Origin of the sequence: Streptosporangium sp. NPDC050284, from assembly GCF_044459525.1 — a bacterium.
Taxonomy (GTDB): domain Bacteria; phylum Actinomycetota; class Actinomycetes; order Streptosporangiales; family Streptosporangiaceae; genus Streptosporangium.
Genome location: NZ_JBITIZ010000024.1, coordinates 1 through 56,618 on the forward strand (window position 1 = coordinate 1; position 56,618 = coordinate 56,618).

The 56,618-nt window shown below is 70.5% G+C and carries 51 protein-coding genes and 3 pseudogenes (1 of these 54 running past the window's edge); 26 read left to right on the plus strand and 28 right to left on the minus strand.

Annotated features, from left to right (window positions below; translation table 11 throughout):
• From ACIBH4_RS35885 to ACIBH4_RS35920, 8 genes and pseudogenes are all read left to right on the plus strand, one after another.
• Positions 1–259, plus strand: a pseudogene (locus ACIBH4_RS35885) (ketopantoate reductase); the annotation flags it as partial.
• A gap of 33 nt (positions 260–292) precedes the next feature.
• Positions 293–523, plus strand: a complete 231-nt coding sequence (locus ACIBH4_RS35890; protein WP_364237134.1) for a hypothetical protein — start codon at positions 293–295, stop codon at positions 521–523.
• Between the two features lie 161 nt (positions 524–684).
• Complete coding sequence (locus ACIBH4_RS35895) at positions 685–1,890, plus strand: cytochrome P450 (protein ID WP_362769662.1); 1,206 nt, start codon at positions 685–687, stop codon at positions 1,888–1,890.
• Between the two features lie 38 nt (positions 1,891–1,928).
• The gene (locus tag ACIBH4_RS35900) at positions 1,929–2,123 is read left to right on the plus strand and encodes a ferredoxin (protein ID WP_362521142.1); all 195 of its coding nucleotides are present in this window, start codon (positions 1,929–1,931) and stop codon (positions 2,121–2,123) included.
• 498 nt (positions 2,124–2,621) lie between these two features.
• The gene (gene vanY-N / locus ACIBH4_RS35905) at positions 2,622–3,194 is read left to right on the plus strand and encodes a D,D-peptidase/D,D-carboxypeptidase VanY-N (protein WP_362521137.1); all 573 of its coding nucleotides are present in this window, start codon (positions 2,622–2,624) and stop codon (positions 3,192–3,194) included.
• A 257-nt stretch (positions 3,195–3,451) separates the two neighbouring features.
• The gene (locus ACIBH4_RS35910; protein ID WP_362769660.1) at positions 3,452–4,408 is read left to right on the plus strand and encodes a D-alanine--D-alanine ligase family protein; all 957 of its coding nucleotides are present in this window, start codon (positions 3,452–3,454) and stop codon (positions 4,406–4,408) included.
• Positions 4,405–5,784, plus strand: a complete 1,380-nt coding sequence (gene murF, locus ACIBH4_RS35915; protein ID WP_362769658.1) for a UDP-N-acetylmuramoyl-tripeptide--D-alanyl-D-alanine ligase — start codon at positions 4,405–4,407, stop codon at positions 5,782–5,784. The genes ACIBH4_RS35910 and murF overlap by 4 nt, the downstream gene beginning before the upstream one ends.
• A 92-nt stretch (positions 5,785–5,876) precedes the next feature.
• On the plus strand, positions 5,877–6,569 hold the full coding sequence (locus tag ACIBH4_RS35920) for an aspartate/glutamate racemase family protein (protein ID WP_362521128.1): 693 nt from the start codon (positions 5,877–5,879) through the stop codon (positions 6,567–6,569).
• Between the two features lie 87 nt (positions 6,570–6,656).
• Here ACIBH4_RS35920 and ACIBH4_RS35925 read toward each other — a convergent pair whose 3' ends face one another.
• From ACIBH4_RS35925 to ACIBH4_RS35970, 10 genes are all read right to left on the minus strand, one after another.
• Complete coding sequence (locus ACIBH4_RS35925; RefSeq protein ID WP_362521125.1) at positions 6,657–6,827, minus strand: hypothetical protein; 171 nt, start codon at positions 6,825–6,827, stop codon at positions 6,657–6,659.
• Complete coding sequence (locus ACIBH4_RS35930) at positions 6,824–8,305, minus strand: HAMP domain-containing sensor histidine kinase (RefSeq protein WP_362769656.1); 1,482 nt, start codon at positions 8,303–8,305, stop codon at positions 6,824–6,826. Before ACIBH4_RS35930 ends, ACIBH4_RS35925 begins: the two co-directional genes overlap by 4 nt.
• 7 nt (positions 8,306–8,312) lie before the next feature.
• Entirely contained in the window at positions 8,313–8,987 is a 675-nt protein-coding gene (locus ACIBH4_RS35935; RefSeq protein ID WP_362521119.1) for a response regulator transcription factor, read from the minus strand.
• Positions 8,988–9,303: 316 nt separating this feature from the next.
• Positions 9,304–10,617 (minus strand): glycoside hydrolase family 43 protein, encoded by a 1,314-nt coding sequence (locus ACIBH4_RS35940; RefSeq protein WP_362769654.1) that lies wholly within the window; start codon positions 10,615–10,617, stop codon positions 9,304–9,306.
• 157 nt (positions 10,618–10,774) lie between these two features.
• Entirely contained in the window at positions 10,775–11,059 is a 285-nt protein-coding gene (locus ACIBH4_RS35945; RefSeq protein WP_399173634.1) for a transposase, read from the minus strand.
• A 133-nt stretch (positions 11,060–11,192) separates the two neighbouring features.
• Positions 11,193–12,224, minus strand: coding sequence for an aldo/keto reductase (locus ACIBH4_RS35950; RefSeq protein WP_362769664.1), 1,032 nt, complete (start codon positions 12,222–12,224; stop codon positions 11,193–11,195).
• Positions 12,225–12,238: 14 nt separating this feature from the next.
• Entirely contained in the window at positions 12,239–13,381 is a 1,143-nt protein-coding gene (locus ACIBH4_RS35955; RefSeq protein WP_362521113.1) for a serine hydrolase domain-containing protein, read from the minus strand.
• Positions 13,378–16,083 (minus strand): branched-chain amino acid ABC transporter permease/ATP-binding protein, encoded by a 2,706-nt coding sequence (locus tag ACIBH4_RS35960; protein WP_362769652.1) that lies wholly within the window; start codon positions 16,081–16,083, stop codon positions 13,378–13,380. Before ACIBH4_RS35960 ends, ACIBH4_RS35955 begins: the two co-directional genes overlap by 4 nt.
• Positions 16,080–16,850, minus strand: a complete 771-nt coding sequence (locus ACIBH4_RS35965) for an ATP-binding cassette domain-containing protein (RefSeq protein ID WP_362521107.1) — start codon at positions 16,848–16,850, stop codon at positions 16,080–16,082. The genes ACIBH4_RS35960 and ACIBH4_RS35965 overlap by 4 nt, the downstream gene beginning before the upstream one ends.
• A complete protein-coding gene (locus ACIBH4_RS35970; protein ID WP_362769650.1) occupies positions 16,847–18,097 on the minus strand; it encodes an ABC transporter substrate-binding protein in 1,251 nt (416 codons plus the stop codon). The genes ACIBH4_RS35965 and ACIBH4_RS35970 overlap by 4 nt, the downstream gene beginning before the upstream one ends.
• A gap of 329 nt (positions 18,098–18,426) precedes the next feature.
• Between ACIBH4_RS35970 and ACIBH4_RS35975 the strand changes: the two genes are divergently transcribed.
• From ACIBH4_RS35975 to ACIBH4_RS36005, 7 genes are all read left to right on the plus strand, one after another.
• Positions 18,427–18,753 carry a hypothetical protein gene (locus ACIBH4_RS35975; RefSeq protein WP_362769648.1) on the plus strand — a complete coding sequence of 109 codons (327 nt, stop codon included), beginning with the start codon at positions 18,427–18,429 and terminating at the stop codon, positions 18,751–18,753.
• A gap of 74 nt (positions 18,754–18,827) precedes the next feature.
• Positions 18,828–19,358: a DUF1697 domain-containing protein gene (locus ACIBH4_RS35980; protein ID WP_362769646.1), complete on the plus strand. Its 531-nt coding sequence runs from the start codon at positions 18,828–18,830 to the stop codon at positions 19,356–19,358.
• A gap of 159 nt (positions 19,359–19,517) precedes the next feature.
• Complete coding sequence (locus tag ACIBH4_RS35985; protein ID WP_362521095.1) at positions 19,518–20,003, plus strand: hypothetical protein; 486 nt, start codon at positions 19,518–19,520, stop codon at positions 20,001–20,003.
• Entirely contained in the window at positions 20,000–20,308 is a 309-nt protein-coding gene (locus tag ACIBH4_RS35990) for a transcriptional regulator (protein ID WP_362521092.1), read from the plus strand. The genes ACIBH4_RS35985 and ACIBH4_RS35990 overlap by 4 nt, the downstream gene beginning before the upstream one ends.
• 177 nt (positions 20,309–20,485) lie before the next feature.
• Positions 20,486–20,923 (plus strand): Fur family transcriptional regulator, encoded by a 438-nt coding sequence (locus ACIBH4_RS35995; protein WP_350949426.1) that lies wholly within the window; start codon positions 20,486–20,488, stop codon positions 20,921–20,923.
• A 40-nt stretch (positions 20,924–20,963) separates the two neighbouring features.
• Positions 20,964–23,195, plus strand: a complete 2,232-nt coding sequence (gene katG, locus ACIBH4_RS36000) for a catalase/peroxidase HPI (protein ID WP_362769644.1) — start codon at positions 20,964–20,966, stop codon at positions 23,193–23,195.
• Positions 23,196–23,385: 190 nt separating this feature from the next.
• Positions 23,386–23,976, plus strand: a complete 591-nt coding sequence (locus ACIBH4_RS36005; RefSeq protein ID WP_362769642.1) for a dihydrofolate reductase family protein — start codon at positions 23,386–23,388, stop codon at positions 23,974–23,976.
• A gap of 67 nt (positions 23,977–24,043) precedes the next feature.
• On the opposite strand, the gene ACIBH4_RS36010 is transcribed toward ACIBH4_RS36005, so the two are convergent.
• From ACIBH4_RS36010 to ACIBH4_RS36020, 3 genes are all read right to left on the minus strand, one after another.
• Entirely contained in the window at positions 24,044–25,057 is a 1,014-nt protein-coding gene (locus ACIBH4_RS36010) for a class I SAM-dependent methyltransferase (protein WP_362769640.1), read from the minus strand.
• Positions 25,054–25,494 carry a VOC family protein gene (locus tag ACIBH4_RS36015; protein ID WP_362521081.1) on the minus strand — a complete coding sequence of 147 codons (441 nt, stop codon included), beginning with the start codon at positions 25,492–25,494 and terminating at the stop codon, positions 25,054–25,056. Before ACIBH4_RS36015 ends, ACIBH4_RS36010 begins: the two co-directional genes overlap by 4 nt.
• A 163-nt stretch (positions 25,495–25,657) precedes the next feature.
• Positions 25,658–26,422: an SDR family NAD(P)-dependent oxidoreductase gene (locus ACIBH4_RS36020; protein ID WP_362521078.1), complete on the minus strand. Its 765-nt coding sequence runs from the start codon at positions 26,420–26,422 to the stop codon at positions 25,658–25,660.
• A gap of 115 nt (positions 26,423–26,537) precedes the next feature.
• Between ACIBH4_RS36020 and ACIBH4_RS36025 the strand changes: the two genes are divergently transcribed.
• Both ACIBH4_RS36025 and ACIBH4_RS36030 read left to right on the plus strand, forming a co-directional pair.
• Positions 26,538–29,492: a condensation domain-containing protein gene (locus tag ACIBH4_RS36025; protein ID WP_362521074.1), complete on the plus strand. Its 2,955-nt coding sequence runs from the start codon at positions 26,538–26,540 to the stop codon at positions 29,490–29,492.
• Positions 29,489–30,700: an acyltransferase gene (locus tag ACIBH4_RS36030; RefSeq protein ID WP_362521070.1), complete on the plus strand. Its 1,212-nt coding sequence runs from the start codon at positions 29,489–29,491 to the stop codon at positions 30,698–30,700. Before ACIBH4_RS36025 ends, ACIBH4_RS36030 begins: the two co-directional genes overlap by 4 nt.
• 72 nt (positions 30,701–30,772) lie before the next feature.
• Here the strand turns inward: ACIBH4_RS36030 and ACIBH4_RS36035 are convergent, their stop codons facing one another.
• Positions 30,773–32,188: a DHA2 family efflux MFS transporter permease subunit gene (locus ACIBH4_RS36035; protein ID WP_362769638.1), complete on the minus strand. Its 1,416-nt coding sequence runs from the start codon at positions 32,186–32,188 to the stop codon at positions 30,773–30,775.
• Positions 32,189–32,331: 143 nt separating this feature from the next.
• Here ACIBH4_RS36035 and ACIBH4_RS36040 point away from each other — a divergent pair, with 143 nt between their 5' ends.
• Positions 32,332–32,991 (plus strand): TetR/AcrR family transcriptional regulator, encoded by a 660-nt coding sequence (locus ACIBH4_RS36040; protein ID WP_362521065.1) that lies wholly within the window; start codon positions 32,332–32,334, stop codon positions 32,989–32,991.
• Between the two features lie 85 nt (positions 32,992–33,076).
• A pseudogene (locus tag ACIBH4_RS36045) lies at positions 33,077–33,268 on the plus strand (IS630 family transposase); the annotation flags it as partial.
• Positions 33,269–33,299: 31 nt separating this feature from the next.
• On the opposite strand, the gene ACIBH4_RS36050 reads toward ACIBH4_RS36045, so the two are convergent.
• From ACIBH4_RS36050 to ACIBH4_RS36075, 6 genes are all read right to left on the minus strand, one after another.
• Positions 33,300–33,809 (minus strand): DinB family protein, encoded by a 510-nt coding sequence (locus ACIBH4_RS36050; RefSeq protein ID WP_362769636.1) that lies wholly within the window; start codon positions 33,807–33,809, stop codon positions 33,300–33,302.
• Positions 33,806–34,303, minus strand: a complete 498-nt coding sequence (locus ACIBH4_RS36055) for an SRPBCC family protein (RefSeq protein WP_362521059.1) — start codon at positions 34,301–34,303, stop codon at positions 33,806–33,808. Before ACIBH4_RS36055 ends, ACIBH4_RS36050 begins: the two co-directional genes overlap by 4 nt.
• Before the next feature lie 154 nt (positions 34,304–34,457).
• Positions 34,458–34,610: a hypothetical protein gene (locus ACIBH4_RS36060; protein ID WP_362769634.1), complete on the minus strand. Its 153-nt coding sequence runs from the start codon at positions 34,608–34,610 to the stop codon at positions 34,458–34,460.
• A gap of 397 nt (positions 34,611–35,007) precedes the next feature.
• Positions 35,008–35,292, minus strand: a complete 285-nt coding sequence (locus ACIBH4_RS36065; RefSeq protein ID WP_362769632.1) for a hypothetical protein — start codon at positions 35,290–35,292, stop codon at positions 35,008–35,010.
• A gap of 823 nt (positions 35,293–36,115) precedes the next feature.
• A complete protein-coding gene (locus ACIBH4_RS36070) occupies positions 36,116–39,607 on the minus strand; it encodes an amino acid adenylation domain-containing protein (protein WP_362769630.1) in 3,492 nt (1,163 codons plus the stop codon).
• On the minus strand, positions 39,604–42,150 hold the full coding sequence (locus tag ACIBH4_RS36075) for a prolyl oligopeptidase family serine peptidase (RefSeq protein WP_362769628.1): 2,547 nt from the start codon (positions 42,148–42,150) through the stop codon (positions 39,604–39,606). Before ACIBH4_RS36075 ends, ACIBH4_RS36070 begins: the two co-directional genes overlap by 4 nt.
• 211 nt (positions 42,151–42,361) lie before the next feature.
• On the opposite strand from ACIBH4_RS36075, the gene ACIBH4_RS36080 reads away from it, so the two are divergent.
• Complete coding sequence (locus ACIBH4_RS36080) at positions 42,362–43,573, plus strand: cytochrome P450 (protein WP_362521047.1); 1,212 nt, start codon at positions 42,362–42,364, stop codon at positions 43,571–43,573.
• A gap of 11 nt (positions 43,574–43,584) precedes the next feature.
• Complete coding sequence (locus tag ACIBH4_RS36085) at positions 43,585–44,742, plus strand: winged helix DNA-binding domain-containing protein (RefSeq protein WP_362769626.1); 1,158 nt, start codon at positions 43,585–43,587, stop codon at positions 44,740–44,742.
• Positions 44,743–44,861: 119 nt separating this feature from the next.
• On the opposite strand, the gene ACIBH4_RS36090 is transcribed toward ACIBH4_RS36085, so the two are convergent.
• The 3 genes from ACIBH4_RS36090 to pyrF are packed head-to-tail and all read right to left on the minus strand — an operon-like array spanning position 44,862 to position 47,550.
• Complete coding sequence (locus ACIBH4_RS36090) at positions 44,862–45,677, minus strand: thioesterase domain-containing protein (protein ID WP_362521042.1); 816 nt, start codon at positions 45,675–45,677, stop codon at positions 44,862–44,864.
• 44 nt (positions 45,678–45,721) lie between these two features.
• A complete protein-coding gene (locus ACIBH4_RS36095; RefSeq protein WP_362769624.1) occupies positions 45,722–46,729 on the minus strand; it encodes a 3-deoxy-7-phosphoheptulonate synthase in 1,008 nt (335 codons plus the stop codon).
• The gene (gene pyrF, locus ACIBH4_RS36100) at positions 46,723–47,550 is read right to left on the minus strand and encodes an orotidine-5'-phosphate decarboxylase (protein WP_362769622.1); all 828 of its coding nucleotides are present in this window, start codon (positions 47,548–47,550) and stop codon (positions 46,723–46,725) included. Before pyrF ends, ACIBH4_RS36095 begins: the two co-directional genes overlap by 7 nt.
• 165 nt (positions 47,551–47,715) lie before the next feature.
• Between pyrF and ACIBH4_RS36105 the strand changes: the two genes are divergently transcribed.
• Positions 47,716–48,576: an LLM class flavin-dependent oxidoreductase gene (locus tag ACIBH4_RS36105; RefSeq protein WP_362769620.1), complete on the plus strand. Its 861-nt coding sequence runs from the start codon at positions 47,716–47,718 to the stop codon at positions 48,574–48,576.
• 45 nt (positions 48,577–48,621) lie between these two features.
• Here the strand turns inward: ACIBH4_RS36105 and ACIBH4_RS36110 are convergent, their stop codons facing one another.
• On the minus strand, positions 48,622–49,764 hold the full coding sequence (locus tag ACIBH4_RS36110; RefSeq protein WP_399173645.1) for an RNA-guided endonuclease InsQ/TnpB family protein: 1,143 nt from the start codon (positions 49,762–49,764) through the stop codon (positions 48,622–48,624).
• A 55-nt stretch (positions 49,765–49,819) separates the two neighbouring features.
• Between ACIBH4_RS36110 and tnpA the strand changes: the two genes are divergently transcribed.
• From tnpA to ACIBH4_RS36125, 3 genes are all read left to right on the plus strand, one after another.
• Positions 49,820–50,221 (plus strand): IS200/IS605 family transposase, encoded by a 402-nt coding sequence (gene tnpA / locus ACIBH4_RS36115; protein ID WP_362769856.1) that lies wholly within the window; start codon positions 49,820–49,822, stop codon positions 50,219–50,221.
• 138 nt (positions 50,222–50,359) lie between these two features.
• Positions 50,360–50,785 carry a nucleoside deaminase gene (locus ACIBH4_RS36120; protein WP_362769822.1) on the plus strand — a complete coding sequence of 142 codons (426 nt, stop codon included), beginning with the start codon at positions 50,360–50,362 and terminating at the stop codon, positions 50,783–50,785.
• Between the two features lie 213 nt (positions 50,786–50,998).
• Entirely contained in the window at positions 50,999–51,937 is a 939-nt protein-coding gene (locus ACIBH4_RS36125; protein ID WP_362769824.1) for an NADP-dependent oxidoreductase, read from the plus strand.
• A 65-nt stretch (positions 51,938–52,002) separates the two neighbouring features.
• On the opposite strand, the gene ACIBH4_RS36130 is transcribed toward ACIBH4_RS36125, so the two are convergent.
• Complete coding sequence (locus ACIBH4_RS36130; protein ID WP_362769826.1) at positions 52,003–52,965, minus strand: winged helix-turn-helix domain-containing protein; 963 nt, start codon at positions 52,963–52,965, stop codon at positions 52,003–52,005.
• 47 nt (positions 52,966–53,012) lie between these two features.
• On the opposite strand from ACIBH4_RS36130, the pseudogene ACIBH4_RS36135 reads away from it, so the two are divergent.
• Positions 53,013–53,564: pseudogene (locus ACIBH4_RS36135) on the plus strand (MFS transporter); the annotation flags it as partial.
• Positions 53,565–53,926: 362 nt separating this feature from the next.
• Here ACIBH4_RS36135 and ACIBH4_RS36140 read toward each other — a convergent pair.
• The 3 genes from ACIBH4_RS36140 to cobF form a co-directional block, all read right to left on the minus strand.
• The gene (locus ACIBH4_RS36140) at positions 53,927–54,769 is read right to left on the minus strand and encodes a pentapeptide repeat-containing protein (RefSeq protein WP_362769828.1); all 843 of its coding nucleotides are present in this window, start codon (positions 54,767–54,769) and stop codon (positions 53,927–53,929) included.
• A gap of 83 nt (positions 54,770–54,852) precedes the next feature.
• Entirely contained in the window at positions 54,853–55,800 is a 948-nt protein-coding gene (locus tag ACIBH4_RS36145) for a putative protein N(5)-glutamine methyltransferase (protein ID WP_362769830.1), read from the minus strand.
• 303 nt (positions 55,801–56,103) lie between these two features.
• A protein-coding gene (gene cobF / locus ACIBH4_RS36150) for a precorrin-6A synthase (deacetylating) (protein ID WP_362521009.1) crosses the window boundary here: on the minus strand, positions 56,104–56,618 show its 3' portion. It continues 271 nt past the right edge of the window; 515 of the gene's 786 nt are visible here — the last part of the coding sequence; its start codon lies off the right edge, out of view; its stop codon occupies positions 56,104–56,106.

A 56,618-nucleotide genomic window follows, 5' to 3' on the forward strand; every position in this document is an offset into this window, starting at 1 on the left:
GCTGCCGTCGGTCGTCTTCGGCACCCTCGGCCGGCCGCCGACCGACCGGGAGCGGGCCGTACGCCAGGCGTTTCGCGAGGCCGGACTCCGGCTCAGGGAACAATCCGATTTCCGCGGCTGGTTGTGGATCCATTTCGCGTCGGGTGCCGGTCTGCTCTCACAGGGCCTGCGGCTGGGTTCCCTGTCCAAGCTGGCCGGGGCAAGAGGCGACCTGCGCGAAGGGCTGCTGGCCGGCCGGGAGCTTCTGCCGCTCCTCTAGGCGCGCGGTGTCGACCTGCGACGTCACCGCGGTGTGCTGCTGTTCCGTGTGCCCACCTGGCTGACGGCCCCCGTGCTCGCCTGGCTGACCGCTCATGTCGCGCTCGCGCGCGTGAATTTCGCGGCGCACTCCGACCCCGACGCCGAGGAGCCGCGTGAGGTCTGCCGGGACACCCTGGCCGAAGCACGACGGTTGGGCATCTCGGTACCGCGACTGGAAGCGGCGGAACCGCACTTCGCCCGCGAGGGGACGGGTCGAGTCTGAATCCACCGATATTTGTCGGTCCCGGTGGTCCATTGCGGCTCCTTGGTCCGCCGCATCCCAGAGCCGAACCCGGTCGCACCGGTCGACCAACCGCCGTTCACATGCGGCTTTTCGTTGTCCGGCCTCTATCGCCCGTCCGTGACGCCGTGGAAGGAAAAGTCATGACCACCGCAGAGAAGCACGAGTTCCCCATGGCCCGTACGTGTCCGTTCGCGCCGCCGCCGGCGTACGAGGAGATCCGTGAAGGAGAGCCGGTCTCGCGGGTTCGTCTGCCCGACGGCGGGTGGGCCTGGGTGGTCAGCCGCCACGAGGACGTGCGAACCGTGTTGAACGACCGGCGGTTCAGCGCCGACCGGGAACATCCGGATTTCCCGTCACTGGTCAAGGGCGAGGCGGCGTTCCGGCGGCCGGACGAGGAGCGCTTCCTGATCTCGATGGACGCGCCCGAGCACGGGCCGTCGCGCAAGGCCGTACTCGGCGAGTTCACGGTGCGCCGGTTGGCGGCGCTGCGGCCGCGGATCCAGGAGATCGTCGACGGGCAGATCGACGCGCTGCTGGCCGGGCCGCGGCCCGGTGACCTGGTGGAATCGCTGTCGCTGCCGGTCCCGTCACTGGTGATCTGCGAGATGCTGGGTGTGCCCTACGCCGACCATGAGTTCTTCCAGGAACACACGGTGAAGGTGATCAAGCAGTCGACGCCGCCCGAGGAGCGGGGGGCGGCCATGATGGCCATCCAGGGCTACATGACCGACCTCATCGCGCAGAAGGAGGAGAACCCGCCGGACGACCTGCTCGGGCGGCAGATCGTCAAGCTGCGCGCGGACGGCACCTACCGGCGGACGGCACTGGCCCGTATGGGCTTGCTGCTGCTCGTGGCCGGCCACGAGACGACGGCGAACATGATCTCGCTGTCGACCGTGGCGTTCCTGCGCGACCCGGAGCAGCTCGCGATGATCAAGGCCGACCCGGGCAAAACGCTCAACGCGGTCGAGGAGATGCTGCGGTACTTCACGATCATCGACGTGGCGACGGCCCGGCTGTGCGTCGAGGACATCGAGGTCGGCGGGCAGCTGATCCGCGCCGGCGAAGGATTGCTGGCGCTCGGGTATTCGGCCAACCGGGACCCGCGGGCGTTCGAGAACCCGGACGAGCTCGACATCGAGCGCGGCGCGCGCCACCACGTCGCGTTCGGATTCGGGCCGCACCAGTGTCTGGGCCAGAACTTGGCTCGGATGGAGCTGCAGATCGTGTTCGACACGCTGTTCCGCCGCGTCCCCACGCTGGAGCTGGCGATGGATGTCGACGAGCTGCCGTTCAAGGACGACGCGAACATCTATGGCCTGTACCAGCTCCCGGTGACCTGGTAGCGGACGAACCGCCATCCCCGTCTCAGGAGGAGAGGGCCATGAAAATCATCGCGGACACCGACAGGTGCGTCGGTGCCGGACAGTGCGTGCTCACTGAGCCCGCGCTGTTCGACCAGAGCGAGGACGACGCCACAATCATCGTGCTGAACGAGACACCGGAGGGCGAGCTGGTCGAGAAGGCCCGCGAAGCGGTGCACCTGTGCCCTGGCCAGGCACTCTCCCTGGAGGAGTGAGGCAATCCGTGGATGGCCGTACAGCCTGAAAGAATCACACTGATCGGTGTGGGACGCCGAACGGCGCGTCTCCGCTCGAACAGGGCAGTGGCCGCGTGAGAGCCGGTGAGCCAGGAGCAGGCGGCGGCCGTTCTCGGAGAGCAGCGGCAGGCCGATACCCGTCACCGCCGCCGGCGTGTGCCGTGGCCGCCGAGCCCAGCAGTGGCGCGGTCGCGGCGGCACCGGCCACCACGGCGGCGCCCCGTAACAGCGAACGCCGGTCCCATGCTCCGTTGTCAGCCACAACCTTCTCCTTTTCATGGTCACCTTCGACGCGACGTTCCGATCAGCGGACGGAACGTCGCGTCCACTGTCGACCGGCCGTGTGCCCGCCTCGTCCTCGCCGCGTCATGGTCGTGTCACTGCCCTGCAGACGGTCGCGCCGACGGTCGCCGTCGTCGACGAACGGTGACGTGCGGCGGGCAACGCGGGCACATTCGGCGCCGATCGTGGTGCGTCATGAACGAGCCACGCATGATCCCGTCTCGGCCCCGTGACCGGCTGTACGCCGTGGTCACGCTGGTGCTCGCCGTGCTCCTGCTGCCCGCGGCGTTCGTCCGCGCCCCCGGCCGCGCCCGCGAGATCGCCTGCCGCTGGGCGTTACGGATGCGATTCCCCGCCGAGGACCTCACCGGGCTCACCGAGGGTGCCCTGGCGGCTTTCACGGCGGCGCGTACCCAGGCGCTCTGGCGTCACGGCCGGCTCATCGGCCTCACCTCGGGATACCGCGATCCCCATGTCCAGCAACGGATGTTCGACGAGGAGGTGCGCCGCGCGGGCTCCCCGGCGCTGGCGCGCATGCTCGTGCTGCCACCGGCGGAGTCCGGCCACGTCAGGGGCGTCGCGTTGGACGTGCGCCCCCACGAGGGCGCGCGCTGGCTGGAGGAACACGGCGCCCGCTACGACCTGTACCGCATCTACGACAACGAGTGGTGGCACTTCGAGCACCGCCCGGACAGCGGCGGCAGGCCACCCCGGCGGCTGCCCCACCCCGGCGTGGGTTACGCCGGCGAGTACACGGACCGGCTGTAGCCCGGCCCTGGTCCGCGCATGCGGGGCGATTCGGGGGAGTCGGACCGGTCGGTCCGGCGGGCACGGACCTCGGTGGTCAGCGGGGGACGGCCGGCTCGCCCCGCATCGGGACCCAAGGCCGCCGGCCGTGACACGACCATGACACGGCGCTGACGAGGCGGGGACACGGTCACCCGACAGTGGGTGGGGTTGACCGGCTCCCGTTCCCCAGCGGTGGGTCCGGCTCTCTCCGTGCCGTCGAGGAAGGCTGATCGATCGTGACCGAACGCGTACGCGTGGCTGTGCTGGCCGGAGGGCCGTCCGCCGAGCACGAGGTGTCGCTGCAGTCGGCGCAGGCGGTGCTCAACGCTCTGCCGAAGGATCTGTACGAGCCCGTCGCGGTCATCATCGACCGGCGGGGCCGGTGGCCGGTGGAGCTGCGACGCGGTCTGGTGGACGTGGCCTTCCCCGTGCTGCACGGGCCGTTCGGCGAGGACGGCGTCGTCCAGGGCCACCTGGAGACGTTGGGCATCCCGTATGTGGGCTGCGGCGTCATGGCCTCCGCCGTGGCCATGAACAAGGTCGCGATGCGGCGCGCGTTCCTGGCAGAGGACATTCCGGTCACGCCGCATGTGTGGTTCACCGAGCACGAATGGGTCACCGCCACCGACCACTGGGAACTGGTGAAGTCGCTCGACTGGCCGATGTACGTCAAACCGGCCGGTATGGGCTCCTCCATCGGCATCTCACGTGTCACCTCCATGGAGGAGTTGCGCGCGGGCGTGGATCTGGCGCTCGCCTACGATCGGGTGGTCGTCGTCGAGCAGGGTGTGACCGCGCGTGAGGTCATCTGCGGCGTGCTCGGCGGCTACGACACCCCGGATGCCTCGGTGCCCGGCGAGCTCATCGTGCCCGGCGACTGGCTCGACTACGAGGCCAAATACCTCAGCCGGGCAGAGATCGCCACCATCCCCGCCGTGCTGCCGGAACGGGTGGCCGAGGACGTGCGCGAGCTGACCCTGTGCGCCTTCCGGGCGATCGGCGGCTACGGCCTGTCCCGTGTCGACTTCCTCTACGAGGAGGACACGGGACGCCTGTACGTGCTGGAGATCAACACCATGCCCGGCTTCACCTCACGTTCCGTCTACTCCAGGGCGTGGGCCGCGAGTGGTGTCCCGTACCCGGATCTGCTGCGCCGCCTCATCGACCTCGCGTTCGCCAGGAGCGGCTCATGATCCCCATGACGCTGAACGAGATCGCCCGGGTCGTCGGCGCGAGCCTGCATGACGTGCGCGACCCGCAGGCGCCGGTGACGGCGCCCTCCGCGGTCGACTCTCGCGAGGTGGTGCCCGGCGGCCTGTTCGTCGCGACGGCCGGCGCCCGCGTCGACGGTCACGACCACGCGGCCGGTGCCGTCGCGGCCGGCGCCGTCGCCGTGCTGGCCTCAAGGCCCGTCGGCGTGCCCGCCCTCGTGGTCGAGGACGTCCAGCTCGCGATTGGCCTGCTGGCCAGGCACCTGCTCGAACACATCGGTCCGACCGTGATCGGCATCACCGGCTCCGTGGGCAAGACCACGACCAAGGACCTGCTGGCCCAGGTGCTCGAACGGCACGCCGTGACGGTGGCCACCGACAGGTCGTTCAACAACGAGCTCGGGCTGCCGCTCACCGTGCTGCGCGCCGATGCCACCACCCGATACCTGGTGCTGGAGATGGGGGCGGGCCGCAAGGGCGACCTGAGGTATCTAACCGGGCTCGCACCGCCCAGGGTCGGGCTGGTGCTCAATGTCGGCACCGCGCATGTGGAGCGCATGGGAGCCGGGCCGGCCGACGTGGCCGAGGCCAAGGGCGAGCTGGTCGAGGCACTTCCGGCGGATGGGTTCGCCCTGCTCAACGCCGACGACCCGTACGTCATGGGCATGGCCGGCCGTACCAGGGCCCAGGTGCTGTTGTACGGCCGGTCGGCGCAGGTGCGGGTGCGAGCCGAGAACGTGCGGACGGCCGATCGCGCGCGAACCGCGTTCGAGCTGGTCACGCCCTCAGGACGCGCCCCGGTCGAGCTCGACCTCATCGGTGAGCACCAGGTGGGCAACGCCCTGGCGGCCGCAGCCGTCGCCACCGTACTCGGCCTGGAGGTCGCCGAGATCGCCGACGGGCTGAACGCCGCACGGCGGCGCTCCGCGGGCCGGTTGGAGATCGTCGAACGACCTGACGGCGTCACCGTCGTCGACGACGCCTACAACGCCAGCCCCGAATCCATGCGGGCCGGGTTGCGGGCGGTGAGGGCCCTGGCAGGCACCCGCCGTACCGTCGCCGTGCTCGGCGCGATGGGGCAGCAGGCCGGCGCCTCCCGCGCCCGGCACGCGGAGATCGGCCGGCTCGTCGCCGACCTCCGCTTCGACGTGCTGATCGCGGTCGGACCGGGGGATCCGCTCGCGATGGCGGAGGCGGCGGAGTCCTCGAAGCAGGGCGTGGCCGTCCACACCGCCCAGGACGTGACCGAGGCACTCAGTCTGGCCGGCGCGCTTCTCGAACCGGGAGACGTGGTGTTCGTCAAGGCCTCCAGCGAGATCGGGCTCGGTGCCTGCGCCCGTGCGCTGGCCGGAGCCTGACCGCCGGCGCTTCGCCGAGGGGCCGAGCGGATCAAGTCCACGCCGACGCACCGCCTGGCCGGTCGCGGCACCAGTCATCGAAACGGAGTTCCATGCGTACGATCGGTCTCATCGGCGGGTTGAGCTGGGAATCGACGGTGATCTACTATCAGATCATCAACCAGCGGGTCCGCGAGCGGCTCGGCGGCAGCCATTCGGCCAACAGCCTCATCTGGTCGGTCGACTACACGACCGTCGAGGACCTCGTCTTCGCCGACCGCTGGGACGAGGTGAGCACGCTGCTCGCCGATGCCGGAGGGAAGCTGGAGGAACTCGGCGCCGAGGTTCTGCTCGTCTGCAGCAACACCTTCAGCCGGGTGAGCGACGACGTGGCGCGGGCCGCGAGCGTGCCCGTGCTGCACATCGCCGACGCCGTGGGCGCGGAGGTCCGCGCGAGAGGGATGCGCAAAGTCGGTCTGCTGGGCACTCGCTTCACCATGGAGCAGCCCTTCTACCGGGATCGGCTGGCCGCGCACGGCCTCGACGTGGTCGTGCCGCGACGCGAGCAGCGGGAACTGGTCCACCACGTGATCTTCGACGAGCTGGTGCGCGGGGTGCTCAGGGAATCCTCCAGGGACGCGTACGCCCGGATCATCGCCGATCTCGCGGTGGAAGGAGCCGAAGGCGTCGTCCTCGGCTGCACGGAGATCGAGCTGCTGATCACCGAGAAGGACACCGCCGTCCCGCTGTTGCCGAGCGCTCGGCTGCACGCGGAGGCGGCGGCCGGCTTCGCGCTCGCCGAGTGACGTACCCTCGGTCGCGTCCCCGCACAGCGCGTTGACGCCGTACGAACCCCGGTGCCGCAGTTCGGCGCCGAGGACGGGTCCCCACCGTCACCCGGGAGGGTTCCGGGGAGCGAAGGTGATCGTCGTGGTCGGTGCGACGCGTCCGCTCGGCGGGTCGCCGGCCGGGATGACGTCGCTGGGCCGCACGCCGCAACCGGCCACGGTGACGAGCGATACGAGGCCCACGGCGAGCACGCGGCGGGCGGACCCTGTCCTCACTCGGAGCCTCCGTCCGGATCGGGTACCCGGCGCGGCAGGCGCAGCGTGAACACGGCGCCTCCGTCCGGGGCGTTGGTGACGGTGAGGTCACCTCGGTGCAGACGGGCGTTCTCCCGTGCGATGGCCAGGCCCAGGCCGCTGCCCTCGGACCTGGCCCTGGCCGCGCTGGCCTTGTAGAACCGGTCGAACACGTGCGGCAGCACCGCCTCCTCCAGCCCCGGCCCGTGGTCACGGACCTCAAGAACGATCCGGTGCGGGTCGGCGCGAAGCCGTACCGACACCGGTGGCTCGCCGTGCCGCAGGGCGTTGCCGACCAGGTTCGCGAGGATGACGTCCACCCGGCGCGGGTCCAGCCGCGCCGTCACCCCGGCGGGAACCTCGGTGCGCACCCGCTCCGACCAGCCCCGAACGCGCAAGGTCGCGCCCACCAGTTCGGCCACGTCGACCTCGTTCGGCGCGAGGGCCGCGACGCCGGAGTCGAACCTGCTGATCTCGATGAGGTCGTTCACCAGGGCGGTGAGGTTGAGCGTCTCCTGGCCGACCAGCCTGGCGGCCCTGTCTGCGGGCTCGGGCAGCCGGTCCGCCTCCTCCTCCAGGACGTCGGCGACCGCGGTGAGCGCGGCGAGCGGGGTGCGCAGCTCGTGGGACACGTCGGCCACGAACCTGCGGGCGTCGGCCTCCATCTCGCGCAGCTGCCCGACGAGCCGTTCCAGCTCCGCGGCGGTGTTGTTGAACGTGCGCGCCACGTCGGCGAGCTCATCGGAGCCGCGCACCGCGATCCTGGTCCGCATCTCACCCTCGCCCAGCAGGCGCGCCGCCCGGCCGAGCTCGCGCACCGGGCCCAGCACACCACGGGCGGCGAGCAACGCCAGGACGACCGCGAACGCGAGGGCCGCCCCGCCGATCAGCCGGGCGATGGCGGCGAGCTCGTCGATACTGCGCTGTTCGGGAAGCAGGCTGCGCGCGATGTAGACCTCGATACCGGACACCCGCGTCGTCCGGTCCTCCTCGATGATCAGCAACGGTATGCCGATGATCAGGGTGGGCTCACCCTGCCGCACCACCCTCTGCCACGCGGTGCGGCCACCGGCCACCACCCGCCGCAACTCCGGTGAGGCCACCCCGAAATCCAGGGCCCGGGCCTCCTCGCCCGGCCTCCAGCGTCCCAGCGGCGGCGAGGACGGTGGAAGCGGCGAGTGCGTCTCGCGGTAGACGGCGACCGCGAAGCTGTCGCGGTCGGTCGCGGCCTCGGCGATCTCGCCGAGCTCCTCCGGGCCGGGCGTCGCGCTCCGCAACGGGTAGAGCGCCTGCAGGCGGCCGGTCATCGCCTGCACCGCGGCATCCTGGGTCCTCTCCAGGATGGCGTTGCGCGCCTGGACGTAGATCCCGCCGGCCACCGCCGCCGCGGTGACCACGCACAGCAGCGCGAAGGAGAACAACAGCCGGGCACGCAGCCCCAGGCTCGGCCGAGGTGTCACCGGCGGATCACACCGGCCCGAACCGGTACCCGAACCCACGCACCGTCTGCACGTAGACGGGCGCCGCCGAGTCGTCCTCGATCTTCGCGCGCAGTCGCTGCACGCACGCGTCCACCAGACGCGAGTCGCCGAAATACCCGTGCTCCCACACCGACTCCAGCAGTTGCTGGCGGCTGTGCACCCGGCCGGGAGTGCCGGAGAGTTCGAGCAGCAGGCGCAGCTCGGTCGGGGCGAGGTCCACCGGTACGCCGCGTTTGGCGACCACGATCCCGGCCCGATCGATGGTCAGCTCCCCGTGCCGCTCCAGCTCCGCCTGGTCCCGGCCGACCCGCCGCAGCACGGCGCCGATGCGTGCCTCAAGCACCCTGGGCTGCACCGGCTTGACCACGTAGTCGTCGGCGCCCGCCTCAAGCCCGGCCACCACGTCCATGTCGTCGCCGCGCGCGGTCAGCATGATGATCGGTGTCTGACCGGTGGCCCGGATACGGCGGCAGACCTCGAACCCGTCCATGCCGGGCAACATCAGATCGAGCACGACGACGTCGGGAAGGTCCGTACGCAGCCGCTCCAGCCCCTGCTCGCCGGACTCCGCCGCGCGCACCCGGTATCCGTGCCGGGTCAGGGCCAGCTCAAGGCCCTCCCGTACGGCCGGGTCGTCCTCGATCAACAGCACTCGCGACACGCCGCCGAGTTTCACCGCACGCCCCTGTAACTTGTCCGCCGGTCGACCCCGTCCAGTGTCGGCCGGCCGTGTCCTCGCCTCGTCTTCGCCATGTCATGGTCGTGTCACGGTCTTGCCGACGGTCGCCGCCGCCGGCAAGCGGTGATATGCGGCAGGTGAGGCGCGTTCGGCGCCAATCGTAGTTCGGCACGAACGAGCCACGCACGCTCCCACCTCGGCCCTGTGACCGGCTGTGTCCGGCACGGCCCGGCTGTATCGACCGGGCGAGCACCGGCGAGCGGCGCTCGGGCGAGGGGGCGGCGAAGTCTTCTTTTCGTCAGGCCAGAGGGGAGGTCACCGTGAAGGATGCGTCGGAGGCGAAGACCGAGGTGGACGCTTTCAGGTCCAGCCGCATCTCGTAGTTGTAGTGGCGCAGATAGCGGCCCGGCAGGTTGTACGACTCGAACGAGGTCGTACCGCCGCCGGCCAGCCCCGCTCTGCCGCAGAACGTGGCGTCGCCCTTGAAGATCGCCGTGCCGTCGTCACGCTGCAGGGTGAGCCGCATGTTGTAGTGCCGCAGGTAGTAGCCCGGCAGATTCACCGCCTGGAAGGAGTAGCAGCCGTTGTTGGCCAGCCCGGCGGTCACGGTGAACGTGGCGTCCCGGCGGTCGGTGAGCGGGCTGGAGGCGCTCAGCGGGTCGATACGGGCAAGATTGTCGCGGTGGCGCAGATAGCGATCGGGGAAGTTGGCCGAGCGCAGTGAGCGGTTACCCGTCGGCACCGCCGTCGTGTCACCGACGTCCTCGCGCAGCACGGTGAAGTGCCTGGCGACGCCGGACAGGCCGGACAGCTCGACCTTGGTGGAGAAGGTGGACAGGTCGGAGCTGTCGGCGTAGTAGTAGCGGCCGCCCGTGTAGTTGTCGAAATAGATCCGCCACCTGCCGTCGGGCAGTCGTGTCAGCGCGGGCCCCTCAAGTCCCGAGCCCCAGCCCGCCCAGTTCCCGACGCCGGTGAACTGCCAGGGGCCGGTGAGCGAGGTGGCGGTGGCGTGCTCGATGTACTTCGTCGTCTCGTTCTTGAGGAAGTTGTGGTAGGTGGAGCCGACCTTGACCACGAAGCTGTCGATGTAGTTCGCCGGGATGCCCAACGCCGTCGGGGCGCTCCAGGACGACAGGTCGGCGTTGGTGGCGGTGATCCGGTACGGCCTGAACTGTCCCGCCGTGCCGGTCGTCGAGGCCGAGAAGATCACGTGGACGCTGCCGTCGGAGTCCTTGAACCACTCCGGAGCCCAGGTGCTGCCGGTGGCACCGTTCAGCCCGACGGTCACGTTGCGAAGGAACGTCCAGCTCACGGAGTCGGCGCTGCGAGCGAAGCCGATGGTGTCACCGGTCCAGTTCGTCGTGTAGACGAGGTAGTAGTAGCCGTCGGTGTGCCGCAACACGCTGGGATCCCTGATCAGCCCCGACGGTGGTGTGTAGGCGTTGGCCCGCACGAGGGAGAAGGTGGAGGCGTTGGGGGAGTCGTAGACGTACATGTTCGATTCGCTGCTGTTGGTGAAGGCCGTCATCAGGTAGTGGGGGACCGGACCGGCGGCGTGGGCCGCCACCGGTGTCAGGACAACGGCCATGACGACGGTGAACAACGCGGCCAAAACTCTGTGATACCTACGCATTCCGATACCTCCACGATGTTAGCGATAACATTTCACGGCGAGCGTACGGAGACGGTGATTCGAGCGTTGGCGCATTCTTAGCCCGGCGAAGGGGCCTTCGTCAATGAGGTGATCTAGGAGCTGTTCGAGGTTCGGATCATGTGGGTGAGGTGAGGAGTTTCAGCCACATGATCGAGCCTCGGAGGTGGAGTACGGCCTCGTGGCTTTCCTGGGTTTTGTCATAGCGGGTGGCCAATCCGCGCCAGGTCTTGATCTTCTGGAAACAGCGTTCGACGGTGTTGCGCCGGCGGTAGCGCTCGGGATCGAAGTCGACGGGCCGCCCGCCCGCTGAACCTTTCTTCTTGCGGTTGGCCCGCTGGTCGGTCTTCTCCGGCGTGCCCGCCGTTCGACAACGGCGGGCACGCCGGGTAACGCTGGACATGACAATCCACAGGTACGACCAACGCCGCGATCACCTGCAACAACGCGACCGGCCGGTACGGCCGTCCGTCACCGCCTTCACCCGCACGTGACGAACCGGTGGGGGATCGCCGACGGTGACGAGCGGGTACCGGTCAGACCCTGCCCGGATGCGGCCGGAACCGCGGGCCGCCGATCGGTTCGTACCAGCCGGCGACCTTGTCCCCGGGCGGGGCCACCGCGTCGATCGCGTCCAGATCCTCGGCGGTCCACTCGATCGCCGAGGACTCCGCGCACGAGTCGAGGTCGGCCAGCCGCTCCGGCCCGCACAGCACACTCGTCACACCGGGCTGCCGTAAGACCCAGGAGAAGGCCAGCTGGGCCATGGTCACGTCATGACGGGCCGCGATCACCCGCAGCACGTCGAGCACGTCGAACACGGCCTCGCTGAATCGGTCACCGGCGAAGTCGGCGAGCACGCCACCCGCGCCGTACCGGCTGCCCGCGGACGGCGGCTCGCCGCGCCGGTACTGGCCGGTGAGCACTCCTCCGCCCAGCGGCGCCCACGGGTTCACCGCGAGCCCGAACGTCGTCGCCATCGGGAGCAGCTCACGCTCGATCCGCCGGTCGAGGATGTTGTACGGCGGGGTCTCGGCCACGATCCGGTTGAACCCGAACTCCTTGGCCACCCACAGTGACTCGACGACCTCCCACGCGGCGGAGGTGCTTACCCCCAGGTAGCGGACCTTGCCCGCACGCACCAGGTCGTCCAGGGCGCGCAACGGCTCGTCGACCGGTACGTCGGGGTCGAACCGGTGCAGGGTGAACACGTCGACGTGATCGGTCCGCAGTCGCCGCAGGCTCTCCTCGCACTGGCGGATCAGGTGCCGTCGGCTCACACCCCGCCCGTTGGGATCCTCGGTGTCGACCGGCATGTACGCCTTGGTGTTGATCACCACTCGATCGCGCTTGGACGGCTTCGCCAGGGCGGCCCCGACGACGGACTCGCTGCGCCCGGGGGCTCCGCCGTAGTTGTTCGCCGTGTCGAAGAAGTTGACGCCGAGATCGAGCGCCCTGTCGATGATCCGGACCGACTCGGCCTCGTCGGCCCTGTCGCCGAACATCCAGCACCCCAGGCCCAGGGCGCTCACCCGCACGCCGGTCCGCCCGAACGGCCGGTACTCCATAGCGGTCACCCCTTTCAGTCCAGGCCCGCGACCGCGCGCACGGCGTCGGCCAGCGGGACGAACGGTTCGGCGCCAGGCGGGGCGCCGAGGAACATCCGGTTGTGGGTGATGACGACGGCCAGCCCGGTCGCGAGGTCGGCCCATCCCATCGACCCGCCCACCCCGGCGTGGGCGAGCACCTGGGTCGAACGGCCGAGCAGCGGGTCGGCCGGGGGCGACTCCCCGCCCAGCCAGTAACCGCCGGTGCCGATCCAGGTGGTTCCCTGGTAGACCTCGTCGAACTCGCCGGCGTTCGGCCGCGGCGACGTCAGGGCGAGCAGGCGGTCGGCCGCGATGTACCGGCGACCGTCGATCTCGCCGCGGTTCGCCAGCATGCTGAAGAACCGCGCACCGGCGCGGGCCGACATCACCGCGCCGGCCGCCGGGATCGACGACGACCGGAACCGGGGATCGTTCCAGCGGTCGGCGTCGGGGCGGATCTCCGGGGGCATCGACAGCAGCGGCACCCCGGTCATCGGCGCGCGCTTCGGCGGGTTCGGCCCCCAGGTCAGGCGAGCGACCCGGTGTTCGTGCTCCGCCGGGAGCACGTCCCAGACGTCGTCGGCGCCGATCGGCAGGCACAGTTCCTCGCGGAGGAACCGATGGTAGGGACGGTGGCTCGGGTCGGTGCGGCGGATGACCTCACCGAGGATGTGCCCGAAGCTGATCGAGTGGTACATGGAGCGTTCACCCGGCGGGTGCAGCGGTTCGACGTCCGCGAGCCAGGCGGTGATCGCCTCCTGGTCCGCGAGTCCGCCGGCGTCCAGGCCGGGCGGCATGTGCGGAACGCCGGCGCGGTGCGTGAGCACGTGGCCGACGGTGATGTCCTGCTTGCCGCGCCTGCCGTACTCCGGCCAGTACGTCGCGATCGGCTGGTCCATGTCCACCAGCCCTCGCTCGCACTGCAGCTGGATCGCCGTGGCGAGAAGCGCCTTGCTCACCGAGAACACGGGGAACAAGGTGTCACCGTCGACCGCCCGGCCGCTCCGCGGGTCGGCGACGCCGGTCCACGCGTCGACGATGAGCTCATCGCCGAGGTAGGCGGCGACCTGCACACCGACCTCGCCCAACTCGACGGCGCGGGCGAGCGCGGCCTCGATCCGATCGTCGGACCTCATTGTTCGACTTCCTCTCTCTCACGCCCGGGTTCGGTCTCCTGCGATTCGGTCTCGTCGCCGAGGTAGGCCGCGATGACCCGCGGGTCACGGCGTACCTCCGCCGGCGTCCCGTCGGCGATGATCCGCCCGCGCTCCATCACGATCAGCCGGTCGCACACCCGCATCACCAGCTCCATGTCGTGCTCGACCACCAGCACGCCCATGCCGCGTTCGTCGGCGAGCCGCCGGAGCAGGGTGCCGAGTTCGGCCGACTCCGTCGAGCTCAACCCGGCCGCCGGCTCGTCGAGGCAGAGGACGGACGGTTCGGCGGCCACCGCACGGGCGATGCCGATCAGCCGACGCCGGCCGTACGGCAGCTCGGTCGGCAGCCGGTCGAGATCCGGACCGAGCTCGAACAGTTCGACGGCGGCGAGCGCTCCGGCGGTGAAGGCGGTCGGGCGCGGCCAGACCAGGTCGGTCAGGTAGGCGCTGCCGGACCGCGCGTCGACCGACGCCTTGAGGTTGTCGGCCACCGTCATGTCGTCGAACAGCTCAAGGCTCTGGAACGACCGCCCGATCCCCTCGCGGACCCGGCGGTACATGGGCATCGATCCGATCGGCTTGTCAGCGAGCGTGACCGTGCCGGACTTCGGCCTCGTCGCGCCGGTGAGCGCGTCGATCAACGTCGTCTTGCCCGCTCCGTTCGGCCCGATGAGCCCGACGATCTCACCCGGACCGACGTGCAGCGAGGCGTCGTTCACCGCGACCACGCCGCCGAAGGCCACCGTCAGCCCATGGCCGCGCAACACCTGTTCGGGCACCCGGCCGGGTGCTGCCGCGACGGTGTCCGCGCTCGGCCGAGCCGGACGGCGCCGGCGCGGCAGGTGCAGGTGCCGGGAGAGGCCCTCCGCGGCTCCGTCCGGGCGTGCCTGCAGGTACCAGATGGACAGCACACCTCCGATGAGTGCGATCCACAGCGGCATCGTCGCGCTGTCCGAATCGAGCAACGTGGAGATGAAACCGCCGGGGTGTCCGAGCACACCCAGCAACGGGCCGGCGATGTAACCGATGCCGCCCAGGACGACGTAGGACAACCCCAGGATCGAGTCGAAGGCCGCGAATCCCCGCTCGAACACCATGGTCGGCTGCCGGAACACCACCAGGATCCCGCCGAGCGCGGCGATCGCCGCGGAGAGGGCGAACGCGTAGAGTCTGACCCGCCAGGGGTTCAGCCCGACGGACTCGGCCGCCCGCTCGTTGGTACGGACCGCGATCATGCGGCGCCCGACACGGCCGCGCCGGACATTGGCGACCACGAGGCCGGCGAGTACGAACGCGACCAGGCACACGATCGCCCAGCGCCCGGGGTGGGTGAGCGAGTCGATTCGCCAGCCGAACAGCTCCAGCGGGTTCGGCAGGGGCGTGTAGGCGCCGGAGTAGGCGGGGTTCTGCAGCAGTACCCCCTGGATCGCCACGGCGGAGCCGAGTGTGGCCACCGTGAAGTTCACGCCGCGGGTACGCAGCAGCGGCACGCCGAGCACCGCGCCGACGACGAACGTCGCGACCAGGCTCAACGCGACCGCCAGGATGAACGGCATCCCGGTGCTGGTCAGCAGCAGGCCGGTGATCACCGCACCGATGCCGGCGAAGCTGAACTGGCCGAGCGACAGCTGCCCGGTGTATCCGGTGATGACGACGCTGGACAGCAGGATGATCCCGTACGTACAGGTGATCGTCGCCGCCGTGATGTACGACAGCTCGAACACCGTGGTGAGCAGGACGATGCTGCCCCCGAAGAGCGCGAGGAGGACGAGAGGACGGACATGTCCGTCGCCGACCTTCGGCCGTCGCTCGACGATGGCCGTGCGTATCCGCTCGCCCCCGCCTCGCCACACCATCACCAGCACGATCAGCAGGAAGGGCACGGCGTCCGCCCAGCCGGGCGTGGCCACGTAGCGGGTCACCTCGGCCTGGCTCACCCCGATCAGCAGGGCACCGAGGTACGTCAGCGGGAACGAGCGCAGGCCGCCGATGAGCGCGGCGGCGAGCGCCGGCACGATCAGGTGGGTCAGCGTGACGATCTGCACGCCGACGATCGGGGCGAGCAGGACGCCGGCGATGCCGGCGAACACCGAGCCGATCACCCAGTTGGTGGTCGCGATCCTGACCGGGGAGATGCCCAGGGCCGCCGACGCGATGGGGTTCTCCACCTGCGCCGAGGTGGCCAGCCCGAACCGGGTCCGGCCATAGCCGAGGGTGAGCAGGCCGACGAGCACGGTGGCGATGAGGAAGGTGATGATCCGATCCTGGCCCAGGTGGATCCCGAACAGCGACACCGGATCGGTGGGGAAGATGGACTGGACGAGGCGCTCGTCCGCGCCGTAGCGCAACGTCAGTGCGGACTGCACGACGACGAGCACGATCAGGGAGACGATGGTGCGGCTCAGCGCCGAGGTGCGTGCCATGCGCTGGATCGCGAGGCGGTAGGTCAGGTAACCGCACAGCGCGGCGGCGAGCAGCGCACCGGGCACCGCGAGCACGGGCGAGAGCCCCTGGCCCGCGTTGAGTTCCCAGTAGGCGAACGCCGCCACGGTTCCGACGATGCCGTGGGAGAAGTTGATGATCCCGGATCCGCGGTACGCGATCACGATGCCGAGGGCGGTCAGCGCCAGCAGCGAACCTGAGGACATCCCGACCAGCGCGAGCTGGATGGCGCCGTTCATGTGGCGTGGTCTCCGCTCGCGCTCGTCTGGCCTTCGGCCACCTCGGAAAGGTAGCTGGCCTCGATCTCGGCCAGCCGCGACCCCATCTCGGACGCCTTCCCCTCGATCACGATCTCTCCTCGTCGCAGTACGCAGACGCGGTCGGCCACCTGCAGGGCGCGCGTGACCCGCTCTTCGACGATGAGCACGCCGACGCCGCGGTCGGCGGCGGCGCGCAGCCGGGTGAGCAGCCGCGCGACGATCAACGGGGCGAGGCCGAGCGTCAGCTCGTCGGCGAGAAGCACCTTCGGTGCGCCGGCCAGCGCGCGCGCCAGGGTGAGCATCTGCTGCTCGCCTCCCGACATCAGCCCCACCTTGCGATCCAGCAGCGGCTCCAGCTCGGGCATCAACGCCAGGCTCTCCTCGATGCCTCCCCGGCCGAGGCGGAGGTTCTCCCGGCAGGTCAGGCCCATGAACACCGAGCGGTCCTCGCAGATCAACGCCAGGCCGGCGTCGGCCCTGCGATGCAGTCCCTCGGGCGCGGGCCGGCCGTCGAGCAGGACCGAGCCGCTGATCGGTGTCAGAACCCCGGCCAGGGCGAGCAGGGTCGTGGTCTTGCCCGCGCCGTTCGCGCCCAGCAGTGCGACGATCTCGCCCGGACGTACCGCCACCGACAGGCCGTGCAGCACGGGGAGGTGGCCGTAGCCGACCTCGAGGTCGACCGCGGCGAGGATCGGTTCGGCGCTTCGCCGGGGATCGGGCGTCACCCGATCCCCGCCCTGGATCACCCGTTCTCCCTGAGGGCGTCGAGCACGCTGAACGGCTCGGCGGCGTCGCTGTAGGTGCCGTTCTTGACCGTGTACGTGACGACGTTGGTGTTGAGAATACGGTCGAAGTCCTTGAGGCCCAGCGGCGTGGTCAGGTTGAGGGCCGGCCCGACTCCCGTATCCACGGAGCTGAGCTTGCCCAGCGCCTCCTGCACCGACGCGGCGTCGACCGTCCCCTGAACGGATTCGGCGGCCGCCTTCACCGCGGCCACCGCCGACCACACGACCACGCCCGCCGACGTCGGCGTCGCGTCCGGCTTGTACTTCTTCATCGCGTCGCGGAAGGCGACCATGCCGGCTTCGTTGCTGTTCACGGGCAGGAACGAGTCGGACAGCAGCACGTCTTCGGCGGCCTTGCCGATCTGGTCGATCAGTGCCTGGGTGAGGGAGGCCGCGGCGAGCCCGGTCTTCACCCCCGGCGCGCCGGCGCCCAGGGCGGCGATCGCCTTGCCGGCCTCGCCCGGCGGGAGCGCCAGCACCACGCAGTCCGCGCCGTTCGACACGACCTGGGCGACCGGGGGTCCGTAGTCGGCGTTCGTGGTCGGCACCGCGATCTTCGCGTTCAGTTTCATGCCAAGCGATCTGAGCCCGGCGTCGGCGAAGTCGGCCGAGGCGATCGAGGACGGCAGCGACTGCGTGATCGCGTCGACCTTCTTGCAGCCGTAGGTCTTGACCAGTCCGATCGCGGCCCCGCTGAACGAGACCGGTGTGCCGCCGGGGATCGGCCAGGAGGTCTTGCTGGTGAATTCGAGCGGGTTGATCGGGTGGCTGAGCAGCGGGATGCCGGCCTGTTCGAGCACCGGCACCATGCCGCTGCCACCGACCGACAGGCCGCCGATCACGGCGATCGCGCCTTGACCGACCGCGTCCTGAGCGCATTTCGCGCTCACATTCGGGTCGGCCTGGTCGTTGCAGACCGTCAACTCGACCTTGCGGCCGGCTATGCCGCCGGCGTCGTTCACCGCGGACACGGCGGCCTCGATCGCCGCCGCCTGGTCCGGGAACCCGACCGACGGTGCGGACACCGTCAGGATGCCGACGAGCTTGAGCGATGCCGATTCCGACGAGATGGCGGAGGTGGCAGAGGTGACGGGTGTCTCGTCGTCCGGGGTGGCCGAGCATGCTGCGGTCAGCGCCAGTGTCGACGCCACTGCGGCGGCGGCGGTGAGCCGTCGGGTCCAGTCGGGGTGATATATCCTGTTTGTCATGGTGATGTCCCATTAGCTCGTTATGGCGTTGGTCCCCCGATGCGGTAGGGGGAGCGTCGTCAGCCTCAGTTACCGGCGGCATTACCGCGGCGCCCCAGGGGCTCGATAACAGGTCCCGTGCCCTGAGCCCGGATGCGCAATGTGCCGGATAACGCCATCCGGCGCGCCGGGTGCACCCGGTTGAGAGGGCTTGGTTCTTGGGCACCGTGACCGCATAACTCACGCTGGTCCACCTCGTCTTCGACACGATCGCCAACCTGCTCACCCAGGCCGAGCAGGTCGAGTGCTTTCGCAATGCCGCCCGCCACCTCACCCCCGGCGGCCGGTTCGTGATCGAGCTGTGGGTGCCTGAGCTGCGCAAGCTCCCACCGGGTCAGCAGGCCCTGGTCTGGCACAGCGAGCCGGGCTACATCGGTTTGGACACCTACGACGTTCTGCGCCAGCACGTCGTATCGCATCACTTCAGGTTCGACGAGAGCAGGCAGGCCCAGCTGTATCGCAGCCCGCACCGCTACATCTGGCCGACCGAGCTTGACCTCATGGCTCAGCCGGCCGGGTTCGTACTGGAGAGCAGGCACGCCGACTGGGCCGGAGCCGACTTCACCGCCGAGTCGCGTTCCCATGTGTCCGTCTACCGCATTCCGCCGGACCGCTGAGAGCGCCACCGCCAGAGTCAAGGTCGCTGATCAGGTCTCGTGCCGCTCCGAGAGCGGAAGGGAGAAAATAGGGCATGACGCGATACGTGGCGCTGCTGCGCGCGGTGAACCTCGGCAGCCACAAGAAGATCTCCATGCCCGACCTGCGCGCGGTGTGCGCGGAGCTGGGGCACACCGACATCCAGACCTATCTGCAGAGCGGCAACGTCGTCTTCACCGCCGACGAGCCGGAGGCGGGGAAGGTCGCGGCGCGGCTTGAGGGGCGGCTCGCCGACGGGCTCGGGCTGAGCACGAAGGTCATCCTGCGGACCGCCGGCGAGCTGAGGGCGATCGTCGAGGCGAGCCCGGCGAAGGCCGACGATCCGACCGGATACTCGGTGTGGTTCCTGCTCGACTCCCTGTCGGCGGACTGGCTCGACGGCTTCGACGCCGGGAGGTTCGCACCCGAGGAGATGTGGACGGCGAGCCGTGAGATCTACCTGAGCCTGCCGAACGGTTCCGGCCGCGCGAAGCTCCCGGTCGCGCTCGAACGACGTCTGAAGACCCCGGCCACCATGCGCAACTGGAGAACCGTCACCAACCTTGTGGAACTGGCCGCAGGTTGAGCCGGTGAGGGGGCCGCCCGCGGCGCGGACCGGCCCTCTCACCGAGAGCGCCGCCCGCGCGGGCTGGAGGACCTGTCCGTACCGGCCTGGCTTGGAAAGTACTTGACGACATGGAAAGTAGAAAGTACTTTCCATGTAGGAAAGAACGAAGGAGTGGACATGGAAATCTCCCCGGAAGAGGCTGCGCGGACGCTGGAGCAGATCCACGAGACGCGGCGCAGAGCTCTGCGCGCCGCGCCGCCGATGTTCCCCGCCTGGTATCCCGTGGCGGTATGGGTCTTCGTCACCGGAATACAGTTCGTCACCGAGGTCCCGCCCGCCTGGTGGATCTGGATCGCGGTGCCGGCCCTGTCGGCCGGTCTCGCCGTCGCCGTCCTGAAGTTCGTGAGAGACGTCAGGAACGCGAACCTGCGCCCGCACTCCTCGCTGACGGACCCGTGGGCATGGGTCGGCTTCACCGGCTGGCTGGTCGCCACCGGTGTCGGGGCCGCCCTGATGGCGTTGTGGTTCACGGAACTGGGCCTCGCCTACCCGCGTACGCTTATGGGTGTGATCATGACTGTGGTCGCGGCGATCACCACGCCTCTTCTGGCCCGCTGGATGTCCGGGCGGACCGTCCACCGGGCGGAGACGGTGGCGCGATGACGCCGCGACTCGACCCGGCGATCCACGCGCCGACCCGGTTGGGGATCGTCTCGCTGCTGGCCGCCGCCGACGAGGCGGAGTTCGCCTTCGTCCGCGACAACCTGGGCGTCAGCGACTCGGTGCTGTCCAAGCACGCGAGCGCCCTGGAGGCGGCCGGTTACGTGAAGATCCGCAAGGGGCATGTCGGCAAACGCCCGAGGACATGGTTCAGCCTCACTCGCGAGGGGCGCGCGGCCTACACCGGCCACGTCGCCGCACTTCAGGCCATCGTCGCCCAATCCGGCCTCTCGGTCCTCCCCAGCTGAGGCGGAACAACCAAGACGAAACTCCCGCCGGGCCGTTCCAGGCGGCCGGAGTCGCCGGTCGGAGCCGGTCCTCAGGTCCTCGGGGGAACCCGGATCGCCTCCTCGCCTGGCGGGGCTCTAAATTTGCATTGTTCATTATCTTGAACTCTTCGTGTTTATGGCGCTAGATTTGGTCCCATGACCGCACCTGGCACTCCAACCACCGCCGATGAGCTGCGCGGGGTGGGCCTGCGGGTGACGGCCGCGCGGGTGGCCCTGCTCGAGACCGTCCGGGACGGCAACCATCTCGGAGTCGAGGCGATCGCCTCCGGGGTGCGCGATCGGGTGGGCCACATCTCACTCCAGGCCGTGTACGAGGCCCTCCAGGCGCTCACCGCGGCCGGGCTGTTACGCCGCATCGAACCGGCCGGCAGTCCGGCCAGGTTCGAGGGGCGTGTCGGCGACAACCACCATCACATCGTGTGCAGGTCGTGCGGTGTCGTCGCCGACGTCGACTGCGTGGTCGGTGAGGCACCCTGCCTGACCGCGTCCGACGACCACGGCTTCTCGATCGACGAGGCCGAGGTCATCTTCTGGGGCCTGTGCCCCGGCTGTTCCACCCCTCGCGGCTCCTGAGCGCCGCGACTCCCTGAAACAGAAGATCCAGAAGGATTCCATGTCTGAGAACCATGATGCAATCGTCACGGACGCGAAGGCGGAGGGCGAAGGTGGCTGCCCGGTCGCGCACGAGCGTGCCCCGCACCCGACTCAGGGCGGCGGAAACCGCCAGTGGTGGTCGGAGCGGCTCAACCTGAAGATCCTCGCGAAGAACCCCGCCGTGGCCAACCCCCTCGGCGAGGAGTTCGACTACGCCGAGGCGTTCAAGTCCCTCGACCTCGCGGCCGTGAAGCGGGACATCGCGCAGGTGCTCACCACCTCGCAGGACTGGTGGCCGGCCGACTACGGTCACTACGGCCCGTTCATCATCCGGATGGCCTGGCACAGCGCGGGCACCTACCGGATCAGCGACGGCCGCGGCGGCGCCGGCGCCGGTCAGCAGCGCTTCGCCCCCCTCAACAGCTGGCCCGACAACGCCAACCTCGACAAGGCCCGCCGCCTGCTGTGGCCGGTCAAGAAGAAGTACGGCCAGAGCCTCTCGTGGGCCGACCTCCTCGTCCTGTCCGGCAACGTCGCCCTGGAGACGATGGGCTTTGAGACCTTCGGTTTCGCCGGCGGTCGTGCGGACGTCTGGGAGCCCGAGGAGGACGTCTACTGGGGTCCGGAGACCACCTGGCTCGACGACCAGCGCTACACCGGTGACCGGGAGCTCGAAAGCCCCCTCGGCGCGGTCCAGATGGGTCTCATCTACGTCAACCCCGAGGGCCCGAACGGCAACCCGGACCCGCTCGCCTCGGCCCGCGACATCCGCGAGACGTTCCGCAGGATGGCGATGAACGACGAGGAGACGGTCGCCCTGATCGCGGGCGGTCACACCTTCGGCAAGACCCACGGCGCGGGCCCGGCCGACCACGTCGGCGCCGACCCGGAGGCCGCCTCGATCGAGGAGCAGGGCCTGGGCTGGAACAACACCTACGGCACCGGCAAGGGCGGCGACACGATCACCAGCGGTCTTGAGGGTGCGTGGACGAACACCCCGGTGACGTGGGACAACAGCTTCTTCGAGATCCTCTACGGCTACGAGTGGGAGCTGAGCAAGAGCCCCGCGGGCGCGCACCAGTGGAAGCCCAAGGACGGCGCCGGTGCCGGTACGGTCCCCGACGCCCACGACCCGTCGAGGAGCCACGCCCCGACGATGCTCACGACCGACCTCGCGCTGCGCGTGGACCCGGTCTACGACCAGATCTCGCGGCGCTTCCTGGAGAACCCCGCCGCGTTCGCGGACGCCTTCGCCCGGGCGTGGTTCAAGCTGACCCACCGCGACATGGGCCCGGTCGTGCGCTACCTCGGCCCGGAGGTCCCGACCGAGACGCTGCTGTGGCAGGACCCCCTGCCCACCGCGACGTACCAGCCCATCGACGCCGATGACGTCGCCTTCCTCAAGAGCCGGATCCTCGCCTCCGGCCTGCCGGTGTCCCAGCTGGTGTCCGCCGCGTGGGCGTCGGCCTTCTCCTTCCGCGGCAGCGACAAGCGCGGCGGCGCCAACGGCGCGCGCGTCCGCCTTGAGCCGCAGAAGGGGTGGGAGGTGAACGACCCCGACCAGCTGGCCACCGTGCTGCGCGCCCTGGAGGAGATCCAGGAGGCGTTCAACGCCGTCCGGAGCGGGGGCAAGCAGGTCTCGATCGCCGACCTGATCGTGCTCGCCGGTAGCGCTGCCGTCGAGCGGGCCGCCAAGGACGCGGGCTTCGACATCGAGGTCCCCTTCACGCCGGGCCGCGTGGACGCCTCGCAGGAGCAGACCGACGTGGAGTCGTTCGCCGCGCTCGAGCCGACCTCCGACGGGTTCCGCAACTACGTCGGAAAGGGCGACCGGCTGCCCGCCGAGTACCTGCTGATCGACCGGGCGAACCTGCTCACCCTGAGCGCCCCCGAGATGACGGTCCTCGTCGGTGGCCTGCGCGTCCTGGGCGCCAACCACGGGCAGTCCTCGCTCGGCGTCCTCACCACGACCCCCGGGGTCCTGACCAACGACTTCTTCGTCAACCTGCTCGACCTGGGTACGAGGTGGAAGGCGACGTCGGGGGACGAGAGCACGTTCGAGGGCCGCGACCTCGCCACGGGCGAGGTCAAGTGGACCGGCAGCCGCGCCGACCTCGTCTTCGGGTCGAACTCCGAGCTGCGCGCGCTCGCGGAGGTCTACGCGAGCGACGACGCGAAGGAGAAGTTCGTGAAGGACTTCGTCGCGGCGTGGGTCAAGGTGATGAACCTCGACCGGTTCGACCTCGTCTGATCATGACGTTCAGGCCGGCCTCCGCCGGCCTGAACGTCGGTCCCCCTCCCGATGTCGTCCACCTGTGGTGTCGGCGTCGAGAGGGGGACTCCTCGGATCGTGCCCTCCGGACCGTCGACCCGGTGGCCCGTCGTTCGTGTAGGGGATGAGAGCCAGGACCAACCTGGCGGACCCCGAAGGAGACGGAGACATGGGCAAGGTCATCGTGATCGAACATTTGACGCTCGACGGCGTGATGCAGGCGCCGGGACATCTCGAGGAGGACCCCCGCGACGACTTCCGGCACGGCGGCTGGGCGACTGTGCGCCAGGACCCGGCCATGCAGGAGGCGATGGGGGCCCGCATGTCGAGCGCGTGGTCCCTGCTGGCCGGCCGCACGACATACGAGCGTTTCGCGGACTACTGGCCACGGCAGGCGCCGAACCCGTTCACCGAGGCCCTGAACGGGGTCCGGAAGTATGTGGCCTCGACCACGTTGGCCGAGCCGCTGCCCTGGCAGCACTCCACCCTGCTCAAGGGCGACGCCGCCGACGCCGTGGCGGTCCTGAAGGAGAAGGTGGAGGAAAACCTGGTGGTGTTCGGCAGCGGGATGCTGGTCAGGTCACTGATGTCGCGTGGCCTCGTCGACGAGCTGCTTCTGCTCATCCACCCGCTGGTGCTGGGGTCGGGCCGCCGCTTGTTCTCCCCCTCCGGCTCGGACCTCTCCGCCTTCCGTCTGGTCGACTCCGCGGCGACGGGCACCGGCGTGATCATCGCCGGCTACCGGTCCGCCGGAGATTGACGGATGAGGGAACGCCCGCTTTCGCTGTCCGGGGGTGGGCGTTCCCCTTTCTCTCGCGGGGACGGAGTCAGGTGCCGGTCACCCCGCCAGGCGCGGCCGTTCGGTTCCTCAGGAGCACGTTGCCCGAGATTCTGGCCTCGCACAGCCTCTCCGCCTCCGGGGTGCCGGCCACCACGGTGAAGCCGGTCGGTGCGAGCCGCAGCTCCATCACCGCCGCCCGTTCGGCGACGGGCAGCGCCGCGTAGCGGGCGAGCAGCTCCTCGTCGTCGAACAGGTCGGCGTCCGACAGGAACACCGGGGAGGCGGGGTGGCGGCGGCCCAGGTCCAGGATCTTGCCGCCGCCGTCCCAGTTGACGCCGTTCAGCGCGACCCAGCCGATCCCGTCGAGGCCCTCGAACAGGCGGGCCGCGTCACCGAAGCGGTGGGTGCGCATGACCGGGTGCAGGTAGGCGTCGGCGTCCAGCACGTCCTGGTCGCGCGGGTCGGCGCCGGGCGCGGTGCCCGTGCCGTAGCGGCCCGCGGAGCGGCCGAACCCCAGCCGGTGCACCACCGACAGGCCCTCCTCGCCGGTGTCGCCGCCCGACAGCAGCCGCACCAGCTCGCGGTCGATCAGCCGCTGATGCTCGCCGAAGCTGTGGAACAGCCACAGGTACATCAGCCCGCCGGGCGACAGCCGCTCGGCGAGCCAGGCCAGGCCCGCGCGGGGGTCGTCCAGGCAGTGCAGCACCCCGGTCATCACGATCAGGTCGTAGGGGCCCTCGAACCCCTCCCCGCCGATGGCGCCGCGCACCAGCTCCACGTTGGTCAGCCCGTTGCGCTCGCGTAGCTCCTCGGCCACGTCGAGTGACGACTGCGACAGGTCCATGCCGGTGAAGTGCGCCTGGGGATACTGCGAGGCGAGTCCGAGCAGCTGGTGCCCGGTGCCGCACCCGGCGTCCAGCACTCGCCTGCCCGCCAGGGTCTTGTCCCTGGCGACCATGCCGATGCCGAGCGCCAGGTCCAGGATCAGGTCGTCGCCGACGGTCAGCGACGGGCACGGGTAGCGTTCGTACAGCTCCCTGACCTGCTCGACGGCGCTCATGGGGTGTCGATCTCCTCGTACGGGATCTCCTCGACCCTGCGGGCGAAGACCCAGTGGTGACCCTCCAGGTCCTCGGTGGTGTAGTTGCGGTCACCGTAGAAACGCGTGTCCGGCTTGTCGCGGATCACGGCTCCCGCGGCCTTCGCGCGCTCGTAGTGCTCGTCCACGTCGTCCACGAACACGTACAGGCTCTGGCGCAGCTCGCCCTCGCCCTGCGGCTCGTGCCTGCGGCCGTCACCCGTCCCGGCGAGCTGCACGACCCCCTCGCCGAACGACAGCTCGGCGTGGACGACGGACCCGTCGTCGTCGTTCAACACCTTGCGCTTTTCGAATCCGAACGCCTCGATGAGCCATTCGATGGCTTTCTCGACATCGGAGTAGAAGATGACGGGGGTGATTCTCGGCATTCCGTCGGGTGGGGTGAGCAATTTCCTCATCTCCTTCGATCGGTGACCATGGAAACGTAACGGGACGCTACCCCGCATCCCGCCGGCGAGACGTGTCGGCGTTCACGGGATCGGTGTTCTGCTCCGGTGTTCCACCTCCAAACGTTCCATGGGCTTTCCCGGTGCTCCACTCCCGAACGTACGGCGAGTTTCCTCAGGTGTTCGGCAGGCGCAGGCCGCCGTCCAGGCGGACGACGGCGGCGTTGAGGTAACCCAGTTCGCACACGGCGCGGACCGCCCGCGCGAACTCCACGGGGGTTCCCGGCCGGGGCGGGAAGACGATCTGCCGCAGGAGCGGGCGCCGGAACTCCGGCGGGATCGCCGCGAGCAGCGGGGTGTCGAACAGGCCCGGTGACAGCGCGCACACCCGCACGCCCACGGAGGCGAGGTCGCGGGCGGCAGGCAGGGTGAGCGCCGCGACCGCGCCCTTGGAGGCGGCGTAGGCGACCTGGCCCGCCTGGCCGTCCTCGGCGGCGGCCGAGGAGGTGTTGACGACCACGCCACGCTCACCGTCCTCCAGCGGTTCGGTCGCGGCCATCGCGGCGGCGGCCAGCCGCATCACGTTGAAGGTGCCGACCACGTTGACCGCGAGCGCCCGCTCGAAGGTCTCCAGGTCGTGCGGGCGGCCGTCCAGTCCGACCGTACGGGCGGCGGGCGCGATTCCCGCGCAGCTCACCGCGACGCGCAGCGGTCCCGCGACCCCGGCGGCCGTCTCCACGGCGCGCTCGACCGAGCCCGCGTCGGTCACGTCGGTCTCCACGAACGTGCCGCCCACCTCGTCGGCCACCGGGCCCGCCGTGGCGGCCTCCAGGTCGGCCACGACCACGTGCGCTCCGGCCTTGGCGAGCTCGCGCGCGGTGGCGGCGCCGAGCCCTCCGCCGCCCCCGGAGACCAGCGCCGTCACACCCTGCAGCTCCATATCCGTTTCGCCGCCTTTTCGCAATAGAGGGTAAATGCTCTCGCTTATCAAGACATATCCTGACGCAAAATTCTGCATTCACGCTGCACCCCACAGACGTGAGGACACCATTCACATGACGATTTCCAAGAGCGCGGACAATGTGCACGACCTGATCGCCCGCCGCAGGCGCGAGCGAGATCGCATCCCGCGACATGCCGTGCCCGATTCGGGGGTGCCGGTCTCCTCCACCCAGGAGCGCATCTGGTTCGGCGAGATGTTCAATCCGGGTTTCGGGTTCTACCACGTGCCCGCCACGCTGCGGCTGCGCGGGCCCCTTGACGCCGGAGCCCTCGACCGGGCGCTGTGCGAGGTGATCAGGCGGCACGAGATCCTGCGCTCCACCGTCGCGGAGGTCGACGGCATGCCCGTGCAGCGCGTCGGTGACGCGCCCGCGAGCGTGCTGCGCTCCGTCGACCTGGGTGACGAGCCGGACGCCGAGGCCGAGGCCGCGCGGATGGCCGCCGACGACATCCTCGCCCCGTTCGACCTGCGCCACGGGCCGCTCTGGCGGGCGCTGCTGCTCCGGCTGGGCCCCGACGACCACGTGCTCGTACTCACCTTCCACCACATCGTCTTCGACGACCCGTCCTTCGGGATCGTCGGGCGCGAGGTCGAGGCCCTCTACACCGGGGCCGTCGGCGGCGCGATCGGCACCGGAGCCGGTACCGACACCGGCGGCGGGCCGGTGAGCCTGCCGGACCTGGACCTGCAGTACACCGACTTCTCCCTCTGGCAGCGCGAGCGGCTGCGCACCGAGGACGTGCGCTCACGCCTGGTCGACTACTGGCGGCGGACCCTGGACGGCGTACCCCGCCTGCTCGACCTGCCCTCCGACCGGCCCCGGCCGCCGCACCGGCGCCGCGCGGGCCGCTTCCACCGCTCCCGGCTACCGGGCGACGTCGTCGCCTCCGTGCGCGCGGTGGCGCGCGAGGAGGGCACCACCCCGTTCACCGTGCTGCTCGCCGCCTACGGCGTGCTGCTGTCGCGCTACGCGGGCCAGGCCGACATCGTCACCGCCGTACCCGCCGCCGGGCGCATCCGGCCCGAACTCGAAGCGCTCGTCGGATGCTTCATCAACATCATCTGCCTGCGCCTCGACCTGCGCGGGGAGCCCACCTTCCGCGAGCTGCTGCGCCGCGTGCGTCACGCCTCCGTCGAGGGACACGACCACGAGGAGATGCCCTTCGAGGAACTGGTGCGCGAGCTGCACCCGCAGCGGCCCCAGAGCCACACACCGCTGTTCCAGGCGGGGCTCGGGGTGCGCGACAACGACGGCGTCTTCCTGAACCTGCCGGGCGTGCGGGCCTCGGAGTTCGTCCCCGACGTCGAGGTCTCGCACTTCGACCTGATGGTGGACTTCAGCGTCGACGGCGACGGCATGGCCGGCCTGTGGGGCTACAACGACGACCTGTTCGACCCCGCCACGGTCGAGGTCCTCGCCGAGCAGTTCGAGCTCCTGGTCACCGGAGCCTGCGCCCACCCGGACCTGCCGGTCGGTGACCTCTCCCTCCCCCCTGCGCCCCGGCCCGCGGAATCAGGAACCGGCGCCGGGGGACCGGCCGCCGTCCTCGCCGAGCGGGTGCGGCTCACCCCCGACGCGCCCGCCGTCACCACCCACGCGGGCACGCCTTCCACGGGCACGTCTCCCCCGGGAACCCCGCCCGCCGTCACCACCCACGCGGGCGATCCATCGACAGGCACCTCCACGAGTACCTCTCCCGCGGGCGCTCCCCCCGCCGTCACGCTGACCTACGCCGAGCTCGACGCCCGCGCCGAGAACCTCGCGCCCGCCGTGCGCAGGGGAGCCGGACCCCCGGCCGCCGACAGCCCCGACCCGGCCGTCTGGCGATACGCCCAGCTCAAGGCCGACGTCCTCGACGGCCGTACGGAGGGCGCGGGCGCCGCGCCGATCGCCGACCTCGCCTCGCGGATCGGCCTGGGTGTCGCCGACACCGTGCTCACCTTCGCCCCGCCCACGTCCGGCGCGTTCGCCGACGCCTTGCTGCTCGCACTCCTGCACGGCGCGCACCTGGTGACCGCGCCCCCCGAAGCCGCCCGCGACGCCGGACGGCTGAGGGACCTGGTCGCGGACGCCACCGTGGTGTACGCCCCGTCCGCCGCGTGGCGGCTGCTGCTTCACGAGGGCCTGCCCGCCGACCGCCCGTTCACCGCGCTCTGCGACGCGGCCACGACCCCGCCCGCCCTCTCGCGGGAACTGGCCGCCGCGATTCCCACCTGGACCCTGTACGGCGAGCACTGGGCCGCGGCCCACCGGGTCGACCCGCTCGCGGAACCCCGCAGGGGCGTCCTGCTCGGAGAGGCCCTCGCCGGTACGCCGATCGAGGTCGCCGACCGGACCGGGCGCCCCGGCGCAGTCGGCGTGCCCGGCGAGATCCACGTCGGCGGCACCGCCACCGGCGACCGCGGCCGCGTTCTCCCCGACGGCTCGCTGGAACTGCTCGGCCGCTTCGACCGGATGTTCACCGTCGGCGGGTTCCGGGTGGACACCGACGAGCTGGCCCGCTCCCTGGCAGGGCGCCCCGGCGTCGCCGAGGCCGCCGTCGACGTGCGCCACGACCGGCTCGCCGCGTACGTGGCGGGGGAGGGGATCGACCTCACGGAGCTCACCGCCCACCTGCCCGAATACCAGCTCCCCGGCTCCGTCACCGTCCTGGACTTCCTGCCCAGGACCGCCGAGGGCCACATCGCCCACACCGAGCTGCCCAGCCCCGACACCCCTGACGAAGAGGGCGGGCACGTGCCGATCGAGAGCGGCACCGAGGAGACCGTCGCCGGGATCTGGCGCGAGCTGCTCGGAGTGGAGGAGATCGGAGCCTCCGACGGCTTCCTCGACCTCGGCGGCCACTCGCTCACCCTGGCCAGGCTGAGCCTGCGCTACGAGGTGGCGTTCGGCGTCGAGGTGGAGCTGCCCGACCTGCTGCGTCACGCGACCGTCCGCGAACAGGCGGCGCTCCTCGACGAGCGACGCGCGCAAGCCGGCCTCGCGGGAGAGGGGGCGGCGTCATGACCTCGGTAGCCGACAAGCCGTCACCGGACACGATCGAGGGCCCGCCGAGGACGCGACTGGAGTCGCTCACCGGGCTGCGGTGGTTCGCCGCGTTCGGCGTGTTCTTCAGCCACATCGCGATCCTGCTGCCCCTGCCCTACCTCAACGAGCTGTTCGTCCTCGGCACGGCCGGGGTGACGTTCTTCTTCGTCCTGTCCGGCTACGTCCTCACCTGGACGTTCTTCGACAAGGACACCGCGCCGAAGTTCTACTGGCGCCGCTTCGCCAGGATCTGGCCCTCGCTCCTCATCACCACCGTCGCGGCGGTCGCGCTGCTCGTCGGAGGCCAGCTCTGGCCCACCGAGGGCGGCACGGCGCTGGTGTGGTGGACGGTCGCGACGCTGCTCATGGTGCAGGCGTGGTTCCCCGCGTCGTTCCAGAGCGACGCCGTGCCGCACACCGTCTCCTGGTCGCTGTCGTGTGAGGCGTTCTTCTACGCGGTCTTCCCGTTCGTGGTGCGCCCGATCGTGCGGCGCACGCTGCGCCAGATGGTGATGATCGCCGCCGTGCTCATCGCGATCAGCATCGGCACGCGCGTGTGGCTCTGGCTGGCCAACCCGCAACTCACCGCCGAGAACTGGTTCACCTCCGACCTGTACTACTTCGCCACCCACTCGCCGATCTCCCGGGTCAGCGAGTTCGTGCTGGGCATCGTGATCGCCGCCGCCGTGCGCCGGGGCTGGCGCAGCCCGATCGGGTTGCGTACGGCGACCGCGATCACGGTCGGCTACTTCGCGCTGCTGTGGGCGTGGTCCTGGTCCGGCGTGTGGCAGACCGCGCTCGCCGAGACCGCCAACCGGGGCAGCATCGTGGTGTTCGCGCTGCTCATCGCGGCGGCGGCGACCAACGACCTGGCCGGGCGGCGCAGCCTGCTCAGCTCCCGCCCGCTGGTGGCTCTCGGCCAGTGGTCCTACGCCTTCTACCTCATCCACTTCCTGGTGCTCTTCCCCATCGCCAAGCACGCGTTCGGGCGGCAGTCGCTCTACGACTTCCCCGAGCCCACCTGGGCGCACCTGCCGTACGCGCTGGCAGGGCTGGTCGTCAGCGTGCTGCTGTCGTGGGGGCTGTACCGGCTGTACGAGTATCCGATCGAGAAGAGGCTGCGGGCCATGCTGCGCCGCGAGCCCAAGGCCGCCACCCCGGCGCCGGGCGCGGAACCCTCCATGTGAGGTGGGGGGCACACCGCCGTCCCGCGTCTGCGGGGCTGCCCATGGCGGGCCGTTCGCAGGGCCGTCGGCAGGTCACACCGGGACGTCGGCGCGGCGAGGAGCGTCCTCGTGGCGGGGGAGGAGCGGGACGGCGGCGAGCACGATCACGATCATGGCGACGGCGAACCGGAAGACGCCGTGGAAGCCGGTGATCACGTCGCCCGCGGTCTGCAGGATGAGCGTGACGACGGCGACGCCGATCGCGGCGCCGAGCTGGTTGAGCATGTAGAGCACCGAACTGCCCTGCGCCACCAGCGGGGCGGGCAGCGTCCGGTACAGCGATCCCATCGTGGCCGCGCTGAAGAAGCCCATCCCCAGGCCCATGGTGAAAGCGGCCAGCGCGGGCCACACCTCGGGGGTCTGCGCTCCGACCCGGGTGAGGGCCAGCGCGCTGAGAGCGGCCACGAGCGCCCCGGCGCAGGCCGGCCCGCGTGCGCCGATCCGGTCCGACAGTCGTCCGGCCAGTGGCATGCTGACGGCGCCGCCGAGGCCCACCGGCGCCATCAGCAACCCGGCGGCGAGCGCGCCGTGCCCGTGCGCCTGCTGGTGATACAGCGGCAGCGCGAACAGGGCGGCGAAGTTCGCGAGCCCGCCGAGGCCCATGATGGTGACGCTCGCCGTGAAGCCCCGGCCCGCGAACAGCCGCGGGTCGATCAGGGGCGGGTTCCGCCGGACGCGGAGCGCGTGGATCAGGTAGGCGCCGAGCAGGACGACGCCGGCGGCCAGAGGGGTGAGCGCCTGCCAGGCGGTGAAGGCGCCCTGCTCGGCCGTCTGCGAGAGGGCCAGGACGAGAGCGGCGAACCCCGGGCCGAGCAGGGCCAGGCCGAGGACGTCGAGCCGTACCCGCGGCCACTGCCGTCCGAGCGGTGGATCCGCGGGCAGCACGCGCAGGGCGAGCGCGAGGGCGACGAGGCCGACGGGCACGCTGAGCAGGAACATCCACCGCCACGGCAGACCCTGGAGGATGATCCCGCCCATGACGGGGCCGAGGACGGGGCCGAGGGAGAGGACCACGCCCATCAGGCCCATCACGCGCCCGGCACGGTGGGGGCCGGCGGCGCGGGCCAGCAGGATCAGGACGAGCGGATCGAGGACGCCCGCACCGACGCCCTGGACGACACGGAAGACGATCAGGCTGCCGACGTTCCAGGCCAGCCCGGAGGCGAGGGATCCGGCCAGGAACAGCACGAGTCCCCACAGCCACAGCCGCCTGCCCCCGAACCGGTCCACGGCCCAGGTGGTGAAGGGGATGGTCGCCGTGACGGCGAGCAGGAAGCCGGTGGAGGCCCAGCCGACCGTGCTCAGCGAGGTGTCGAAGGCCCTGGCCAGGGTGTCGGTGGCGACGGCGGCCATCGTGCTGTTGAGGATGCCCAGCAGCCCGCCGAGCAGGATCACGCCGATCAGCCGCAGCAGCGCCGGATCGAGCCTGTCGTCTCGCGGTCGTGTCACGTGGTGTCTCCGGTTCGGTGGTTGGGGCACGGCGAACTAGACCAGCGAGTACAAATTAGAAGACCGAGAAGTCTTAGTCAATCGAGTCCAGATAGATAGACTCATGAGTATGGTTGGGTGATCGACGCGCTAGGATGCGGCCCATGAACGGAGCGGGAACCTCGGCCGGGCGGGATCTCGCCCCCGCACGCGGACGCATCGACAAGCGGCAGGCGATCCTGGACGCCGCGTTCACCGTGTTCGCCCGCCAGGGATACGCCCAGGCCGGAGTGGATGTGATCGCCGCCGAGGCGGGCGTCGCCAAGGCCACCGTGTACAACCACTTCGGCGACAAGGAGACCCTGCTCCGTCAGGCGATCACCGCTCAGGCCGACAGGGCGCTGGCCAAGAACATGGCCGCGCTGGAGCGGCTCACCGGCGACGACGGCGAGCCGCGCGCGATGCTGGAGGAGGTCGGTCACAGCCTGCTCCGCTGTTACTGCGACGACCGCTCCTGGGCGCTGCGGCGACTCCTCGCGGCCGAGCTCAACCAGTTTCCCGACCTGCTCGACATCGTCCAGGGGCGCGCGGCCGAGCGCGTCGCCCAGGCCCTGGCCGACCGGCTGGCCAGGCTCACGCTCGCCGGCCGCCTGCGCGCGACCGACCCGGCCCGGGCCGCCGAACAGTTCAGCGCCCTGCTCACCGGCCCGATGGAGGCGCGGTCCCGGCTCGGCACCCGCGAGGTCGCCGACGCCGAGCTGCGGAGCGTGGCCGCCGCCGCCGTCCACACGTTCCTGCGAGCCTTCGGCCCGGACGCCGTCTAGTGCTGTGACCGCATAGGTTCGCCGGGTTGGTGGTCGTGGCGGTTGGATGTGCGGTGACGTCCGATCCGAATCCAGACGGCCACCACAGTTCACCATCGCCAACTCCAACCACCCAAATCACACCGTGCAGACCTGGGCCCTGCACGCCTACCTGCGCTGGCGCAACGCCAATGCCCGCCACCGCGATGTCCTGGCCGCCGAACGCAAAGAACGCGCCCGCATCCGCAGCGAGAAAGGCATCCGCTGGGGCGGACGCCCTCTCGCCACCGCGGCCTGAAGAACCCGACGCACCTCACCCGGTCACAGAACTATCCGGCGTAGGGGTTGCCGCCGAGCCAAGTGGTGCCGTCGATCAGTTCGCGCACCGCGTCCAAGTGGCCGCTGTGGCAGGCGACCTCGGTGAGCACGTGGATCAGGATGTGCCGCACGTCAGGCAGCTGCCAGGTCGGCCAGATCTCCACGGGCCAGGCGGCGGGCTCCTGTTCGGGCGCGGCGGCGGCGAGCACGGCGTCTGCACGCGCGATGGCCGCCCGGTAGTCGGCGAAGACCTCGTCGACGGTCATCCCCTCGGGTACGTACCAGTGCGCCTCCGCGCCTGCCGCGAGCTGTCCGGCCACATCCTGTTCGCCCGCGATCACCCCGGGGAACCAGAAGCGTTCGACATCCAGGGTGAGGTGGCGCAGCAATGCCAGGCAGCTCCAGCCGCTGGGCAGCACCGGCCGCCGCAGATCCTCCTCCGAGAGCCCTTCCAGGACCCTGAGGACATGCTCGCGCTGACGGTCCAGGGCTCCCTTGAGGGCGTCGAGTTCGGCGTTCACCGGGCGGCGCACAGTTCGGCGAGGCGTTCCAGGGTGCTCGCCATCTGCGTCTGCCACCAGGCGCGCCCGCTGTCCACTTCCGCGCGTTTGTCCTCCGGCATGCGCGAACCGTCGAAGGTCTCGGTCACGACCGTCACCCCGGCTCCGTCCGGGAGCAGATCGAAGATCCACCGGTGGCCCCACGCGGCCCCGGGCGCGGTGGCGTCCGGGTGCCCGCGACCGGGCCTCGGCTCCCAGCCGAGGCGACGGTCCGGCTCGTACTCGACGACGTGGTTGTTCATCTCATAGTCGCCGTATCGCTCGTAATGCATCCGCATCACGAAGACGTCCCCGACGCCCGAGACCACGGCGTCGCAGACGCCACCGCGCAGCATCCCCGAGCCGTCGAGGTCCGGGTGCCGTCCGGGGTCGGCCAGGACCCGGAAGATCTCCTCCGCCGGGGCCCCGATGCGCCGGGACACCACCACCACGGGCTCGCCTGTCGTACTCGTCATCCGCGTGCCTCCGTTAACCGCAGAGCATGAACCTGACTCCGGCCCGGACGCTACACCGGGGGTACGACAACGCCTCGCCGAGGACGTTCCACATGCCGTCGGTTGGCGATCAAGGCCTGACCCAGCCACCCGGCGAACCTATGAGGTCACAGCACTAGCCGAAGGTGCCGGGCGAGGAGTCGATGCCGCCGTCGCAGCGGGTGCTCGCACTCGCGCACTCGTGCGGGCCGGCCGGAGTGGTCGGTATGCCAGCTGCCAGAGCCGCGATGTGGAGGGGCGGCGCGGCTTCCACAGCTTTAATGACCATGTCTCCAAGTCTCATCCCGTACTTCGGCTTTCCTCGGCCTGTCGAAGGATCCCAGTCTGGGAGCCTGCTCCCAGAGACGCGGTTCCTCCACCGGCGCCTACCTGGCGCGCACGACCTCTGACCGTGCACCCAGGACATGATGACTCGGGGACTTTTCAGCGAGGACACGGTGACCCGGAGCATGCTCGACATATCGGGGCTTGCGAGTGTTGTGCCGCTCCGAGCGCTTCGCCAGCCAGCTGTCGTCTTTCTCGTCCCGCCACCACATGTAGAAGAGTACGAACACGACCGCCGCAACGAAGGCCACCAGCACATGCGTATCGGTGACCTGGGCACCCGCAACAAGACGCACGAAAAGATCCCTTTCTCTCAGGGGTTTTCCTGGCCGTTGCCATTCCTAGATGGCATAAGCCCGCACCGCTGACTGCCACGACCCGCGATGACCGACCTTGCTCTCCGACCGTCCGTTCTCCCACGTCCACACCGTGCTGATCCGCGCCCCCTGATCCTCATGCACCGCCATGGCCCGGATCCCCGGTGCCGCCGAGGCTTTCGTTCCCCACTCCTTCAATTGCGGCCAGTTCACCAGCCATTCCTGCATATCACTCTGCGGATTTCCGCTATGAACCCGTCGAAGTCGAAACTCACCCGCTACCTTCCCGCCGAAATTACGTGCGCTCATATCTATCGGTTTAGTGCGATCTTTTCATCGGCTAATCAGAACTTTCTCCGACGTCAAACAGTCGTGCGGGAAAAGATCTTCGAGTCGTACGGGGATGGATCCTCCCCGTAGTGTCAATTCACACTCCCCTGCTCGACGGTACTTGTGAATTGACCGACGGAGAACTTCTATTCCTCGTTCCGCTCACAGCAGGCAAGCGCCCGCCGTGCGCCCGTTACGGACAGCCAAAATCCCTTCGGTAATTCTTGTTACCAGTCCACGGGTCACCCGCACCGCCAGGTAGCGCCCTCACCAGCGGTCATCTTAAAGCCACGCCAATAGGTCATCGCTGATGTGATCCAGGTCATAGCGTGGCCGAAAAGGTCCACGCGAAGACATGCCGAGTTGTCGAATTAATTTTATTAATTAAGCGGTTCCCTGGCCGTGCGCCATCCGCCTGCCAGGGCCGCTCCGACCGTCCGTGCGCAGCCGTCCCAGGCCCAGGGCGCCGAGATGGAGTGCACACGTCTGGTTCGTCATCAATAACAGGCACTGATCTAGCGGTTGAACCATCGGTGCGACGCCGGGGATGCCAGATAGCCGACCACTACGAGTGAGAGCCCCGCGACGATCAAACTCCCCAACTGGAATTCAATCCAGATCACTTCGAACCCATGGACGAACAGGAGCGAGCCGTACACGGCGAAGCTCGCCCAATAGACCCATCGCCAACGAGAGGTGATCAGGAGAAAAACAGGTGCTGCCGTTTGGGAGCTGACCGCCGTTTCGTGAAAGCGGCCATCAAGGAAATCCTGTGTGGATCCTGTCCGACAACGGTGCCGGTCTATCCGAGTTCGCGTAGTGCCGAGGCCAGGCCCGCGGCCGTGGGACGCTCCCAGAGCAGGCGGGCGGCCATCGGCCTGCGCAGACCGCCGCGCAGGTGGCCGAGCAACGTCACCGCGAGCCGGGAGTCGCCGCCCGACTCGAAGAAGGCGTCGTGCGGGCCGATACCCGGCTCGCCCAGCACCCGCCGGAAAGCCTCAAGCACCTCCAGCTCCAGCCGGTCGCGCGGCTCGTCGGACCGGCTCCCGGCGCGGGCGGCCGAGGCGGCGAGCCTGCGGCGGTCTATCTTGCCCGCGGTGGTCAGCGGCAACTCGTCCAGCACGTGCACGGTCCCCGGCACCATGTAGCCGGGCAGCCGCCCGGTCGTCCACGCCCTGACGTCCTTCGCCGTCATCGTCATCGCGGAGGTGGCGGTCGCGGTGGATCCCGCGCCGGACGCGGCGGTGGAGTCCGAGGTGGAGGCGGCCACGTAGGCCACCAGTTGCTCGTCTTCCAGGGTCACCGCCGCGTCGTCCACGCCGGGACAGGCCCGCAGCGTCTGCTCGATCTCGCCCAGCTCGATCCGGTAACCGCGATGCTTGACCTGGTGGTCCACCCGGCCGATGAAGTCGAGGCGGCCGTCGGAGCGCTGCCGTACCAGGTCACCGGTCCGATAGAGCCGCCCGCCGCACACCGGAGGCGGCCCGCCCGGCACCGAGGGGGAGGGAACATTCGAACCCGAGAGGGACGAACCGTCTGACGTCGAAGGGAAAGGCCCGTCCGGCGCCGAGGGTGGGGGTCCATCCAGGGCCGAAGGTGAGGATGTGTCCGGTGCCGTGGGTGGTCGTCCGGCGAGAGGGACGAACCGTTCGGCGGTCAGCGCGGGCCGCCGGTGGTAGCCGCGTGCCACGCCCGCGCCGCCGACGTGCAGCTCCCCGGGCACCCCCCACGGTGCGACGCGTCCGGCGGCGTCCAGCACCAGCGCGTACGCTCCAGCCATGGGCAGCCCGATCGGCGGTACGCCCTCACCGGGTGAGCAGTCGGCCAGGGTCGCGATGACGGTCGCCTCGGTCGGCCCGTAGGCGTTGACCATGCGCCGGCCGGTGCCCCAGCGCTCCACCAGGTCGGGAATGCACGCCTCGCCGCCGGTGACCAGCACCCGCAGGCCGGGCAGCGGGTCGTCGCCGGGCAGCGTCGCGATCACCGAGGGGGGCAGCAGCACGGCGTTCACCTCGCGCTCCGACAGGCACCTGCTCAGCGCCCGGCCGACGAGGATGTTCCCCGCCTCCGGCACGCACAGGGTGCCCCCGGAGACCAGCGTGGTGAACACCTCCCACACCCAGGCGTCGAAGGTCGGCGGTGCGAACTGCAGCAGCCGCACCCCGGGACCGATCCCCAGCTCGGGGGCGAGGGCCATGACCAGGTTGCACGCGCCGGAGTGCTCAAGCAGCACCCCCTTGGGCAGGCCGGTCGAGCCCGAGGTGTAGATCATGTACGCGAGGTCGTGGGGTCCGGCAGGGCCGGGCGGGCCGGGGGCGAGACGGTCGAGGGGAAGGGGAGCGGGGTCGCGCCGGTCGAGGTCGAGGCGGCGCCCCCCGCCCTCGGGCAGGCCGCCGAGGATTTCCCCGGTGCTCACCAGGACGGCCGCCGCCGCGTCGGACAGCAGGTACTCCAGCCTGGGGGCCGGTTGGGACGGGTCGAGAGCGAGGAACGCGCCGCCCGCGTACAGCACCCCGGTCACGACCGTGACCAGGCGGGCCGAGCGCGGCAGGCAGATCGCGGCCACGGTGCCGGGGCCCACCCTCTCGGCCGCGAGCCATCCGGCCAGCTCACGGGCGCGTTCGTCGAGCTCGCGGTAGGTGAGCCGCTCGTCGTCCCCGTCCACGGCCGTCGCCTCAGGGGTGCGCCGGGCCTGGGCGGCGATCAGCGCGGCCAGGGTGGAGTCCGAAGAGTCCAGGTCCACCGCCGCGGGCGGGCCCGCGATCGGTCCTGAGCGGTCGTCGAGTGGCAGGTCGAGCACCGGCCGCGCGGGGGAGCGGGCCATCTCACCGAGTAGCCGGGTCAGGCGGGCGGCCATCAGTTCGATCGTGGCGTGGTCGAAGACGTCGGTGGCGTACGTCAGCGTCGCCTGGAACAGGTGGCCGTCCTCGGTGCCTTCTCCGTTCCCGATCCCTGTTCCTTCTCCGGCCCCGTTTCTCCGGCCTTCGCCGTTCTTGGTTCCGGTCCTGTCCGGTGTTTCCGCGGTGAGACGCAGGTCCAGGTCGCAGGCCGTACGCCGGGCGGCGGGCTCCTCGTCGCCGAGCGGTTCGAGGCGCAGGCCCGCCGCCTCGTACGAGGCCGGAGGGGACACGACGCCGTACGCCACGTCGAACAGCGCGCCCCGGCTGGGGTCACGGGGCGGCGCGACGGCGGAGACCAGGTCCTGCAGGGGCAGCCGGTGCCGCCAGGCGTCGTCCACGGCCCGCCCCAGCCGGGCGGAGAGGGTGGCGAGGTCCGGGTCGCCCGACAGGTCCACCGGCAGGGGGGCGAGGTCGTCCAGCGGCCCGGCCGTGCCCGCGAACTCGTTCGGCTCCCCGCCGAGCAGCCCCGAGACACGCCCCGGGGCGTGCGCGCCGATCGTGAACCGCTCCTGGCCCGAGCAACGCGACAGCAGGACGGCGAACGCCGCGAGCACCGCGAGGGAGGGGTAGCCCAGCTCGGACGGTACGACCACCTCGAAGCGGTGCGCCCCGCCCGCGCCGGAGCGGTGCCCGGGGCGTGGCCGGTCGGTGGCCACCTCCAGCGGCGGCACGTCTCGCAGCGCCTCGCGCCAGAACTCCCGCCTGTCGTCGCCGATCACTGCGGAGCCGCTGCCGGTTCGCGGCCGGGCCGCCAGGAGGTCGGCGGGTGCGGCGTCTCGGCCGCGAACCGGCGCCGAGTCTCGGACGCCGGGGAGCGACGCCGACGCGCCGGGAGCCTTCGTGTCGAGGTCGTTCGTGTCGAGGTCCTTCGCGTCCGGACGGGGGAAGTCGTCCCTGCCGGGTACGCGGGGCGTACCGGGCAGGCGCGGGGAGTCGCCCTCGGCCCCGGCCCGGTACAACTCGGCCAGGTCGGCGGCGAGCACCGCGACCGAGCCCTCGTCCGCGACGCACGGGTGCATGCGCACCACCAGCACGTGCTTCTCGGGGCCGAGCGCGAGCAGGGAGACGCGCGCCAGCGGCCCGGTCACCGGGTCGAACGGCCGGGACTCCACCTCGGCCAGCGCCGCGCCGAGCCTCTCCGGTGCGACCGGCACCACGCGGGGCGCGGGCAGAGCCCCGGCCGACACCACCGGGCGAGGCCCGTCGCCACGGGTGGGCAGGGTCCAGCGCAGCACCTCGTGCCGCGCGGCCAGGTCGCCGAGCGCCGAGCCCAGCGCCTTCTCGTCGAGGGGGCCGGTCAGCCGCAGCCGCAGGGAGATCCCGTCGGGTACGGCGTCGCCGCGAATCCGGTGTTCCAGCCAGGCCCGTTCCTGGGCGGGCGAGAAGAGTCTCACGGGGTGCCTCCGGGCAGGTTCAGGCGGAGCCACTCCAGCTCCTGCTCGATCATGCTCTGGAAGTTCGCGGGGGAGATCATCGAGTACGGCATGTGCGCCTCGCCCCAGTAGCTGACCAGCCGTACCTTCTTGGCCTGCCTGGCCAGCGCGGTGTACATCTCCTCCGAGCCGGTGTGGGTCAGGTAGTCACGCTCGCCGTGCAGCATGAGCACCGGCGTCTTGATCTTGCCCGCGTGCAGGAGCGGGCTGTTGCGCACGTACCTCTGCGGGTCCTCCCACGGCGGCTTGCCCAGCCCGAACTCGAACGCGGGGTCCTCGATGTAGGCGGGCGCGAACCACTCCTGCGCGCGGGGCGTGTAGCGGAAGCGGGAGTCGAACACGCCGTAGCTGCTGATCACGTTGGAGAAGCCGGAGATCGCGATCGCCGCCTTGAAGCGGTCGGTCTGCGTCACCAGGCTGTGCACGTTGTAGGAGCCGAAGGAGTGTCCCAGCACCGCGAGCCGCTTCGGGTCGGCCACGCCCTCGTCGATCGCGGCGTCCACCGCGTTCATGATCGGCTTGGTGGGCCAGGTCATCGGCTCGGCCGCGGCCTTGCCCTGGGGGCGGGGGATGGAGGGGACGAGCACGGCGTAACCCTCGGCCGCGAGGAACTGCAGGGTGAGGTAACTCGGGTTGTTCACCTGGAACTCCGGCACGTCCGCCAAGGTGGAGACGATCCTGGTGCCGTACACGTTGACCACGAGCGGGTGGCGCTGCCCGTCGCGATGGTCCGGCGGCAGCAGCAGCGCGCCGGTGAGCTTCTCCCCGTCCGCCCCCTTGTAGGTGATGAGTTCGCGCTTCGGAGGAGTCACCTGGGCGAGGTGGCCGTTCAGCGAGAGCCGCTGGGTGTGGCGGCCCGCCTGGGAGGTCCACAGCGCGGTGCCCTGGTCGCCGCCCGCGCCGAAGACCGCGGTGCGGCTCGCGGGGGAGTATCCGGCGACGCCCGCCTCGGGGTGCGGCAGCGGGAGCGGGGTCAGCACCGGTGAGGCGCCGGGCGCCAACTCGTACAGGCCGCCCTTGGCGTCCCGGGCGAGCACCACGGGGAAGTCGTGGTCGAGGCGGGGGTTGGCCGGCTCGGCCCCTCCCCGGTCGGTGGGCCGCACACCGTTGCGCTTGACGTTGTCGTCCAGCGGCCAGGCCAGCTCCGCCAGTGGAGCGGCACCGCCTGCGTTCAGGTCGCGCGTCTTTCCGGTACGCGGGTCGATCAGCCAGGCGCGCCCGTCGGCCACGCCCAGCACGCCGCCGGGCACCGGTACCAGCTCCAGCGGCGGGACCTTGAACCGCGAGGTGAGGTCGCGCGGCGCGGCGGCCGGGTCGGCGGGATCGAACGCCCACCAGTCCTGGCGGGCCATCGGGTTCACAGCATCGACGACCTTTGATCCGCGCACCAGCGGGGTCCCGGCGCCCCACAGCAGGCCCGTCGCGACGAGCCGGTCGGCGGCGAGCGGTGTGGCCTTCCCGTCGGCGGCGGGTACGAGGTAGGCGGTGAACGGGTCAGGTGTCTCGGGGGTGGTCTTGCCGACGACCAGCAGCCGGGAGCCGTCGGCGGCCCAGCGGGGCTGCACGGTGACCGAGGGGTTCGGCACCTCGGTCACCACGCGCGGCTGCCCGCCGGAGGCGGAGGCGATCGCGAGCTGGGTGCGCCGTTCCAGGACACGCTTGAGCTGCCCGGCGACCGCCGGGGTGGGGCCGAGGTCGTCCACCCGGGCGATGAGGCGTCCGGTCGGATCGGCCACCAGGTTGCCCGCCGTGTAGGTACGGGCGGGGCCGGCCGAGGTGAGCTTTCCGGTGACGGCGTCGATGACGGCGATCTCCTCGTCCAGCTTGTCCTGGCCCTGGGCGGTGGAGCTGTCGAGCACCGAGGCGGTGGCCTCCTTGCCCTGCTCGACCTTCGCCCACTGCTTCGGGGCGACGCGCTGGGCCTCCAGCCATTGGCCGTACTCCAGCGCCCAGCGGCCGGCGTTCACCATCGGGGCGATCACCCGCCGCTCGTCCAGCCACTGGATCAGGTAGCCCGAGGCGTTCGTCATCGTCTGCACCCCGCGCGGGGTCAGTTTGCGGGTCTCGCCCGTCTCGCGGTCCCACACGTGCAGGAACACGTCGTCGCCGCCCCGGGTGGAGGCGAAGGCGAGCATGCGCCCGTCGGGCGACCACACCGGGTTGTAGTGGCCGGTGCCGTCCTTCGCGCCGTGCGTCACGTCGCGCGCCGGGCCCTGGCCGTCCACTATCCAGATGTCCGCGCGCTCGTTTCCGTCGACAAATGATGCCCCATATCTGCTCGACTCGCTCGGGCCGCGTTTCACGACCACCGCCACCGATTTACCGTCGGGGGACGGCACGACCTGACCGAGTTTCTTCGTGGTCATGAAGTCCTGCATCGCGAACGGCCGCGCGGCCTCCTCGGCGACGGGTCGTTCCACCACCGGGGAAGCCGGTGGTGAAGCACCTCCCACCAGGGCGGCGGCCGTGAGCAATGACAGGGCGAGCTTGACACGTAGAACCATGGGAGGACGATAACCATGTCACCGGAAACAGGAAAAAACGCTCGGACAGGTCTCCGGAAGGCGGCCTATAATCCCGCACTCGCCTTAATCGGGGCGGTACGCGGGTTAATCGAGGCCGCCCCGCAGGTAATCGGGCCCGCCGGTAATCGAGCCATCCCGCCGGCGAGATGACTTCTGCCGGAAAATTCTCCGAGGAATGGGAAGTTCCTAAATGACTGATGTCGATCTGGCCGATGCCGATCTGCATGTCGGCGACAGACCCCATGAGGTCTTCCGCCACCTGCGAGACAACGACCCGCTCTACTGGAACCCCGACGGCAGGGAGCCCGGCTTCTGGTCGGTCACCCGCTACGAGGACTGTGTGAACGTCCAGAAGGACCCCCAGACCTTCAGTTCCAACCAGACCAACACCCTCGGCCCGCACCGCAACACCGGTGACCAGGGATCCGGGAAGATGATCAACACGACGGACCCGCCCCGCCACACCGAGCTGCGCAAGCTGGTCAACAAGTGCTTCACCCCCCGGGCGATCGCCGCCCTGGAGCCGTACCTGCGCTCGGTCGTCAAGGACGTGTTCGCCGACGCGCTGGAACGCCGGGAGTGCGACTTCGCCACCGTCGTGGCGGCGCTGCCCGTCGCGGGCATCTCCGCGCTGCTCGACGTGCCGCGCCAGGACTGGGACCTGATGCTCAGGCTCACCTCCACGGCGTTCGGCTCGCACGACAGCGAGTACCAGATGACCTCCGACGTGCGCGCCAACGCCGCCCAGGCGCACGGCCAGCTCCTGCTGTACTGCCAGGGCCTGGTGGAAAAACGCCGCAGGTCGCCCGGCGACGACATCGTCAGCCTGCTCGCCCGCTCCCAGGACGCGGGGGTGCTGAGCGAGGAGGAGTGCCTGCTCTTCTTCGACGTGTTGATGCTCGGCGGGAACGAGACCACCCGGCACGCCGCGGTCGGGGGACTGCTCGCCTTCATGGAGCACCCCGACCAGTGGGACCGGCTGCGCAAGGAACCCGAGCTGGTGCCCAACGCGGTGGGCGAGCTGCTGCGCTGGACCTCACCCAGCCGCCACGTGCTGCGCCGTGCGGCCCGCGAGACCGAGCTGCACGGCAAGACCATTCACGAGGGCCAGGACGTCGTCATCTGGCACACCTCGGCCAACCGTGACGAGCGGGTGTTCGACTCTCCCGAGGTGTTCGACGTCGGGCGTCCGCGCAGCTCCCGCAGCGGGCACGTCGCGTTCGGCTCCGGCCCGCACTTCTGCCTGGGAGCCGCCCTCGCCGAGCTGGAACTCACCGTCTTCCTGGACGAGCTCGCGAACTCGGTCTCGGGGGCGGAACTGCTCGGGCCGCCCGACTATCTGCGCTCTCCCGTCATCAACGGTGTCAAGCACGTCCAGGTTCGGCTCCATCCCATGGGGTAGAAGCGTCGACCATGAACTCACTCACCTGGGATCAGGTCCACGCGCGGCGGCTGGCCCGCCATCACCTCGTGAAACCCGTCTCCGGCGACCTGCGCAAACCCGTGCGCGACGTGTGCGGGGTGCAGTCGCAGGTCGCCGCCGCGGCCGAGCTGGCCATCGGGGCACGGGTGAAGGACGCCACGCAGGAGCAGGTGCGCGCGGAGCTGTACGACAAGAAGCGCCTGGTCAAGACGTACAGCCTGCGCGGCACCCTGCACGTGCACGCCGCCGACGAGCTGGCCCTGTGGATGGCCGCGATGCGCTGGAAGCCCTACTGGCGCGCCAAGGACAGCTGGCACGCCCACCACGGGCTCACCGCCAAGCAGGGCGAGGCGTTCGTCGACGCGGTTCGCGACGCGCTGGACGGCGAGTGCCTCACCCGCGAGGAGCTCGCCGGGGAGGTCTCCGGCCGCGTCGGAGCGTGGGCGAAGGACAAGCTCGCCTCCAACTGGGGCGAGCTGCTGCGTCCCGTCGCCTACCTCGGCGTGCTCTGTTTCGGGCCGGTACGCGGAGCCAAGGTCACCTATGTCAGGCCCGACCGGTGGGCGGGGCTGAAGGCCGAGGTGAAGGACCAGCCGGACCCAGAGGAGTCGGCGATGGAGATCGTGCGCCGCTACCTGCGCGCGTACGGTCCCGCCACCCACCAGGACCTGGCCCGCTGGTTCGCGCTCAGGCCGCCCGAGGCGCGCGAGGCGCTGGAGTCGCTCGGCGAGGAGGTCGCCCAGGTCGAGGTCGAGGGACGCAAGGCGTACGTCCTCGCCGCCGACGAGGGCCGCTGGCCGTCCGACCCCAGCTGCGTGCGGCTGCTGCCGCAGTACGAGGCGTACGTCCTCGGCAGCGGCCCCAAGGAGGTCGTCGTGCCCAAGGACACCGCCGCTCGCGTCTTCGAGCACGGCAGGGGCAGGTACGAGGGCGCGGTCGCCCACCAGATCATGCTCGTCGACGGGGTCGTGGCCGGGATGTGGGAGCGCAGGGAGAAGGGCGGCAAGGTCGAGATCAAGCTGGAGTCGTTCGTCAAGCTCGACTCCGGCCAGAGCGAGGAGCTGGAGAAGGAGGTCGAGCGCGTCGGCCGCTTCTACGGCGCCGAGGCCACCCTGTCCATGGGAAAACTCGTCGGCAAGAAGCGCTGAGCTCCTCCTCGGACACCGCAGGGCAGGGGCTCAGCGGCAGTGCCGAGCTCCTCCTCGGACACCGCAGGGCGGGCACAGCCGGCAGGTGCCGAGCTCCTTCCGGTACGCCCTCGGCGGGCTCAGCGGCAGGTGCCGAGATCCTCCCGTATCGCGCGCAGCATGGTGCGGCGCTGGGTGTGGATGAAGAAGTGCCCACCTGGCAGCAGTCGCAGCCGGAACGCCGCCCCTGTCTGCGCGCTCCACGCGCTCAACCCGGCCGCCGTCGTGGTCGGGTCCCCGTTCCCGCCGAACACCGAGATCGGGCAGGCGAGCGGTGGCTCGTCCTCGTGGACGTAGGACTCGGCGGCGTTCAGGTCCGCCCGCAGCACCGGCATGATGAGGCTCATCAGCTCCGCGTTGCCGATCACCTCCGGGGGGATGCCGTCCAGCCGGTGCAGCACCCGCATCAGGTCCTCGTCACCGAGTTGCCCGAGCCGCGGCATGCCGTCGCGAACCTGAGGGGCGTTCCAGCCCGACACGAACAGCCGTCCGGGGCCCGGCAACCCGCGCGAGCGCAGCCGCCGCGTCACCGTGAACGACACCAGCGCGCCCATGCTGTGCCCGAACAGCGCGAACGGCAGCGTCTCCAGGCGCGACAGCCCGTCGATCACCGGGTCGACGATCATCGACAGCCTGTGCCGAGGCTTCTCCGAGATGCGGGTCTCCCTGCCCGGCGAGCGCACCGCCCACAGTTCCACGTCACCGGGGAGCAGGTCGGCCCAGCCGCGGAACGTCGTGGCGCCGCCTCCGGCGTTGGGTACGCAGACCAGCCTCGCGCGGGGTCGTTCCGGCCGGTGCAGCGGCACCAGCCAGCTCGCGGGATGGACCGCGGGGGACGGGGGAGACGCGGCACGCGCCGAGGTCGCCGAGGTCACAGTCGGGGTTGTCGAGGTCACTGAGGTCATGGAAGTCGCAGAGCTCGCAGAGGTCGAGGAAACGGTCATCGCGGAACCGCCAGGGATCGTGCGGAGTCCCGGGCCCGCTCGCAGGCGGCGACCAGGTCCGCGAGGGACTCGGGTGGGAACATGTGCGCCGCGTCGCCAGGCCGGTACATCCTTTCCGGCCTCGGACACGACTCGATGAGCAGCCCGTCCGTGCCGTACGCCGCGGCCGCCAGTGAGGCCGGGGCGACCAGCGAGGCCGAGCCGGTGCTGTGACTGGGGTCGAAGACCACCGGCAGGTCGGTGCGGGCGCGCAGCGCGGCGATCGCCCCGAACCCGGGCTGCGGCGGGGTTCCCGAGGCGCCCGCGCAGAGCACCACGGCATCGTTGCCCCGGGTGAGGACGAACTCCGCGGCCCGCAGCCAGTCGTCCAGGCTCGCCCGAGGCCCCCGCATCAGCAGTACCGGCCTGGGCTGGGCGCCCAGTTCGGCGAGGAGCGGGCGGTTGTCCAGCTGTCGCCCGTCCACCTGCAGGCAGTCTGCTATCTCGGCGACCGCCTCCACCTCGCGCGGGTCGCACACCTCGGTGATCACGGGGATGGCCGCAGCCCGCCGGACCTCCGCGAGCGCCTCCAGGCCACGCCTGCCCTTGCCGGGGAAGTGGTAGGGGCTGCTGCGCGTCTTGGAAAGCCCGGCCCGTAGGGCGTGCGCCCCCTGCGCCTTGACCGCCAGGGCCGTCTCGACCGCGTCCTCGGCCGACTCCAGCGCGCACGGCCCCGCCGCCCACCACAGCCGATCTCCCCCCACCACCCCGTCGCCGATCGCCACCTCGCTCGGTGCCACCCCGCTTTCCCGCCGTACCAGCCAGTGGCCCTCAGGGGTCGGGCGACGGGCCAGCACGGCGGGCGAGGCGGGTACGCGGGCGAGGGACTCGTCGCCGCTCGCCACGACGAAGACCCGACCGGCCAGCCTGACCGGCCAGGCGGCGACGTCCTCGTGCGCCCCGGTCAGCGCCGCCACCTCCTCGGCGACCTCGGCGGAGGTGCCGGGCCGGAGTTCGATCAGCACGCCGGGACCCCGGCGTCGATCTCCTTTCGCCAGGCCGCGATGCTCGCGCTCAGCGCGGCGACGCCGGGCCCGTGTCGCAGCACCCCGGTCGTGACCGGCAGGACGGCACGTCCGGGAGCCTCGGCGGCGACGGCGAGAAGGTCGCGGGTCTCGCGTCCGGTCCTGCCCAGGCCCGGCAGTTCCACGACCGCCGACGGCATGCGGGCCACCAGGTCGGTCGCCTCCTCGCGGCCGGCCCCGACCACGGCCGCGGCGGCCACGCCGTGCTCGTCGTTCCACTCCCGCACCTCGTCGGCGGTGCGTTGCGCGACGGTGCGCGACCCGGTCACGGCGCCCTGGACCCCGCCGGCCGCGTGGTTGGAGGTGCGGACGAGCACCATGACCAGGGTCCCGCTGTCACGGGCCCGGCGCAGCAGGGGATCGAGGGCGGCGAAGCCCATGAACGGGTTCGCCGTCACCGCGTCCCCGCCCAGCACGCTGCCGGGACCGAGGTAGAGGTCGGCGTAGGAGTCCATCGTGTCGTCGGCGTCGCACACCTTCGCGTCCAGCACGGCGAGTGAGCCCCGCTCGTGCACGCCGTCGACGACCTCGCGCAGCAGGTCCATGCCCGGGGTGCCGAAGCGGGTGAAGAACGGGACCTGGATCCGGTAGACGGACACCCGCTCGCCCGCGGCCTCCAGCACCACCCCGCACATCCGCCGGGCCCCGTCCACGTCGTCGTCCATCCTCCACGCCTCCAGCCACTTGGGGGAGGGGGCGATTCCCAGGCAGAGGGCGGATCGGGTCTTGAGCAGGTCGGTCCATATCGGTACGGCAGCCATGGACCCATTGCACACACTCGCGCCGGGAACCGCATCGCGCCCGTCCGCCGGTGAGGCGTCGTCGGCTAGAATCCCCGCCCCGCTCTTTCGCCGGCGTTGCGGACATATATTGATCTACATCGTAAAGGCGTTCCGTTGTGAACGATCACTCGATAACCTGAGATGGTGAGAGTAGGCGTCAACGTACTGAACTTCGGACCGGGCACCGACCCCGGTGTGTTGCGCGGCTGGGCGCGAACGGTGGAGGGCCTGGGCTTTCACCTGCTCATGGTCTCGGACCACGTCGTGATCACCCCGGACGTCGCCGAGCAGTATCCGTCGCCGTTCTACGAGCCCTTCACCACCCTGTCCTGGCTGGCCGGGGTGACCGACGGGATCAGGCTCGGCACCACGGTGCTCATCGTGCCGTACCGCCACCCGCTGCTCGTCGCCCGCATGGCGGCCAACCTCAACCGGCTCAGCGGCGGGCGGCTCGTCCTCGGCGTGGGCGTCGGCTGGGCGCGTCAGGAGTTCGAGGCGCTCGGGGTTCCTTTCGAGCGGCGCGGGGCGCTGACCGACGATCACCTCCGGGTGATACGCGCCGCCTGGGAGAACGACGAGGACTACCAGGCCGGGCGGATACCGATCTGGGTCGGCGGCAACGGCGACGTGGGACTGCGCCGGGCGGTACGCCTCGGAGAGGCGTGGCACCCGCTTCGCCTCCCCCTCGACCGGTTGCGCGAAGGGGTGGACCGGCTGAAGGTCATCGCGGACGAGGAACGGCGGCCGGTGCCGGGCTTCGCACCCCGCATCGTCCTGCGGCTCACGCAGGCCCCGATCACCGCTCCGGGGCGTCTCGCCGGCGAGGGCACGATCGACCAGGTCATCGACGACCTCGAACAGTTGCGCCTGCTCGGCGCCGACAGTGTCGTGCTCGATCCGTTCAACGGCGACCCGCAGGAGACGCGCCACCCGGAGGTGGCCTGGCAGGCGCTCGCGACCGTGGCGGCCCATTGGGACGTCAGCTTCTCGGCCGTGGACGACTGAGCTTGCAGTTCCTCGCCGTCGATGGCTTCGACGGTCCGGTCCGCGTCAGGCAGCGTGACTCACTGCCCAGCCCGTCTCACCGCGTGCGGCGATGTTGCGGGCTGCGTTGACGTCCGCGTGCTCAGCGAAGCCGCACGACGTACACGAGAAAGAGGCTTGATCGAGCCGGTTCTTGCGGTCCACCTGCCCACACGAGGAGCACTGCTGGGAGGTGAAAGCCGGATCGACGTAGATGACAGCGACCCCGGCCCGGGCCGCCTTGTAGCCGATGAAGCTCCCTAGTTGGTGGAAGCTCCAGGAATGCAGCGTGACCCGCTGGGGCTTGCGAAGCCGTACCCGGTCCCGGATGCCCTGGAGGTCTTCCAGGGCGATGCCGGAGCCGGTGCGTTCTGCCTCGGTCACGATCTGCTTGGCGATGACATGGTTGGTGTTGGTGGCGAATCGCGCTTCTTTGCGGCGGCGCCGTTTGAGTAGCCGCTTGGCGGATTTGGTGCGTTTGGACTGCAGGCGGCGGCGTAGCTCGCGTTGGCGGTGCCTGACCGCGTTCAGCGCTTTGCCGCAGTGACGGGTGCCGTCGCTGGTGGTGGCGAGGTTGACGATGCCCAGATCCACCCCCAGGAAGGCGCCGGGGTCCTTGACGCGGGGGGTGGGCACCTCGCAGGTCGCGATCAGGAACCACCTGCCGTCGCGGTAGACCAGATCGGACTCGCCCCTGCGGTGGGCCGACAGGGTCGTGAGCTGCTGGGCGGACGCGGTGAACTGAAGGTTCTTCAGCCTGCCGGCCACCGACCAGATCGACACCGTCCGCGCGTCGAGCTGCCAGGACAGGCAGCGGTCGTCGAACGGCTGGGCGGCGTCGGCGCGAAAGACGATCGGCGTGGATTGGGCCCGTGCCCGGCGGGCAGAGCCCGCCTTGCCCAGGTTCCCTGCTCGGAGGTTGGCGTGCAGGGTGGCGTAGGCGTCGGCGACCTTCTTGACGACGTGCTGCGCGGCCTGGGCGGCCAGCCCGTACCTGTCCTTGATCTGCGTGTAGGTGTGCTTGCGCAGGTCGTAGTTGCGAAACGTGCGCTGCTCGTGGGCTTGGCGGGAGACCTGGCAGGCGGCCGTGTTGACCGCGCGCAGGGTCGCCTCCAGCGCCGTCGCCTGCTCGGGCGTTGGCAGGAGCTTCACCCGCACCACCAGTTTCACAATCGCACACACTACCCATCGGCCCCTGTCGCCGCAGTGAAATCCTGATCCCGATATCCGCAGGGGCCGCACCGTCGTCTACAGCCTCCATGCGCAGTTAGTCTTCACTCCCACATACCGGCGGAAAGTATTCACCGACGAGCTGCCGCACCGCGGTGAAGCCATCATGATCGAGGTATGCGACAACGTCGGCGCCGTCCCGGTCGAGGTCAACGGCGAGCACGATCATGTGCACCTGCCCGTCGGCTACCCGCCCACAGTGGCCCTGCCGGTCCTGGTCAACTCCCTCAAGGGCGTCTCGGCCCGGCTGCTGCGCGAAGAGTTCGGCCCGTACGCGCGTCGATATCTGTGGGGCGGGCACTTGTGGTCCCCGCCCTACGTCGCCGCCTCCTGCGGAGGCGGCGCCCCACTGTCGATCATCAAGGAGTACATCGAAAACCAGAAACGGCCGGACTGATCCGCTCACATGAACCGGTCGTCACGGCACCGTTCGGGCCTGGAGGCCCTCCCGCGCTGTCGTTTCCTCCCGGGCGTAAACGCCCGGGAGTCCACACTAGATTCCACTGAACACCCATCGACCACGAACAGGACGATCATGACGCACGACGACGAGAAGCATCTCCGCAGGGCGATCGAACTCGCCGCCAAAGCGCGGGCGACCGGAGACGCCCCTTTCGGGTCGCTGCTGGTGGGCCCGGACGGTACGGTCCTGGTCGAGGAGCACAACACGGTTCTCAGCGACCGCGACATCAGCGCCCACCCCGAGCTGAAGCTGGCCAGGTGGGCGGCCCGCGAGCTCCCCCCCGACGTCGCGGCGGCCACGACCATGTACACCAGCTGCCAGCCCTGCCCCATGTGCGCGGGCGCCATCGAACGGTCCGGTCTCGGCCGCGTCGTGTTCGCGCTCTCCAACGAGCAACTCGCGGGCCTCAAGCCGGGAGGCGGCTGGCCGCAGGTGTCCCAGGAGGGTCCCGCGCTGTTCGCTGAGGCGCGTGTCCCGGTGGAGGGCTACTACACCTGAGGGCGGGGACTCGGCGTCCGCCAGGTACTCGCCCCGTAGCCCCACTCCAGACAGGAATGGGCCGGTGGTGCGGGCGCTGAGCTCGTACGAGAACGCGTGTCTCTCGCTGGATTCGATGTGAAACGCCCTAAGATTCACAGCTGTTCGATGTCATGAAACGCCCTATGGTGCCGTGCTGCGCGCGGGCCGGTGTGTGTTCTGGAAAGCAGGGGGATGAAAGCGATCGTTTACCGGCGTTACGGCGGGCCGGAGGTCCTGGAGTTGGAGGACGTTCCCGAGCCGAAGCTCGGCCCGGAGTCCGTTCTCATCGACGTGAAGGCGGTCTCGGTCAACCCGGTCGACTGGCAGACGGCCTCCGGGCATCTGGACAGCCGTTTCGACGTCCACTTCCCCGTCATCCCCGGCTGGGACGTCGCCGGGGTGGTCGCGGAGGTCGGCCCGACGGTCACCGGCTTCGAGGTAGGGGACGAGGTGATCGGGTATGTGCGCGAGGACTCCATCGGGCGGGGAACCTACGCCGAGCGGGTGGCCGCGCCGTTGCGCACCATCGCCCGCAAGCCCGCCAACCTGAGCTGGGAGCAGGCGGCCACCGTTCCGATCGCCGGTCTCACCGCCTACCAATCACTCGTCCACGCGCTGCGGGTGGGATCCGGTGACACCGTACTGGTGCAGGCCGCTGCGGGCGGCGTCGGATCGTTCGCCGTGGGCGTCGCCGCAGCCCTGGGGGCGCGCGTCATCGGCACCGCCTCGGCCCGCAACCACGACTACCTGCGAGGTCTCGGCGCCGAACCCGTCACCTACGGTCCCGGCCTCGAAGAACGGGTGCGCTCGCTGGCACCGACAGGGGTCACGGCGATCATGGACATGTACGGCGGCGAGGAACTGGTCTCGTCCCTCGGCCTGCTGCGCGAGGACGCCGGGGGACGGGTCGTCTCGCTCACCAACGACGGCGTTATGGAGCACGGCGGCACCTTCGTGTTCGCCCGGCCGAGCACGGAGGACCTCGACGAACTGCGACGGATGATCGAGGGCGGCCTGGCCGTCCCCGAGATCGCGACCGTCCTGGACCTGTCCGATGCGGCCGAGGCGTTCCGGCTGAGCCAGACCGGCCACGTACGAGGAAAGATCGTTCTCAGGGTCTCGGCGAGCTGACCTGAGGCCCGCGGGACCGGAGCGGGCACGTGCGCCTTTCTCGGCGCCGTACGGTGCCTCGATGTTCACGCGTTCCACTCCGTCAGGGCGTCGCCCATCGGGGTACGCGTGTAGAGCACCGACCGCCCGCTCCTGCCGCGCGAGACCAGCCCCGATCGCCTGAGCACCGCGAGGTGGTCGCCGACGCCGCCGAGCGTCATGCCCAGCCTGGCGACGAGCTGGCTGGTGCTCGCGGGCGTCGCCAGCTCCAGCAGCACCGCGGCCCTGCCCCTGCCGAGCAGCGCGGCCAGGCTGTCGGGCGCGGGTGCCCGGCTCTCCCACAGCGCGGCCACACCCCGCGCGGGATAGGTGAGCCCGAAGGCGCGCGGCGGGTCGAGGTAGACGATCCTCCCGCCGAACGCGTTGGGCATCAGGACCAGGCCGACACCGCCCAGCCGGTGCGAGGCGCCGCTGATCCGGCCGAGCAGGATCCGCTCGCCCTCCAGTGAAATCTGCACGTCCAGTCCTTCGAACACCTCGGCCCAGCCGTACACCGCCAGCCGTCCCGCCCACCGCACGATGTCACGCTCCAGCAGCGCGCGCGTCCTCGGCCAGTCGGGTTCGATCAGCGCGCTCCACACGGCGACCAGGCTCTCGGCGACCCGCTCGGCGACGTCGGGCACGTCCAGTGCCGCAGCCGTCGGCCGGCCCCGGTAACTCAGCTCCAGGTCGGCGCGGGCCTTGTGGTACGGGGTGTGCCGCACGGCCAGCGCCTCCTGGGCGAACGTGGTGTCCGCGCGGGGTGGCGGCACGCAGAAGAAGTCGGGCACGTAGTCGGTGACCACCAGCAGGTCGACCAGGGCACGCAGGACGGGGTCAGCGGCGACGAGCGCCTCGTAGCGGTCCCGCACCCTGGCCGTCCACCGCGACATTCCCGGCGAGGACCGGATACCGGCGAGCAGGGGCAGGGCGGTGACCACCTGCGCCATCGGCGACATCACGAAGCGGGTACGCGCCAGATCCTCGGGGGTGCACTCCAGATAGGCCAAGTTTCGCCTCCTGACGAAACAGTAGCCCGCCGCACGGATCGGCCCGCATGCTCCGGTGCGTGAACACCTATCGGGAGCTCTTCGCCGTCGGCCAGTTCAGGACGCTGTTCGCCGCGCAGGCCGCGAGCGTCATGGGCAAGATCATGGAAAGCCTGGCGTTGTCCACGCTCGTCTACGCCCGCACCGGGTCGCCGTTCCTGGCCGCGATCGCCTACCTCGCGGGTTTCCTGCCGCAGGCCGTCGGCGCGCTGACACTCGGAGGGCTGGCCGACGGACTGTCGCCCCGGGCGCTGCTGGTCTCGTGGGATCTGGCGAGGGCGGCCGCGGTCGCGATGCTCGCCATCGGAGTGCTGCCGGTGTGGGGGATGCTGGCGCTGGTCATGACGTGCGGGTTGTTCGACGCCGTCGCGGGCGGCGCACGCCAGGGGCTGCTGGCCGACCTGCTGCCGGGTAACGGCTACGTGTTGGGCCGCTCGGCGCTGAACATCGCGGTCGGCGCCATGCAGATCACCGGATTCGCCCTCGCCGGGACGCTGCTCGCCGTGGCCGGGCCGTACGCGGCACTGTGGTCGGGCGCGGCGCTCGGCGTGCTGGTGGCGCTCACGCAGTGGCTGGGACTGCGGGCCAGGCCGCCGAGGGTGTCGGGGCGGGTTGTCTGGCGGCAGTCCTGGGCGGTGGACGGGGAGTTGCTGGGCGACCGGCGGATCCGCGGGTTCGGGGACGGGAACGCTGGCCGAGTTCGTACCGGTCTCCGCGGCGATGGCGTTGGCGGGGGTCGCGTCACTGGTGGCGACCGCGTGCCTGTATCCCACCCTGACCCGTCGTGCGGAGGAGCGGATGCCCCGGCGGTGAAGCATCCGGCTTTCCCTGGGAAGCCGGTCGGCCGTGGAGTCATCCGGAGGCGAGCGGCCAGGGCCTCCGCTGAGCCTGGGCCGGGTGGGTGGGTGGGTGGAGGGCCGGGCTACCAGTGGGCCGGTCGGGTGAGTGACGGAGGCAGCGCGGTCCGGGCATCCCCCTTGGCCGCGTCCAGCTGGGACTGGATGAGGAAGATGCTCCCGGTGAGGTCGGCGCCCGAGAGGTCCGCGCCCCTGAGGTCGGCTCCGATGAGGTCGGCCGTCCTGAGGTCGGCGCCTCGCAGATCGGCCCCGATGAGGTAGGCCCCCCTCAGGTTGGCGCCCCGCAGGTCGGCACCCTTCAGCTTGGCTCCGATGAGGTCGGCGCCCCTGCGATCCTTCTTCTTCCCGCGCCCGGCTTCGCCGCGTACGAGCTCGCTCGTGCGCAGCAGCAGGGCGTTGACCTCCCGCCGGTGTGCCGCCACGTCCAGCCGTGCGAGAACGTCGGGGGTGTCGCGGGTGAGACGTTCGGTCCTCTCCAGGGCGAGGCCGAGCTCACCGTGGATGGAAAGGGCCGACCGCAGGGTGAGCGCCTCGGTCAGATACCAGAGCAGCTCGTGGAGGTCGCGCATGACCGGGAACACCTCGGCCATCCGCTTCGCGGTCTGTGGCGCCCGCCGCCAGTCCTGCCCGCCGAAGGTGACCTGGGAGACCTTCTGCCCGGCGCCGAAGCAGTCGTAGACGGTGCAGCCGCGGAAACCCTTGTCCCTGAGGCGGGTGTGGATGCCGCAGCGGAAGTCCGTCAGCAGGTTGGGACAGGCCTGCCCGGCCTTCTTGTCGATCGCGAAGTCCGACGAGGCCGAGAAGGCGGGCACGACGCAGCACAGCGCGAAGCAGCTCTCACAGTCGGCTCGCAGATCGGCACGATCTCCCCCGGTGGAGGGGGCCGTGTGCTCACGGCTGTCGGACAACGCGGGGATCTCCTCATGCGGGGCGGTCGCGCTGTTCGCGGTCCTTGAAACAGGGCCGCGAACAGCGATTCAACCGCTAAACCCTATCCGACCGCGTCCGTTTCCCGATCGCGGGCGGGATCGCGGGGCGGATGGAGGGTGGGCATGGTCCCGACGACGACGGTGGTGTCCAGCTCCTCGGATTCGACCACCTTCGGGACCAGCCCGTTGCGGGCGAAGGCCTCGGCGGTCTGCGGTGCCTGGCGCCGGCTCGTCTCGATCAGCAGGTGACCGCCCGGTGCGAGCCACCGCGCCGCGGACGCGGTCACCCGCCGCTGGATCTCCAGCCCGTCCGCGCCGCCGTCGAGTGCCACCCGTGGTTCGTGTACGCGGGCCTCCGGGGGCAGCAGACCGATCGCCTCCGTGGGCACGTAGGGGGCGTTGGCGGTCAGGATGTCGACGCGGCCCCGCAGCGTGGCGGGCAGCGGCTCGTAGAGATCACCCTCGTACACCCGGCCGTCGGGGGCGACGTTGCGCCGGGCACAGCGCACCGCGGCGGGGTCGATGTCGACGGCGTGCAGCTCGACCCGGTCCAGGGCCGCGACCAGTGCGGCCCCCACCGCTCCGGAGCCGCAGCACAGATCGACGACGATCCGTGGCCGAGAGGCCTGGTCGCCGGGAGCGGTGAGGTCTTCGGAGCCGGAGGAGACAGGGGGGCCGGAGGCGGGGCGGGGGAGGGGGGCGGACCGATCTGCCGATCCGGCGGTTCGGTGGGCGAGGGCGACGGCCTGGTGGACGAGCAACTCGGTGCGGCGCCGGGGGACGAAGACCCCGGTGTCCACGGCTATCCGCAGCCCGCAGAACTCCGCCCAGCCGAGGACGTGTTCGAGGGGCAGACCGGAGATCCGCCGGTCCAGCATGGCGGCGAGTCCGGACGACGTCCGCGCCGTGGAGAGGAGCAACCGTGCCTCGTCCTCGGCGAAGACGCAACCGGCGGCCCGGAGCCTGGTGACGATGACAGATTGGGGGAGAAACGGCGGTAAAGCCGACATTGGAGCCTTTCGGGATGCCGATGGGGCTCCCTCGGTCACCTACGCCGGAAGGACCGCGCGACCGTGAGACGGGAGCACCCGACCTGACACAGCGGTAATGGGTCTCACCTCCTCGATCACGTCCATTGCTGGAGGGCAACACTACCCCCGAGCCGCCCTCCGTACGAACACATTACGGCGAGGCGGCTCACCTCGGTCCTGCTGAACTCCCCGTGCCCCTGCCGAAGCGGAACGCCGACGCCGCTCCTCGGCGCGGCCGATCCGACGCCAGGACCTCGCGCGCCACTCGTCGCGACCTCCCCGTCAGGAGGGAGAGCTCCCGCGAGGAACCCGCCTCAGCAGGTACGTGTCCATGATCCAGCCCTTGCGTTCCCTCGCCTCGGCGCGGACGTCGCGGATCCGGTCGGCGACCTCCTCGACCGGCCCCGCCACCAGGATCTCGTCGGGGGTACCGAGGTAGGCGCCCCAGTAGATCTCGAAGTCGGCGGGGTCGGGCAGGGAGGCGAAGGCGTTGCGGGCGTCGAGCATCACGACGATGTCGTCGATGTCGTCGGATTCGCCGGGCCCCTCCTCGGACAGGCGGCGGCCAGTGGTGATGTGCAGGGGCCGTGCGACCCGGGTCAGGCTGGTGCGGTGCCGGGCGGCCAGCGCGGACACGCTGCTGATGCCGGCGATGACGTCGTACTCGAACTGCACCGTGCCCCGGTCGAGGACCTCCTCGACGATGGCCAGCGTGCTGTCGTAGAGGGAGGGGTCGCCCCAGACGAGGAACGCGCCGGTCTCGTCGTCGCCGAGTTCGTCGCGGACGAGCCGCTCGT

What these genes read in the sequence shown, in the direction of transcription:
- ACIBH4_RS35895 (WP_362769662.1), top strand. Translation starts at nt 685, where the DNA reads ATGACCACCGCAGAGAAGCACGAGTTCCCCATGGCCCGTACGTGTCCG.
- ACIBH4_RS35900 (WP_362521142.1), top strand. Translation starts at nt 1,929, where the DNA reads ATGAAAATCATCGCGGACACCGACAGGTGCGTCGGTGCCGGACAGTGC.
- vanY-N (WP_362521137.1), top strand. Translation starts at nt 2,622, where the DNA reads ATGAACGAGCCACGCATGATCCCGTCTCGGCCCCGTGACCGGCTGTAC.
- murF (WP_362769658.1), top strand. Translation starts at nt 4,405, where the DNA reads ATGATCCCCATGACGCTGAACGAGATCGCCCGGGTCGTCGGCGCGAGC.
- ACIBH4_RS35920 (WP_362521128.1), top strand. Translation starts at nt 5,877, where the DNA reads ATGCGTACGATCGGTCTCATCGGCGGGTTGAGCTGGGAATCGACGGTG.
- ACIBH4_RS35945 (WP_399173634.1), bottom strand. Translation starts at nt 11,059, where the DNA reads ATGTCCAGCGTTACCCGGCGTGCCCGCCGTTGTCGAACGGCGGGCACG.
- ACIBH4_RS35950 (WP_362769664.1), bottom strand. Translation starts at nt 12,224, where the DNA reads ATGGAGTACCGGCCGTTCGGGCGGACCGGCGTGCGGGTGAGCGCCCTG.
- ACIBH4_RS35955 (WP_362521113.1), bottom strand. Translation starts at nt 13,381, where the DNA reads ATGAGGTCCGACGATCGGATCGAGGCCGCGCTCGCCCGCGCCGTCGAG.
- ACIBH4_RS35960 (WP_362769652.1), bottom strand. Translation starts at nt 16,083, where the DNA reads ATGAACGGCGCCATCCAGCTCGCGCTGGTCGGGATGTCCTCAGGTTCG.
- ACIBH4_RS35970 (WP_362769650.1), bottom strand. Translation starts at nt 18,097, where the DNA reads ATGACAAACAGGATATATCACCCCGACTGGACCCGACGGCTCACCGCC.
- ACIBH4_RS35980 (WP_362769646.1), top strand. Translation starts at nt 18,828, where the DNA reads ATGACGCGATACGTGGCGCTGCTGCGCGCGGTGAACCTCGGCAGCCAC.
- ACIBH4_RS35985 (WP_362521095.1), top strand. Translation starts at nt 19,518, where the DNA reads ATGGAAATCTCCCCGGAAGAGGCTGCGCGGACGCTGGAGCAGATCCAC.
- ACIBH4_RS35990 (WP_362521092.1), top strand. Translation starts at nt 20,000, where the DNA reads ATGACGCCGCGACTCGACCCGGCGATCCACGCGCCGACCCGGTTGGGG.
- ACIBH4_RS35995 (WP_350949426.1), top strand. Translation starts at nt 20,486, where the DNA reads ATGACCGCACCTGGCACTCCAACCACCGCCGATGAGCTGCGCGGGGTG.
- katG (WP_362769644.1), top strand. Translation starts at nt 20,964, where the DNA reads ATGTCTGAGAACCATGATGCAATCGTCACGGACGCGAAGGCGGAGGGC.
- ACIBH4_RS36005 (WP_362769642.1), top strand. Translation starts at nt 23,386, where the DNA reads ATGGGCAAGGTCATCGTGATCGAACATTTGACGCTCGACGGCGTGATG.
- ACIBH4_RS36010 (WP_362769640.1), bottom strand. Translation starts at nt 25,057, where the DNA reads ATGAGCGCCGTCGAGCAGGTCAGGGAGCTGTACGAACGCTACCCGTGC.
- ACIBH4_RS36015 (WP_362521081.1), bottom strand. Translation starts at nt 25,494, where the DNA reads ATGAGGAAATTGCTCACCCCACCCGACGGAATGCCGAGAATCACCCCC.
- ACIBH4_RS36020 (WP_362521078.1), bottom strand. Translation starts at nt 26,422, where the DNA reads ATGGAGCTGCAGGGTGTGACGGCGCTGGTCTCCGGGGGCGGCGGAGGG.
- ACIBH4_RS36025 (WP_362521074.1), top strand. Translation starts at nt 26,538, where the DNA reads ATGACGATTTCCAAGAGCGCGGACAATGTGCACGACCTGATCGCCCGC.
- ACIBH4_RS36030 (WP_362521070.1), top strand. Translation starts at nt 29,489, where the DNA reads ATGACCTCGGTAGCCGACAAGCCGTCACCGGACACGATCGAGGGCCCG.
- ACIBH4_RS36040 (WP_362521065.1), top strand. Translation starts at nt 32,332, where the DNA reads ATGAACGGAGCGGGAACCTCGGCCGGGCGGGATCTCGCCCCCGCACGC.
- ACIBH4_RS36055 (WP_362521059.1), bottom strand. Translation starts at nt 34,303, where the DNA reads ATGACGAGTACGACAGGCGAGCCCGTGGTGGTGGTGTCCCGGCGCATC.
- ACIBH4_RS36060 (WP_362769634.1), bottom strand. Translation starts at nt 34,610, where the DNA reads ATGGTCATTAAAGCTGTGGAAGCCGCGCCGCCCCTCCACATCGCGGCT.
- ACIBH4_RS36065 (WP_362769632.1), bottom strand. Translation starts at nt 35,292, where the DNA reads ATGAGCGCACGTAATTTCGGCGGGAAGGTAGCGGGTGAGTTTCGACTT.
- ACIBH4_RS36075 (WP_362769628.1), bottom strand. Translation starts at nt 42,150, where the DNA reads ATGGTTCTACGTGTCAAGCTCGCCCTGTCATTGCTCACGGCCGCCGCC.
- ACIBH4_RS36080 (WP_362521047.1), top strand. Translation starts at nt 42,362, where the DNA reads ATGACTGATGTCGATCTGGCCGATGCCGATCTGCATGTCGGCGACAGA.
- ACIBH4_RS36085 (WP_362769626.1), top strand. Translation starts at nt 43,585, where the DNA reads ATGAACTCACTCACCTGGGATCAGGTCCACGCGCGGCGGCTGGCCCGC.
- pyrF (WP_362769622.1), bottom strand. Translation starts at nt 47,550, where the DNA reads ATGGCTGCCGTACCGATATGGACCGACCTGCTCAAGACCCGATCCGCC.
- ACIBH4_RS36120 (WP_362769822.1), top strand. Translation starts at nt 50,360, where the DNA reads ATGACGCACGACGACGAGAAGCATCTCCGCAGGGCGATCGAACTCGCC.
- ACIBH4_RS36125 (WP_362769824.1), top strand. Translation starts at nt 50,999, where the DNA reads ATGAAAGCGATCGTTTACCGGCGTTACGGCGGGCCGGAGGTCCTGGAG.
- ACIBH4_RS36145 (WP_362769830.1), bottom strand. Translation starts at nt 55,800, where the DNA reads ATGTCGGCTTTACCGCCGTTTCTCCCCCAATCTGTCATCGTCACCAGG.